Annotated in this window: 52 protein-coding genes, 2 tRNA genes and 1 pseudogene; 8 read left to right on the top strand and 47 right to left on the bottom strand. The window is 42.6% G+C overall.

Annotation, left to right across the window (positions count from 1 at the left end; genetic code table 11):
- Positions 1–117 precede the first annotated feature (117 nt).
- The 4 genes from RDW05_RS06875 to RDW05_RS06890 form a co-directional block, all read right to left on the bottom strand.
- Positions 118–747, bottom strand: a complete 630-nt coding sequence (locus RDW05_RS06875; RefSeq protein WP_307978357.1) for a hypothetical protein — start codon at positions 745–747, stop codon at positions 118–120.
- 230 nt (positions 748–977) lie between these two features.
- Positions 978–2411 carry an aspartate ammonia-lyase gene (locus RDW05_RS06880; RefSeq protein WP_307978358.1) on the bottom strand — a complete coding sequence of 478 codons (1434 nt, stop codon included), beginning with the start codon at positions 2409–2411 and terminating at the stop codon, positions 978–980.
- A gap of 184 nt (positions 2412–2595) precedes the next feature.
- The gene (locus tag RDW05_RS06885; protein WP_210684175.1) at positions 2596–3168 is read right to left on the bottom strand and encodes a carbonic anhydrase; all 573 of its coding nucleotides are present in this window, start codon (positions 3166–3168) and stop codon (positions 2596–2598) included.
- 36 nt (positions 3169–3204) lie between these two features.
- Positions 3205–4239 carry an alcohol dehydrogenase gene (locus tag RDW05_RS06890; RefSeq protein ID WP_374111021.1) on the bottom strand — a complete coding sequence of 345 codons (1035 nt, stop codon included), beginning with the start codon at positions 4237–4239 and terminating at the stop codon, positions 3205–3207.
- A 232-nt stretch (positions 4240–4471) separates the two neighbouring features.
- Between RDW05_RS06890 and lgt the strand changes: the two genes are divergently transcribed.
- From lgt to RDW05_RS06905, 3 genes are all read left to right on the top strand, one after another.
- On the top strand, positions 4472–5287 hold the full coding sequence (gene lgt / locus RDW05_RS06895) for a prolipoprotein diacylglyceryl transferase (protein WP_307978361.1): 816 nt from the start codon (positions 4472–4474) through the stop codon (positions 5285–5287).
- Positions 5288–5364: 77 nt separating this feature from the next.
- Positions 5365–5441: transfer RNA gene (locus tag RDW05_RS06900), tRNA-Arg, on the top strand.
- Positions 5442–5590: 149 nt separating this feature from the next.
- A complete protein-coding gene (locus RDW05_RS06905; protein WP_307978362.1) occupies positions 5591–6199 on the top strand; it encodes a nucleotidyltransferase family protein in 609 nt (202 codons plus the stop codon).
- Here the strand turns inward: RDW05_RS06905 and RDW05_RS06910 are convergent.
- The 16 genes and pseudogenes from RDW05_RS06910 to dnaG form a co-directional block, all read right to left on the bottom strand.
- On the bottom strand, positions 6165–7571 hold the full coding sequence (locus RDW05_RS06910) for a uracil-xanthine permease family protein (RefSeq protein ID WP_293694871.1): 1407 nt from the start codon (positions 7569–7571) through the stop codon (positions 6165–6167). The two genes, RDW05_RS06905 and RDW05_RS06910, sit on opposite strands and share 35 nt — an antisense overlap.
- Before the next feature lie 369 nt (positions 7572–7940).
- Positions 7941–8525: pseudogene (locus tag RDW05_RS11680) on the bottom strand (transposase).
- Complete coding sequence (locus tag RDW05_RS06915; protein ID WP_307978365.1) at positions 8522–9214, bottom strand: hypothetical protein; 693 nt, start codon at positions 9212–9214, stop codon at positions 8522–8524. Before RDW05_RS06915 ends, RDW05_RS11680 begins: the two are co-directional and overlap by 4 nt.
- 361 nt (positions 9215–9575) lie before the next feature.
- Entirely contained in the window at positions 9576–10532 is a 957-nt protein-coding gene (locus tag RDW05_RS06920) for an XdhC family protein (protein WP_307978367.1), read from the bottom strand.
- A complete protein-coding gene (yqeB, locus tag RDW05_RS06925; RefSeq protein WP_307978370.1) occupies positions 10529–11341 on the bottom strand; it encodes a selenium-dependent molybdenum cofactor biosynthesis protein YqeB in 813 nt (270 codons plus the stop codon). Before yqeB ends, RDW05_RS06920 begins: the two co-directional genes overlap by 4 nt.
- A 3-nt stretch (positions 11342–11344) precedes the next feature.
- On the bottom strand, positions 11345–12046 hold the full coding sequence (yqeC, locus tag RDW05_RS06930; protein WP_307978372.1) for a selenium cofactor biosynthesis protein YqeC: 702 nt from the start codon (positions 12044–12046) through the stop codon (positions 11345–11347).
- Between the two features lie 94 nt (positions 12047–12140).
- Positions 12141–12563 carry an OmpH family outer membrane protein gene (locus RDW05_RS06935; protein ID WP_307978374.1) on the bottom strand — a complete coding sequence of 141 codons (423 nt, stop codon included), beginning with the start codon at positions 12561–12563 and terminating at the stop codon, positions 12141–12143.
- A gap of 76 nt (positions 12564–12639) precedes the next feature.
- Entirely contained in the window at positions 12640–13371 is a 732-nt protein-coding gene (locus tag RDW05_RS06940) for an aspartate/glutamate racemase family protein (RefSeq protein ID WP_307978376.1), read from the bottom strand.
- 10 nt (positions 13372–13381) lie between these two features.
- Entirely contained in the window at positions 13382–14107 is a 726-nt protein-coding gene (locus tag RDW05_RS06945; protein ID WP_304240171.1) for an amino acid ABC transporter ATP-binding protein, read from the bottom strand.
- The gene (locus tag RDW05_RS06950) at positions 14100–14756 is read right to left on the bottom strand and encodes an amino acid ABC transporter permease (protein ID WP_249747942.1); all 657 of its coding nucleotides are present in this window, start codon (positions 14754–14756) and stop codon (positions 14100–14102) included. Before RDW05_RS06950 ends, RDW05_RS06945 begins: the two co-directional genes overlap by 8 nt.
- 15 nt (positions 14757–14771) lie before the next feature.
- On the bottom strand, positions 14772–15593 hold the full coding sequence (locus RDW05_RS06955; RefSeq protein ID WP_307978378.1) for an ABC transporter substrate-binding protein: 822 nt from the start codon (positions 15591–15593) through the stop codon (positions 14772–14774).
- A gap of 135 nt (positions 15594–15728) precedes the next feature.
- Positions 15729–16565, bottom strand: a complete 837-nt coding sequence (locus tag RDW05_RS06960; protein WP_307978380.1) for a polysaccharide deacetylase family protein — start codon at positions 16563–16565, stop codon at positions 15729–15731.
- Positions 16562–17419: a polysaccharide deacetylase gene (locus RDW05_RS06965; protein WP_307978381.1), complete on the bottom strand. Its 858-nt coding sequence runs from the start codon at positions 17417–17419 to the stop codon at positions 16562–16564. The genes RDW05_RS06960 and RDW05_RS06965 overlap by 4 nt, the downstream gene beginning before the upstream one ends.
- Positions 17420–17581: 162 nt before the next feature.
- Positions 17582–17656: transfer RNA gene (locus RDW05_RS06970), tRNA-Ile, on the bottom strand.
- 54 nt (positions 17657–17710) lie between these two features.
- Positions 17711–19321 carry an RNA polymerase sigma factor RpoD gene (rpoD, locus tag RDW05_RS06975; protein ID WP_307978382.1) on the bottom strand — a complete coding sequence of 537 codons (1611 nt, stop codon included), beginning with the start codon at positions 19319–19321 and terminating at the stop codon, positions 17711–17713.
- 25 nt (positions 19322–19346) lie between these two features.
- Positions 19347–21119, bottom strand: a complete 1773-nt coding sequence (gene dnaG / locus RDW05_RS06980; RefSeq protein WP_307978383.1) for a DNA primase — start codon at positions 21117–21119, stop codon at positions 19347–19349.
- A 179-nt stretch (positions 21120–21298) separates the two neighbouring features.
- On the opposite strand from dnaG, the gene RDW05_RS06985 reads away from it, so the two are divergent.
- Positions 21299–21778: an OstA-like protein gene (locus RDW05_RS06985; RefSeq protein WP_307978384.1), complete on the top strand. Its 480-nt coding sequence runs from the start codon at positions 21299–21301 to the stop codon at positions 21776–21778.
- Positions 21779–22028: 250 nt separating this feature from the next.
- On the opposite strand, the gene RDW05_RS06990 is transcribed toward RDW05_RS06985, so the two are convergent.
- The 3 genes from RDW05_RS06990 to RDW05_RS07000 are packed head-to-tail and all read right to left on the bottom strand — an operon-like array spanning position 22029 to position 25158.
- Positions 22029–22379, bottom strand: a complete 351-nt coding sequence (locus tag RDW05_RS06990) for a CGGC domain-containing protein (RefSeq protein ID WP_307978385.1) — start codon at positions 22377–22379, stop codon at positions 22029–22031.
- Positions 22380–22391: 12 nt separating this feature from the next.
- Positions 22392–24200 (bottom strand): TonB-dependent receptor domain-containing protein, encoded by a 1809-nt coding sequence (locus RDW05_RS06995; protein ID WP_307978387.1) that lies wholly within the window; start codon positions 24198–24200, stop codon positions 22392–22394.
- A gap of 13 nt (positions 24201–24213) precedes the next feature.
- The gene (locus RDW05_RS07000; protein ID WP_304259671.1) at positions 24214–25158 is read right to left on the bottom strand and encodes an ABC transporter substrate-binding protein; all 945 of its coding nucleotides are present in this window, start codon (positions 25156–25158) and stop codon (positions 24214–24216) included.
- 144 nt (positions 25159–25302) lie between these two features.
- Between RDW05_RS07000 and RDW05_RS07005 the strand changes: the two genes are divergently transcribed.
- Positions 25303–26184: a LysR family transcriptional regulator gene (locus RDW05_RS07005; RefSeq protein ID WP_307978389.1), complete on the top strand. Its 882-nt coding sequence runs from the start codon at positions 25303–25305 to the stop codon at positions 26182–26184.
- 154 nt (positions 26185–26338) lie between these two features.
- Here RDW05_RS07005 and eis read toward each other — a convergent pair whose 3' ends face one another.
- The 4 genes from eis to RDW05_RS07025 form a co-directional block, all read right to left on the bottom strand.
- Entirely contained in the window at positions 26339–27568 is a 1230-nt protein-coding gene (gene eis, locus RDW05_RS07010) for a GNAT family N-acetyltransferase (protein ID WP_307978391.1), read from the bottom strand.
- Positions 27569–27576: 8 nt separating this feature from the next.
- Complete coding sequence (locus tag RDW05_RS07015; protein WP_293847697.1) at positions 27577–28437, bottom strand: DUF2156 domain-containing protein; 861 nt, start codon at positions 28435–28437, stop codon at positions 27577–27579.
- Positions 28438–28771: 334 nt separating this feature from the next.
- Positions 28772–29278, bottom strand: coding sequence for a hypothetical protein (locus RDW05_RS07020; RefSeq protein ID WP_307978393.1), 507 nt, complete (start codon positions 29276–29278; stop codon positions 28772–28774).
- On the bottom strand, positions 29271–30155 hold the full coding sequence (locus RDW05_RS07025) for an aminotransferase class IV (protein ID WP_307978394.1): 885 nt from the start codon (positions 30153–30155) through the stop codon (positions 29271–29273). The genes RDW05_RS07020 and RDW05_RS07025 overlap by 8 nt, the downstream gene beginning before the upstream one ends.
- 207 nt (positions 30156–30362) lie before the next feature.
- Here RDW05_RS07025 and RDW05_RS07030 point away from each other — a divergent pair, with 207 nt between their 5' ends.
- Complete coding sequence (locus RDW05_RS07030) at positions 30363–32666, top strand: cation:proton antiporter (RefSeq protein ID WP_307978395.1); 2304 nt, start codon at positions 30363–30365, stop codon at positions 32664–32666.
- Between the two features lie 58 nt (positions 32667–32724).
- On the opposite strand, the gene RDW05_RS07035 is transcribed toward RDW05_RS07030, so the two are convergent.
- Both RDW05_RS07035 and RDW05_RS07040 read right to left on the bottom strand, forming a co-directional pair.
- A complete protein-coding gene (locus RDW05_RS07035) occupies positions 32725–33711 on the bottom strand; it encodes a PilT/PilU family type 4a pilus ATPase (protein ID WP_307978396.1) in 987 nt (328 codons plus the stop codon).
- On the bottom strand, positions 33704–34882 hold the full coding sequence (locus RDW05_RS07040) for a GspE/PulE family protein (protein ID WP_307978397.1): 1179 nt from the start codon (positions 34880–34882) through the stop codon (positions 33704–33706). Before RDW05_RS07040 ends, RDW05_RS07035 begins: the two co-directional genes overlap by 8 nt.
- 197 nt (positions 34883–35079) lie before the next feature.
- Between RDW05_RS07040 and RDW05_RS07045 the strand changes: the two genes are divergently transcribed.
- Positions 35080–36159, top strand: coding sequence for a secretin N-terminal domain-containing protein (locus RDW05_RS07045; protein ID WP_307978399.1), 1080 nt, complete (start codon positions 35080–35082; stop codon positions 36157–36159).
- Between the two features lie 80 nt (positions 36160–36239).
- A complete protein-coding gene (locus RDW05_RS07050; protein WP_307978400.1) occupies positions 36240–37070 on the top strand; it encodes a PD-(D/E)XK nuclease family transposase in 831 nt (276 codons plus the stop codon).
- Positions 37071–37513: 443 nt separating this feature from the next.
- On the opposite strand, the gene RDW05_RS07055 is transcribed toward RDW05_RS07050, so the two are convergent.
- From RDW05_RS07055 to RDW05_RS07140, 18 genes are all read right to left on the bottom strand, one after another.
- Positions 37514–38839: an RNA-binding domain-containing protein gene (locus RDW05_RS07055; RefSeq protein WP_307978401.1), complete on the bottom strand. Its 1326-nt coding sequence runs from the start codon at positions 38837–38839 to the stop codon at positions 37514–37516.
- A gap of 91 nt (positions 38840–38930) precedes the next feature.
- Complete coding sequence (locus RDW05_RS07060; RefSeq protein WP_307978402.1) at positions 38931–39536, bottom strand: hypothetical protein; 606 nt, start codon at positions 39534–39536, stop codon at positions 38931–38933.
- Positions 39526–40005, bottom strand: coding sequence for a hypothetical protein (locus RDW05_RS07065; protein WP_307978403.1), 480 nt, complete (start codon positions 40003–40005; stop codon positions 39526–39528). The genes RDW05_RS07060 and RDW05_RS07065 overlap by 11 nt, the downstream gene beginning before the upstream one ends.
- 108 nt (positions 40006–40113) lie before the next feature.
- Positions 40114–40428, bottom strand: coding sequence for a hypothetical protein (locus RDW05_RS07070; protein WP_307978405.1), 315 nt, complete (start codon positions 40426–40428; stop codon positions 40114–40116).
- A 6-nt stretch (positions 40429–40434) separates the two neighbouring features.
- Entirely contained in the window at positions 40435–40875 is a 441-nt protein-coding gene (locus RDW05_RS07075; protein ID WP_307978406.1) for a hypothetical protein, read from the bottom strand.
- Between the two features lie 46 nt (positions 40876–40921).
- On the bottom strand, positions 40922–41509 hold the full coding sequence (locus tag RDW05_RS07080; protein WP_307978408.1) for a hypothetical protein: 588 nt from the start codon (positions 41507–41509) through the stop codon (positions 40922–40924).
- Positions 41510–41595: 86 nt separating this feature from the next.
- Positions 41596–42399 carry a hypothetical protein gene (locus tag RDW05_RS07085; protein ID WP_307978409.1) on the bottom strand — a complete coding sequence of 268 codons (804 nt, stop codon included), beginning with the start codon at positions 42397–42399 and terminating at the stop codon, positions 41596–41598.
- A 16-nt stretch (positions 42400–42415) separates the two neighbouring features.
- Positions 42416–43357, bottom strand: coding sequence for an RICIN domain-containing protein (locus RDW05_RS07090; RefSeq protein ID WP_307978411.1), 942 nt, complete (start codon positions 43355–43357; stop codon positions 42416–42418).
- A gap of 52 nt (positions 43358–43409) precedes the next feature.
- Positions 43410–43865 (bottom strand): hypothetical protein, encoded by a 456-nt coding sequence (locus RDW05_RS07095; RefSeq protein WP_307978412.1) that lies wholly within the window; start codon positions 43863–43865, stop codon positions 43410–43412.
- A 22-nt stretch (positions 43866–43887) separates the two neighbouring features.
- The gene (locus tag RDW05_RS07100; protein WP_307978413.1) at positions 43888–44496 is read right to left on the bottom strand and encodes a L,D-transpeptidase; all 609 of its coding nucleotides are present in this window, start codon (positions 44494–44496) and stop codon (positions 43888–43890) included.
- Positions 44497–44510: 14 nt separating this feature from the next.
- The gene (locus RDW05_RS07105; RefSeq protein ID WP_307978414.1) at positions 44511–45227 is read right to left on the bottom strand and encodes a peptidoglycan recognition family protein; all 717 of its coding nucleotides are present in this window, start codon (positions 45225–45227) and stop codon (positions 44511–44513) included.
- A gap of 20 nt (positions 45228–45247) precedes the next feature.
- Positions 45248–46498 carry an SH3 domain-containing protein gene (locus RDW05_RS07110; RefSeq protein WP_307978416.1) on the bottom strand — a complete coding sequence of 417 codons (1251 nt, stop codon included), beginning with the start codon at positions 46496–46498 and terminating at the stop codon, positions 45248–45250.
- Positions 46499–46525: 27 nt separating this feature from the next.
- On the bottom strand, positions 46526–47245 hold the full coding sequence (locus RDW05_RS07115; RefSeq protein ID WP_307978418.1) for a lectin-like protein: 720 nt from the start codon (positions 47243–47245) through the stop codon (positions 46526–46528).
- 11 nt (positions 47246–47256) lie between these two features.
- Positions 47257–48954 carry a hypothetical protein gene (locus RDW05_RS07120; RefSeq protein ID WP_307978420.1) on the bottom strand — a complete coding sequence of 566 codons (1698 nt, stop codon included), beginning with the start codon at positions 48952–48954 and terminating at the stop codon, positions 47257–47259.
- A 19-nt stretch (positions 48955–48973) separates the two neighbouring features.
- Positions 48974–49600: a hypothetical protein gene (locus RDW05_RS07125; protein ID WP_307978421.1), complete on the bottom strand. Its 627-nt coding sequence runs from the start codon at positions 49598–49600 to the stop codon at positions 48974–48976.
- A gap of 21 nt (positions 49601–49621) precedes the next feature.
- On the bottom strand, positions 49622–50425 hold the full coding sequence (locus tag RDW05_RS07130) for a hypothetical protein (protein WP_307978423.1): 804 nt from the start codon (positions 50423–50425) through the stop codon (positions 49622–49624).
- A gap of 22 nt (positions 50426–50447) precedes the next feature.
- Positions 50448–51032, bottom strand: a complete 585-nt coding sequence (locus tag RDW05_RS07135) for a hypothetical protein (protein ID WP_307978424.1) — start codon at positions 51030–51032, stop codon at positions 50448–50450.
- A gap of 17 nt (positions 51033–51049) precedes the next feature.
- A partial coding sequence (locus RDW05_RS07140; RefSeq protein ID WP_307978426.1) for an SPFH domain-containing protein occupies positions 51050–52112 on the bottom strand: 1063 nt, incomplete at its 5' end.

Raw genomic sequence — 52112 nt, forward strand, 5'->3', positions numbered from 1 at the left:
AATTTATAAAATAAACTTGAAATTTGTAATATAAACAAGCTATATTTTTAGTTAGTTGTTTTACTGTTAACATAATATGCATTTTTGCAAGCAATGCCCATAATTTTACTGCGAACATTATAATTTGCGCATAACAAACCCTGGCGCAGCATCATCCCACAAAAGCTCCAGCTGCAAATCCGTGCAATATTTTCTCTGCATGCCGAAGGTGGCTTCCGGAGGCATATATTCATATTGGCTGAGCAGAATAAAACGTCCGCTGCCATCCGTATTAATCTTGGTCACAATTTGCCGCCATTGGTCAATGGCATAGCCGTTTTTAGCCAAATCCTCCAAGGTCACATATGTCACCCATTGTCCGTTTTCCTTACCGATAAGCCAATAACCGCAGTTCTGCGCATGAGCACCGATAGTGGCATTTATTTCAAAAAATATATTTTCGGGATTGGCGGTAAAAACATCCCGCACCCTATAGCCAACCATTCCATTCTCCGCAGGAACAAAGGTCTTATAAACATCTTTGGTATTTTTGTTCATCAGCTGCAGAGTGCCGTCATCGGCAAGGAAGAATTGCACGCCTTCTTCCTCATCACTGATTGCCAGCTCTCTGCTGTTCATATAAAGAAATATTCCGTCATCAGCAGTCAGGAATTCCACTGCCCGAACCTTGGGAGCATCCGCAAACAAGCACACGATGCAAAGTAAAAATAAGGCTAAGCAGGAAAATAATTTCTTATAAATGCGCATATTCATCAACCTCCTAAATTAGTTTCTGTCATTATAATTATAGCAATAAGAAGCTCTTTTTCCCCCACCCCAAAGCATGATTTCGGGTGGGACGGAAGAAATTTTCTTGTGCTAACAAGCAAATTTCCCAAAGCTCAAATAAAAAAGCTGCAGCCTGCTCCCGTACTCAGGAGCATAGCTGCAGCTTTTGCTTTTATTCTATTGTTATAACAGAACTGTTCTCTTGTGCTTTACACCAGCTCTTCTCTGGACTCATGAATCTTCTTCAAAAGTTCCTTACCGGCAATGCCCGGTCTGGTCATTTCCGCTGGTGCCAGGATAATATCCAGATCCTCTTTGCTCAGCACCTTGCGTTCAATGAGCAGGTCCTTAATGTTTCTGTTGGTTGCCAGCGCCTCCTTCGCCAAAACGGAGCAGGTTTCGTAACCGATATGCGGCAGCAGCGCCGTAACAATGCCCACGCTCTTATCCAGCCATTCCGCACATTGAGCACGGTTAGCCTTAATGCCGTCTACGCAGCGGGTGCGCAGAGTATTAACGGCATTGGTCAGGAAACGTAAGGAATTGAAAATATTGTAGGCCATAACGGGTTCCATAACATTGAGCTGGAACTGGCCGTTTTCTACGCCGAAGGCCACAGCCAAATCGTTGGCAATTACCTGATAGCAGGTCTGGTCTACTACTTCGGGGATAACGGGGTTAACCTTACCCGGCATGATAGAGGAACCGGGCTGGCGTGGCGGCAGCGTAATTTCGCAGAAGCCTGCTCTCGGACCGGAGGCCATCAGACGCAGGTCATTGGAAATTTTAATCAAGGAAAGTGCCGATGTTTTCAAACTGGAGGATAAATCGGTGAAGATATCCGTGTTACTGGTAGCATCAACAAGATTGTCCGCGGTAGTGAAGCTCTCGCCGGTAACAAGCGTAAGCTGCTCGCAAACCTCTTTGATATATTCAGGATCGGCATTCAGACCTGTGCCGACTGCTGTTGCGCCCATATTCATGGTGTGCAGCAGCTCACAGCTGCGGCGGATGCAGCTACTGCGTCTGCGCATGGAGGAAGCAAAGGCTTTGAACTCCAGGCCTAAGGTAATAGGCACCGCATCCTGCAGATGGGTACGACCGATTTTCAGCACATCCTTAAATTCCTCGCCTTTCTTATCGAAGGAATCTGCAAGCTGTTCCAATGCAAGGATAAGCTTTTCTGCACGCATCAGAGCGCAGACACGAATAGATGTAGGAATAACATCATTCGTGGACTGCGACATGTTGGCATGGTTGTTGGGGCTGATATAGTCGTAATCGCCGCGCGGACGACCGAGAATTTCCAAAGCACGGTTACAGATTACTTCGTTCGTATTCATATTGAAGGATGTTCCGGCACCGCCCTGAATCGGATCGGTCGGGAACTGGTCGTTCAGCTTGCCGCTGATGATATCATCGCAGGCCTGAACCATAGCATTGCCGATTTTTTCATCCAAAAGACCGATTTTCATATTGGCCAAGGCCGCAGCCTTTTTGACCATACCCAAGGCTTTGATAAAAAGCGGATCGGCAGTATAGCCTGTAATCTGGAAGTTTTCCATGGCACGCATGGTCTGTACACCATAATATGCATTATCAGGAATTTCTAATTCACCTAAAAAGTCGTGTTCTTTACGCATAATACATTTGCCTCCTTCTTCAAAAGCGTGTAAAAGCTGCTTTTAATCGAAATCTGTATTATGTATACATAATACATTCAAGCCACCATTCTGTCAAGCACATTATTGCGAATTTTGAGAAATTTACTTACAAAAAAGAACTGCCTTAAGACGCTAAGCTCAAGGCAGCTCAAAATAATCTGCTTTAGATAAAATCTACCACACCATTCTCCAGATGATACATGGCACCGACAACGCGCAAGCCCTCCTGATGCTCAACCTTTTGAATCTCCAGGCTTGCTTCGATTTCCGCTTCACAGCTTTTGACATTCAGGCAGGCAGCCTTATACGGATCGCACTCGTCGCCAATCGCTGCTTTGATTTTATCCGTAATAAATTTGATATAACCCTCCGGATCATGATTGATTGCAGCATGCACCGCACCGCAATGCGTATGCCCCATAACAACAATCAGCGGCGCCCCCAGATGACTGGCAGCGTATTCAATACTGCCCAGCTGATGCTCATCAATCACATTTCCAGCAATACGAATAACAAACAGCTCGCCGATACCTGTCATAAAAATATTCTCCGGAATCACGCGGGAATCAGAGCAGGTAATAATAATCGCATAAGGCTTCTGACCGTTAACCAAGGTATCTGTTCTCTTTGCCTGCGAAATGTCCTCGCTGTTGACCTTGGCATCAATATATCTGGCGTTGCCTGCTTTTAATTTTTCTAAGGCCTTTGCCGGTGTTGTTGTTATATGCTTAATCATAAAATCGCCCCTCTTAGAACATACTTTGCAAAAAAATCATTCGGTAATCGCTATCTTGATAACTCCGTCTAATCTGTTTTCGAAAATACGGTAAGCTTCCTCGATATCTGCCAGCTTGAAGCGATGCGTAATCAGCGGCGTGGTATCAATTTTGCCTTCTTCAATCAGGCGCAGAATCTCCGCACAGTCGCAGCCATCCACGCCACCAGTTTTGAAAATAAGATTCTTGCCGTACATATCGGGCAAAGGCAGGCTCTGCGCTTCATCGTAAAGCGCCACAACTGTCACAATAGCGTTCGGACGCGCGCATTTCCACGCCAGCTGGAAGGTATCGCGACCGCCGGCAACCTCCAGAACAACATCCGCACCGCCATGGTCGGAATGCTCCTTAACAAACGCTTCGCATTCCTCAGGCTCGCAAAGCAGTACATCGGGATAATGCTTGCTGACAAACTCCGCTCTGGCAGCATCCTTCTCGCAGATGATAATGCGCTTCGGCTGCTTCAGCATAACGCACATCAGGGTGCAGATACCCGTCGGACCTGCACCGATAATCAGCACGGTATCCTCCTCGGTGATTTCCGAAATGCGTGTTGCCCAAAAGCCGGTAGCAAGAATATCGCCTACAAAAAGCGCCTGTTCATCGGTAACGCTGTCGGGAATTTTGTTCAACCCCTGGTCAGCATAGGGCACGCGTACAAATTCCGCCTGTCCGCCGTCAATGCGGCAGCCAAGCGCCCAGCCTCCATGAGGATCGGTACAGTTGTTGACAAAGCCCTTCTTGCAGAAGAAGCATTCACCGCAGAACGTTTCTACGTTTACCGTCACGCGGTCACCGGGCTTCACGGTTTTTACGTCTGCGCCAACCGCTTCTACCACACCCACCATTTCATGGCCTACGGTAATTCCCGGCACGGCGCGCGGTACCGAACCATGTTTAATGTGCAAATCACTGGTGCAGATGCTTCCCAAGGTTACGCGCACGAGAGCATCACGCGCAGAAACAAGCTGCGGCTTGGCCTTTTCCTGCAGAGCAAACTCACCGTGTTCAATATAAGTCAATGCCTTCATCATTTACAGACCTTCTTTCTCTATTTTTGCTTCCATAAAGCTCATATCGCTTCCCTCATTATATCATAATATTGACGCTGTGGATAATGACCTAAGCAACATGTCACTCAATACTATATTTACCGTTAAAGACAATAAACACGGCGAATAAAGAAATCACAACTTTTTCGCTGATAAAAACACCAGAATGTGTTAAAATATTAGTTAGATTTTTTAGGAGGCCTTATTCATAATGCATCAATATCTCTTTTTTATCGGCGATTTTCCCATACGCATGTATGGTCTGATGCTCTGTACAGCAATTTTTCTGGCTACCGGCACTGCCTACTTTTTGGCTAAGCAAGACGGACGTTGGCACGAGCACATTTTAGACATCGGTATCTACGGCGGCTTTGCAGGCCTCATCGGCGGCAGGCTGTGGGACGTTTTCTTCTTCGACTGGGATTACTACAGCCATCATCTGCTGGAAATCCCCTTCGTCTGGCAGGGTGGCATGGCCGTGCAAGGCGGTATGCTGGCAGGCATTGCTGCCGGCATTGTTTACTGCAAGCTGCATGACATCGACTGGGTAGCTCTAGCGGATATCATTTCGCCTTCTCTGCTTATCGGTCAGTCTATCGGACGCATGGCCAACCTGCTCAACGGTGACGCCTTCGGCACACCTACCGGTGGCAGCTTCGGTATTCTGTACCCGGAAGGCACGCTGGCCTACAAAACCTACGGCCCTGTACCCCTGTGGCCAGCGGAGGTTTGGGAAGGTCAGCTGGACATCGTAATCTTTGCTCTGCTGCTTTTGTTCCGCACCACCAAGCATGCACGCGGTCAGGCTTTATGCATGTACGCCATGCTTTATTCCGTAGTCCGCTTCTTTTTGGAAATGCTACGCGGTGATTACGCCGAACCCTGGATGTTCGGACTGAAGTCCGCTCAGGCAACCAGCTTAGGCTTCTTCCTCATTGCCTTAGGCTTCTTCATTTACTGCGGTTGGCTGGAAAAACATCAGCCTGCTGCCAAAGAAAAAGCTGTCGAAAAAAAATCTAAAAAATAATTTTAAAAAAGTGTTGACAAAAAGCTCACTTTTCGCTATAATATCATTGTTGCTTGAAACAAAAGCAACGCTGATGTGACTCTGTAGCTCAGTTGGATAGAGCGTTTGACTACGAATCAAAAGGTCGCAGGTTCGAATCCTGCCAGGGCCACCACTTGAAACTAAACTCTGTAACTTCGGTTACAGAGTTTTTTGTTTTTGCGGATAAAATATATTCTTCCGCTAATCGGTACTCCCCCGCTTGTTAGCTCCACAATTCAGTCTTATAATAAAGATATATAATCAAAACCGTGAGGTAGACCTATGAACGTAAAATATTCTAACATAGCCTGCATCATCCTGGCGTCCGGCGTAGGCCGCCGCTTCGGTGCCAACAAGCTGCTGACAGCTATCGACGGAGCGCCCATGCTGCAGCACATTCTTGATATCAGCCAAGGACTTTTCGCCAAGCGTATCGTCGTTACACGCCACAAGGAGGTTGCGGAAATCTGCGCGCAGCAGCAAATCCCCTGCCTGCTCCATGACAAGCCCTATCTGAGCGACACCGTGCGCTTAGGCACTGCTTATATGCTACAGCACCTGCCTCAGGCCGCTGGCCTGCTCTTCGCCGTTGGCGACCAGCCGCTTTTACAGCAGACAACACTTATCCGCCTTGCTGAAAGCTTTTTATCACAGCCGCAAAAAATCCATCGCCTGTATTACAAAGAAACTCCCGGTAACCCCATCATCTTCCCTGCAAAATTTGCTGATGAACTGCAGCAGCTGCCGCAGGACAAGGGTGGTTCCGTACTGACAAAAAAATATCCTGAACTGGTAGTAAAAGTACCGGTTCAGGATATCAACGAGCTGCTGGATATAGATACACAGCAGGATAAACTTACGCTTGAGCGTCTTCGCCCCTATTCAGAATAACATTCAGCAAAATTGCTACAAAGGCTGCCGGAACGATGCCGGATTCACCGAACATCATGCGCATAGCCTCCGGGCAGTGTGCCAGAATGCCAGGTGTAGCGCCCATGCCGTAGCCAACGCCTAAAGCAACGGAAATAATTGTCAGGCTGCGCGGGTTGAGCTTCTCCTTGGTAACCAGCTGAATACCGCTGACAACAATAGAGGAGAACATCATTACAGCAGCGCCGCCCAGAACGGATTGCGGCATGATGGAAACCAAAGCTCCCAGCTTAGGAATCAGGCCGCAGAGAATCAAAAATACCGCACCGGTTGCCAAAGCAAAACGGTTAACAATCTTCGTCATAGCAACCAGACCAACATTCTGAGAGAACGAGGTGTTAGGCAGTACGCCGAAGACAGCAGCGATGGCAGAGCCAATGCCGTCACAAATAACGCCGCCGGACAATTCCTTATCCGTAGCTTCACGGTTCAGACCGCTTTCAACAACTGCGGAAATATCACCGACAGTTTCAACTGCAGTAACAACAAACATAATCAATACCGGCATAATAGCACGCATATCAAACACGATATCAACCGGCATAAGCTGAGGCACAGCGAACCAGGATGCGTTCGCCACCTTGTCCCAATGCAGTACCCATGATTTGGTGTATTCTACTCCGTCAGGCGTAACTGCGGTTGTAGGCAGTACAAAGCCCATGAAAATCGCAGCAATATAGCCGGCGATAATACCAAGCAGAATGGAAGAAGAGCTCAAAAAGCCCTTAGTGCCATGCTTAAAGAAAAGAATAACGCAAAGCACAAACAAACCAAGCAACAGGTTTTCTATAGAACCGAAGTCCTTCGTCTTGAAGCCGCCGCCAAAGGAATTGATACCTACGGAAATCAGCGACAGACCGATGGACAGTACAACAGTACCGCAGACAACAGGCGGGAAGAAGCGACGGATGCGCTTGAGCACAAGACCAAGCACTGCTTCAAAAACACCGCCGATAATCGAAGCACCCATAATAGCGCCATAGGCGACAACACCACTGCCCAAGGTTGCAACGATACCGGCAAACACGCCGATAAAGCCGGAGCTTGTACCCATGATAATAGGCACCTTGCCACCGCAGGGACCAACGGAATATAACTGCAGCAATGTTACCAGACCTGCAACAATCATAGCATTCTGAATCAAAACAACCTGCAGCTGTTCAAAACCGGCACCGCCGACAATACCGCAGGCACCGCCAATAATCAGAACCGGTGTAAGATTGCCGACAAACATAGCCAAAACATGCTGCAGACCTAAAGGAATAGCTGAGCTCAAAGACAGCTTGCCTTCAAACTTATAAGCTTCCTCAGACAGTTTAACAAACTTAGACATATAAGCACCCCTTCATTTTTTCATGCATCTATTTTATCGCATATCAGGCAATATTGTAAAGAAAATTACAGAGAAAATCCGTATAAATTTTATCAGATAGGCTTTTTTGTTCGCAATCCAAGCGAGAACTTTAAAAATGAGCACCGACTACGTACTTTCGCTACGTTGAGGTGCTCATTTTTAGGGTGTCCCCCAAAAGTTGTGGTATGCGCTCTAACGTTTGTGTGGTTATGCTTTAACAGATTTTGTGGTTTCGCTACGGCAAAAGTTGTGGTTAGGCTTTAACAGTTCTGTGGTTTTGCTCTAACGAATTTTGTGGTATATGGTAAAAATAAGAGACTTCTCATTTTTACCATATACTCTTTTTATTTATAATCTAAACGTATCATCTGGATTTAAACAATAGAGCATTCTGTTGCGTGTCCTTTCGAAGTTCTTAAAACCATTGGCATTAAAAATTAATCTGCTTAAGACACTGTTTTTCGATTCCATATAGCTGTTATTAATGTGTTTGCCATTAGTCAATGTGAATGAATTAATGATTTTCTCGTGCCAATTCGTTAGCATTTTGTAGAACTCTTCATATTCTGCCACATGACTCAAAATATTCTATTGCTTCATCTATAACTTTAGGTGCTTCTTCAAGCGTAGTTTCTGCATTAATTCTTTTAGCTCATATGCTGCCCTAAGCTCTTCAAAAGCGTTGAAAACAATATCACGAATATCTCTAAGATTTACATACCTGTTCAACCGTTTATTATATCTTGGTTCATTGTCGATGTTTTTGTTATGGTCGAATATACTACGGAATTTTACTAACAGATATTTTAATGTATGGTCTTCAGTATTGCGTGCCAATCGTAACCTTATTTTACGAAAATCGTCAGTAAGATGTTTTAGTACATGAAAGCTGTCTGCACAAACTTTAGCTTTAGAAAAGAAGATATTAGCTATATCTCTGTAAGATACATGTCAATTGAAATGTATTTAACATTATCAAGTTCAGATTTCAATGTTCGCATATCTAAGGTTTCATTTTTTATCGAAGAAAAATAATCTGTAAGACAATTTTTCTTCTGGTCATAAATAATATAAATCATTACGCCTGTTTGGAAATTCATGAAAAGGCAGCAGTACTTTGTTCCATAATAAGAGCTAAGAAAATAATGCTCGTCAATAGACAGAACCATAGGCAATGGTTTTCTTTTTATAGTAACGTGTTTATCGAAAATTCTAGTGACTTTTGTCGCAGATAGATTATACTTTTGCGCTATAGATGTATACGTATTTTCTGGTTGCTTCAAATCTTTTAGTACATTGATTTTAGTTTCATAAGTGACTCTTTCACTAGTATCAATAAACGGATTGCACTCACTGAAGGTAGAACCGCATTCAGAGCACTTGTACCTGCGCTGCTCGTATATAATAATACCTTGGCGATTAACGAGAGTTGTGTGAGTTAGTTTTCTTTGATAATATCCATGAGTTTTTCTAGGAATATTACAGATATGGCAATAACATTCCTTGGGTTTAAGTCGTACCTTAAGTATGATAGAGCCATCTTTTTTGGAGCTACTCATTACAGAAAGTAAATCAGATGGTTTAATATTGAGTAATTTTGTGATAAAATTTTCGTAAAACATATTGTCTTAGCCTCCTTTTTTAGAAGTTGATTTTGAGTACATTAACATTCTAAAGCAGGAGGCTTTATTTGTCATTTAAATATACAGATAATGGCAAGACCACAAAAAGCGTGGGATACTTTATTTTTATATAGACGAAGTATGTTGTACATTCCCTTTCAACAGAACGCGGAGAAAGTACCGGAGACGAAGAAGGAGGGCCGACGGCGTACTACTGCTACGTCGAGGCCTCCTGATGAAAGTATATGATGTCTTATACTTTATAATCAGCAGAACGCGGAGAAGGTATCAGAGACGAAGAGAGAAGGCCGACGGCGTACTATTGCTACGCCGAGGCCTTCTCGATGAAGTATATGATGCCTTATACGCGTTCTGCTCTAGTTTGGATTAACTGTGCTGCAATACTCACCGCAATCTCCGCCGGCGTCTCACTGCCTATGTCGATTCCGATGGGCGTTATAACACGCGCAAGCTGCTGCTCGCTATAGCCGTCCGCCAGCAAAGCTGCTCTGGCCATGGCAGCTTTATTTTTACTGCCCATGATGCCGATATAGCCAACCGGCGTAGTCAACAGATAGCGCTCCACATTAGCGTCATGCACATGGCCGCGCGTCATAACTACCGCATAATCCCTTGCCGTCAGGCTGCAAACCTCCTGCAGCTTAGTAAAATCAACCTGCTGTACGCGCTCCGCCTGCGGAAAGGCTGCCGCATCCGCAAACTCCGCTCTGTCATCCAGCACAATGCATTTAAACCCGAGATGACTCAAAAGCGGCACCAGCTCACGCGCAACATGACCTGCGCCAAAAACATAAACCGCACCGTCATAATCATACTGCTCCGCATAATAGGTGCAGCCGTCTATATCAACTACACCTCTGCGACCTGCAAGCTGCAGGTCTTTTTTTATTTGCGGCAGTGCGTTGCCTTCACCCAAAGGCAGCAGGAACCACCAGGGAAAATGCTGCTTCATTGCACTAAGAGCTTCCTCTGCCAAATCCCCCGTTTCTTCCCCCACAGGCAGGTAACAAAACTGCACCTGACAGCTGCCGCCGCAGGCCATGCCTGCTGCCGGAGAAAGGTCAAACGTTTTTACAAAGCTGCCGCCACCGCAGCGCAGACGCTGCTGTGCCAGCTGCTGCGCCGCATATTCCATACCGCCGCCGCCGATGGTTCCGTAAAGCAAACCCTTTACTCCGACCAACATATAGGCGCCGCTGGTGCGCGGAGTAGAGCCTTCACTCTCAATCAAAGCAACAAGATAGCAAGGCCGTGAGCTCAAAGACTGCGAGCGTATTCTTTTCATTAGATACTTCATTTTTCTTTCTCCTGTGCATAACGGCAGACTAATTCCAGGACGCTGCCGGCAATACAGCGCGCCTTATCCGAAATCGTAAAGCAGTTGGCCAGCTCCTCCTTGCGCGGGTCAATATCGGCAATTTTAAAGCCTTTAGTGACAGTAAAGCCATCGCGTATCATACCGCGAATAAGACCGGAAAGCGTTGCCGTTACCGCCACCTGATTACTGCCGTCAGTAATAGATGCAATAGTTTCGCCCTTTTCTACAATGCTGCCTATATCATGAACAACATTCAGAACGCCTGCGCAGGGTGCGTGCAGCACACGCTCCTTGCTGTAGCCTGCGATGTTACCGGGTACGCCGCTGTTAGGTGCAGCACTGCCGCTGCGTATAATGCGTCCCAGGTTATGACCGCGTTTCGTTTCTACAATCACGTCGGCATCTGCGCCCACGCCGAAGCCGGGGCCTAAGGCAATTACGAGTGGTGCCATTGCACTGTTTGTTCCTAAATTGCGCTTGGCGATAATCGCATCAATCACAATATCAGGTGCAAAAGCACGCACACTGTCTGCTGCTTCGTCAACCAGCACCGGCACTTCGCCACGCTCCCACACAGAATCTGCCTCAGGCAAAGTTTTTATCAGACATGCCGTCAGGCCTTCTACCTGAACGCTGCCCTGATACACCGCCTCGCACAGCGCTACCTGCCTACGAATCGCCGCAGGCTTGGCGCACTCCAGCACCAGCACCTTAAAGCCCGCACCCCACAAGCGATGAATAACGCCTGTTGCCAGGTCACCGCCACCGCGTACAATAATCTTCAGCATTTATTATTCTCCCCTTTCACGAAGCCATATTCTTCGCTCATCCATGCCTGCACTCACTAACAGCCAACGCATTTCCTCCTGCTGCGCTGCTTTTATCAGGTCGCATTTATTCAAGACAATATAATAAGCGCGTGCGCCGACATTTTTGCGTGCTCCCTGCTCAGACAGCAGCAAAGCAGCCAGCATTTGTTCATCAATGACAGAATCTAAGCTGCAGCCTAAAAGCTCTGCCGCCGGCTGTGGACGCTGGCAAGCCTGCGCCAGCGAATGGCCTAAAGCATCCATGGCGGCAACGGCAAGCACAATATCACTGTCCGGCAAAAGCACAGGCTCATGCGCCGCAGGCGCTTTGCACGGATGATGCTTGGAGCCGTCAGCCTCACACAAAATCACGTCTGCCTGCGGCTGCATCACTTCATATAAGAACTGCGGCGGCGCCGTCAGCTTACCTGTTAACAGTTCCGGTGTACCGATAACAGCATAGCGCCCCTGCTGCCACAAATCTTGCACCGCAGGCACATCGGCAGCAAAGCTGCCATCTGCAGGCTGCAGGATATGCGTACTCGTCAACACCAGCACCCTGCGTCCGCAAGCTGCCCATGCCGCTGCCAGCTCGTACATAACCGTCGTTTTACCGCCGCCGCCGATAAGGCAGATATTATGCTTTTTCCCGTCATTTACAAAATCAAAGGGACAGACCGGCATCTGCTTCACCTCGCAAAAAAATTACTTATATTATAACACACTCACTAAAAAAAGGCTGTCGCTTGCCTGCGACAGCCTTCAATAACATTAGTTTTTATTTGCCTTGAGCAACAGCAGCGATAACTTCTTCAGTCAGATCCTTGCCACCAAATACAACAGCACTGGCATCAACTACATTATTAATACCATGAGACTTTGCTACCTGGCCGATAGTTTTGCGGATTTTTTCGCGAATAGGATTCAGCAGGGAAGCTTCCTTCTTATCTACCTGAGCGGATAATTTTTCGCCCAGCTCGCGTCTGCCCTTGTCATCAAGGTTCGGAGCCTTTTGGTTGAATTCATTTTCAGCCTTTTGGCGCTCCAGATTGATAACGCTCATAGTAGTCTGAATATCAGGATAGCTGCGGAAAACACGTTCAACATTTACATATCCCAATTCTTCGGCAGCAAACGCGCTGGTTGTGCAAGCCAAAGCCATAATCATAGCCATAATCAAAGTCAATAAGCTCTTTTTCATTAAAACAGTAACCTCTCTTCTTAAGATTTTAATACTAATATTATCTTACACTATTTCCTATAGAAAAGCAAGCTGTTTATAATTGACCGCTCTGCCACGTCCGTTTGCGCAACGGCGGTGCAGGATAAGCCTTGCGGCTTGTTTTTAGTCCCTGCCGCACAAGGCATTCCGCAAGCGCCACAGGTGCCACCGCCGGGTCAACAACAGGAACGCCCAGACGCTCACTGAGCGGGTGCGCCAAACCTAAAAAGGATAAGCACCCCAAAAGCAGTACCTGTACTCTGCCTGCCGCCAGCAAATTTTTGCCGGCTTCCGTAAGCAGGTCCAGAACACGCTCACGCTCTGCCCACAAATCAACACCACGGGCCTCAATGCCGCCGATTGCAGCAATACGCGCAGGTTCAACACCGCATTGAGCAACAAAAAGCTGCTTTTCCGCATAACGCGCAGTATCTGCCAGCAAAAGCCCGGCCTGCCTGCCTACCAGCGGAGCCAGAAGACAGCTAGCCTGACCGCCGCCTACTACAGGTATGCTTACAATTTCACGGCAGGCATCCACCGCAGGATCACTGAAGCAGTACAGCACGACTGCATCATAGCCTTCACTTTCAGCACGCACAGCCATTTTGATAATCTCAGGTGCAGCAAGCGCAGCATCCAAAGCAGAATCAATTTCGATATGATTTTCAACAAGGCACTCCATATGCAGCTCCACATCAGGACCTACATGCGCACTGAGCAGATGACAGCGTGCTGCCATCTGCTCAGGAGTAACCCCAAAGTCAGGATTAATTATAAATATTTTCATTCGTATATCCTTATACCAAAACAGAAGCAAGGAACTTCTTCGCGCGTTCCGTTTTCGGATGGTTGAATACTTCATCCGGCGTACCGCTTTCAATCAGATAACCGCCGTCCATGAAATAAACTGTATCCGATACGTCCTTGGCAAAACCCATTTCGTGGGTAACAAGAACCATGGTAATACCGGTATTGGCAAGCTGCTTGATAACATCCAGTACCTCCTTGACCATTTCCGGGTCAAGTGCAGAGGTAGGCTCGTCCAAAAGCAGTACCTTCGGCTCCATCGCCAAAGCACGCGCAATCGCTACACGTTGCTTCTGACCGCCGCTCAGACGGCTGGGATATTCATTAGCTTTGTCGGAAAGATTAACCTTTGCCAACAGCTTCATAGCCTTTTCCTTGGCCTCCTGCTTGGACAGACCGTTGACTACGCGGGGAGCGTAGGTCATATTCTCCAGAACAGTCATATTGGCAAAAAGATTAAAATGCTGGAACACCATGCAGGCATTCTTGCGGATATCTTCAATTTTAATTTTGGAATTTACGATGTCCTTACCTTCGAATAAAATTGCTCCGCCAGTAGGCTGCTCCAGCAGATTGATACAACGCAGCAGCGTAGATTTTCCTGAACCGGAAGAACCGATAATGGTCACAACCTCACCTTTTTTTATTGTCAGGGAAACATCCTTAAGGACCTCTAAATCACCAAAGCTTTTAGACAGGTGTTGAATCTCAATCACTGACGCGCACCTTCTTTTCTAACAAACCGCCCAAAAAGTTCAGGGCCATAACCAAAACATAATAAACAGCAGCTGCTACGATAAAGGCTTCAAACGCACGGAAGGTTTTAGCCTGAATCAGATCCGCCCAGCGCAGCGTATCGGCAACACCGATAACGGAAACAAGGCTGGAATCCTTCAGCAGCATAATGCTTTCGTTTACCAGAGAAGGCAATGCATTCTTAATAGCCTGCGGCAGAATAATATCCAGCAGGAAGCGATGCTTAGGCACGCCCAAGGACATTGCTCCCTCCCACTGACCTTTGTCGACAGCAAGAATACCGCCGCGCAGTGCTTCGGAAATATATGCGGCACTGTTCAGGCCAAAGGAAAGCACGCCTGCCTCCAAAGCAGAAATAGTATAGCTCGTCAGCTGCGGTGTCGCAAAGTAAATCAGCATCAGCTGTACTAAAAGCGGTGTACCGCGGAAGACAGAGATATAAACCTTCGCCAGGAAGGAAAGTACTCTGTTCTTGGACAATGTTATCAGCGCCAGGATAAAGCCGCCGAAAAAGCCCATAATCGTAGAAAAGAAAGTGAATTTAAGCGTAATCCAGACAGCGGTTGCCAAAAGCGGTATATAAGGTTCCAGAACGGAAAAATCTAACATCTGCTAATTCACCTCTTACAGCTTAGCAATATCCAGGTTTGCAATTGCAGCTTCGTATTCTTTAGTGCCTTCTTCACCCAGATGAGCTACGAGAATTTTGTGCAGCTCACCATTGGTACGCATTTCCTTCAGGATTTCGTTGATTTTTTCAACATCCTTGGAATCCTTCGGCAGCGCAATAGCAAAGGTATCGTCTTTTACTACAGTTCCCTGCAGAACGTGCAGCTCCAGATCAGGATTTTGTTTTACGAAAACAGCAGCTTGGGAAGAATCAAACAGACCTGCAGCCAGACGACCGTTTTTAATATCCTGAACAACCAGCGGAGTAGTATCCATTTCAACAACTTCGATACCGCCGACAGCCTTCAGCTCTTTAGCATAGGTAGTACCCATAGAAGCACCGGCTTTTTTACCCTTCAGTTTATCCATATCGTCATAGCCTGCACCCTTTTTGCAGAGAATAGCCTTCATCGGGAAATAATACGGCTTGGAGAAGGATACAACCTTTTCACGCTCAGAAGTCGGAGAAATGGCTGAAATAATAACATCAGCACGACCGCTTTGCAGAGTAGGTACCAAAGAAGCGAATTTCATATCGGTGAATTCGATTTTCTTGTTCATCTTCTTGGCGATGTAGTGAGCGATATCAATATCAACACCCTGGTAATCCTTGGTGCCTTCCTTTACGGATTCAAACGGCGGGAAGGTGGAGTTGATAGCAACAACCCATTTGTCACCCTTGCCTGCATCAGCTGCAGCATCTTTTTTCTCGCCACCGCAGCCTACCAGCATCATAGCAAGCATTGCTGTTGCCAGGAAAGCAAAAATACTTTTCATTGTAAACTTTTTCATTAGAAAAACCCCTCTCATTTTTTAATATCTGTTTACTCCGTACATTTAATGAGTAAACTTGCTCATATAATGAATTATTATACCATAGAATCAGCGACACTGCCAACAGATTTTTTCCAATCAGTAACGAACCTCAATGTCATAACCCTTCTGCTTTAAAACATGTTTAGCACAGGCTTCGTCAGTAGTAATCCAGGCTCCATTTTCTTTTGCATAATGAATAAATGAACGCAATGCACGAACATATCCCGGACGTCCGACAAACTGCGGATGCATAACGAAATTAATGATGCGTCCTTCATCTGCCAACCCGTCAAACTCATCCTGCCAAATCTGCACCATTTCGCGTCCGCTGCGCAGGTAATAATGCTCCGGATGCTGCAGAGTATACATATCATAGGAGGTATCATCAACAATGCCGTCCTTCGGCAGCTCAACGATAGGTATTTCCTTGCCGTCTATTTGCAGCAGGAAAGGCCCGTCATTGTTACGCCAGTTGGAGGAATAGATGCAACCGCGGTCCAGCCAGAGCTGCTTATGAAAATCATGCACGATACCATCAGGCATACGCACACCTACGGGACGTTTGCCGGTAAGGCTGCGGAAGATAGCATCAACCTTATCCATCAGCGCATTTTCTTCTTCATAGGTATCCTTTACTTCATGCAGATAACCGTGATAGCCGATTTCATGTCCCTGTGCTGCAATGTATTGAATGATTTCCGGATGAATTTCCGCTGTATAAGCAGTAGTGAAAAAGGTTGCCTTAAGACCTTCCTCCTCCAGCATTTTCAGGATGCGCGGCAAGCCCTGCTTCGTTGCATAAAGACCGCGGGACATGTGCACCAGGTGACGTTCATTGATATCGTTGCGTGTAAGCCACAGCGTTTCCGCATCAATATCAAAGGAAAGCAGTAAAGCAATGCGTTTATTATCAGGCCAGTTCCAGTTCATCATGCTTCGCCTCCTTCCGCACGTTTAGCGTAAAACTCTTTTACGTAACGCGCTACCTCTTCGCAGCTTGCAAGCCATGCGCCGTTCGCCTTCATATAGGCAATAAAGCGTTCCAGCATGCGCACGCGGCTGCTGCGGCCGATAAGCTGCGGATGCAGCTTGAGCACAAAAATTTTGTCACCCTCATTGGCAAGCTCGTCAAAATTATCCTTCCAGATATCGTAAACGTAGTCCACCGGATAGCTACAGGTGATTGTAGCTTCATCAGCATAAGAAAAGTAGAACCAAGAGAAATCATCCAGCGTTGGCTCTGTAGGAAGCTCCACAAGCGGGTAGTCCTCATGCACATACGCCCAGTCGCAATCCTTAAGTGTAGAACCGTATAAATATCCACGTTCAGCCATCAGCTGCATAGCACAGTTAGGCAATAAATCCAGTGGACCGCGATAGCCGACAACCTTGTGACCGCTTATTTTTTCCAGCAGCGCCTCACTCTTAGCCATGTTCTCTCTTTCTTCGGTAGCAGGCATATCTACAGAGGCTTCGTGCAGATAGCCGTGATAGGCAAGCTCATGGCCTGCGTCCACTATTTGCTGCACCTTATCGGCATAAAGCTCCGCAATGCGGCCGGGAACAAAAAAGGTAGTTTTAAGCTGTTGCCGTTCAAGCATATCCAGACAACGCTTCAAGCCCTCATCAGGACCGTATTGACCTCTGCTTGTATCGGAAAAGCCGATTGTTCGCTTGCCGATTACAGATTTACGCAGCAGCTCCGCATCAAAATCAAAGGTAACCATCACGGCGATACGCTTGCCGTCAGGCCAAACCATACCGTCACCATTTTTTAAAGTAAACATTCTTACCTCCTTGGTAATTATTCAAACTTATTCAGTGAAATGAATCTGTATTCTTGATAACTATTTAATTATGTCACTATAAGCAGATAAATGTCAACTCATAGAAATTAAAAACGCAGGCCTTTCGACCTGCGTTCACTTCGTTTTGCTGATGTAAGGTATTGGTGGGCCCAGTAGGGTTCGAACCTACGACCAGCCGGTTATGAGCCGGCGGCTCTACCACTGAGCTATAGGCCCATGCAATCTACCAAACAGTATTATTTTATAATAGTTACAGTTGTTTGTCAACTATTATTCTAAGAAGTCCTTCAGCTTTTTGCTACGGCTGGGGTGACGCAGCTTGCGCAATGCCTTAGCTTCAATCTGACGGATACGCTCACGGGTTACTCCAAAGTGCTGGCCAACCTCTTCCAGAGTACGGCTGCGGCCATCCTCCAGGCCAAAGCGCAGCTCCAGCACACGCTTTTCACGAACGGTAAGCGTTTCAAGTACTTCACCTAATTGCTCACGCAGCAGAGTAAAGGAAGCAGCATCAGCAGGTGCCGGTGCATCATGATCCTCAATGAAGTCGCCAAGATGCGAATCCTCTTCTTCGCCGATAGGAGTTTCCAGAGAAACAGGCTCCTGCGCAATTTTCATAATCTCGCGTACTCTGTCTACGGAAGTATCCATCTCCTTGGCAATTTCTTCCGGCAACGGCTCACGACCGAGCTCCTGCAGCAGTTGGCGGGAAACGCGGATAAGCTTGTTAATGGTTTCCACCATATGTACAGGAATACGGATTGTACGTGCCTGATCGGCAATCGCACGGGTGATAGCCTGACGAATCCACCATGTAGCGTAGGTACTGAACTTAAAGCCCTTGTTGTAGTCAAATTTATCTACAGCCTTGATCAGGCCCAGGTTGCCCTCCTGAATCAAATCCAGGAACAGCATGCCACGACCAACATAACGCTTAGCAATGCTTACTACCAGACGCAGGTTAGCTTCGGACAGACACTTTTTAGCATCATTGCCCTGGGTTTCAACTGCCTTCAAAAGCTTTTCAAAATCTTCATCTATGTTGCAGTAGGCTTCAACAACCTTGGTATCCTTTTCTCTGCCATCACTCAGGCGTTCCTTGATTTCTTCAAGAATTGCCTTAATATGGTAAAGCTTATGGTCATCCTTATCGCTTGTCTCACGTGCAACAACAAACTGCTCGCAATCAGGAATCATCGTTTTCTGTTCTGCCATCAGACGCTGCAGATGCAGGCGTTCGTCCTTAGTGAATTCAAAAATCAGATTCTCATAATCAGCAATAGTATAAGGATTACCTGCTTTATGACGCTCCTTAATCATTTGAGCTACGCGGAAAACAGAACGCATTCTGGTAATCTGCCATTCCTCTTTCATATATTCACGCAGCTTTTCAATCAAGGTGCTGCCGCTGTCCTCAGCAGTAAACGCAGGCTCCTCCAGCTCAATCATCTTGCCGCGCTGAATACGCTCTGCCTGACGGCCCTTATCCATGCGCTTAGCCAGCTTAACCTCGTCCTCGCCTACAAGCAGAGGCACTCTGCCGATTTCCTTCAGATACATACGTACAGGATCATCAATGCTGATGCCTTCCGGCACAGACAGATTAGCCAGCTCAGATTCGCTGACCTCCTGATCATCATCATCTGCGTCATTGTCAACCAGCGGCAATATATCTTCATCAGACGAATTGTCATCTTCAACCAGCTCCAAGCCCTTGAGTGTAATAACCTCATATATATGCTCGACATCCGCAGTAGTGATATCTTCCATAGTATTAGTGAGCTTCATTACATCGCTATAGGTGAGAACACCCTTATTAGCCTTTCCCTTGCGGATAAGCTCATCAATTTGTTCCTGAGTTATTTTGCTTGTTGTAGCCATGGTGTCCCCTCCTTCCATATTTTTTTTAGTTTCCATAGAGTTTTTTGATTTCATTCTTTATCCTTTGACTTTCCATTAATTCCCCAAGAAAACGCTCATCTGCCGACCTTTCATATTCATCTGCCAACAGACGATGTTTTTCATATTCCTTTTCCAAACGCAGCCGTCGCATCTGTCTGAGGCAGTCCTGCAAAAGCTTATCCGTATCGCCTTCCGGCAGCCGATGTGCCAGAATGCGTGCCAATGCTGTCTGCGCTGCATCATCCAGAATATTATTCAGCTTATCCGTCGTATACCCAATGCCAAGCTCGCACAACCGCTCAAAAAGCTGTGCCAGCACAGCATTCTCAAAGCCGATTTCCTGCACATCCATGCTGCATTCATCACACAGCTGCGGCTGCTCCAAAAGCAGCCTTAGGAGCAGCTCCTCGGCCTGCTGGCCAACGCCGGCGCTTTTTTCTTCGGGCATAACCTGCAACTGTCCAGCCTGCTGTCTGCCACCCTTGCGTGCTGCCTTGCGGTATTCCTCCGCTATCAGGCCTTCATCGATAGTCAGCCGCTGCGCCAATCTTCGGATATGCTCCGACGCTTCAATTTCATTTTTACATTCTAGTAGGAATGGTAGTATATTCGACACAGCTTCAACTTTTCCTGCTAAATTTGCTACATTATTTTGCAGGATTGTTTCATCTATTTGAAAATCTATACCATTCTGCGCTGCCGCCAGCACCTTCTCAAAAGCATCCTTACCATGCTGGCGAACATATTCATCAGGATCCTTACCATCAGGCACACCGGCAATGCGCACCTTCAGCCCCGCTTCCCGAGCAATGCTCACTGCTCGCACCGAGGCCTTACGTCCGGCACTATCGCTGTCATAGCAGAAGATAACCTCCTCCGCCAGACGCTGCAGCAGCTTAGCCTGCTCCTGCGAAAAGGCCGTACCCATAGACGCTACCACATTATCAAAGCCGGCAGCATGCAGGCTGATGGCGTCCATGTAGCCTTCAACAACTACAGCCTTACCGCTTTTGCGGATAGCCTTCAGCGCAATATCCAAACCGAACAGCAGGCGCCGCTTATTGAACCACTGCGTTTCCGCTGTATTCAGATACTTAGGCGTACTATTGTCCAGCACGCGCCCGCCAAAGCCAACTATACGGCCACGGGCATCACGGATTGGAATAATCACCCTGTTGCGAAACTTATCATAATAGCCGCCGCGTCCTTGTGCTGCCAAGCCGGCAGCCTCCAAAACCTGCGGCTGGCAGCCACGCTTGCCCAGCGAGGTGACAAGTGCTGTAAAGTTATTCAGCGCATAGCCTATGCCAAAGCTGGCAATAATCTCTCTGCTGATGCCACGTCCGGCAAGATATGCCAGTGCCGGTTCACCATGAGCAGTTTTTGTCAGACAGGCCTGAAAGAATTTTGACGCCAGCTCGTTAGCACTGTAAATGCTGTCTCTTTGTTTCTCGCGTGCAATTTCTGCGGCCGTTTTCTGCTTTTCCGGTATCGGGATACCGTATCTGGCAGCCAACAGCTTTAATGCTTCCATAAAGCTACAGTTTTCGATTTTCATAATAAATTTAAAAATGTCGCCGCCCTCATGGCAGCCAAAGCAATAAAACATGCTCTTGCCAGGGTTCACCGAAAAGGACGGTGTTTTCTCTCCGTGAAACGGGCAGCAGCCCCAATAGTTCTGGCCTTTCCTTTTCAACGGCACGTAACCGGAGATTATTTCTACCATATCGGCTGTGCTGCGCACCTGCTCTTTAAAGTTTTCAAAATCTCCGTTCATTACCCTCTCCGCCTCCAACTATATTTCACACATAATCTATATTCAATGTATAAAGGGAAAATCCTCTTTTTTTCTAAAAAAATCTTTTTTTACGCTTGCACCGACTCTCTAAAAATACTATAATAAAAAGTACACTAAAAATTTCTCCTGTTTTTCATGCTTCAAGAGGTGACTTATTCATGAAGAAATTTCTTTTAATATTAACTATGCTTGTTATGATGCTGCCTTCTATGTGCTTTGCCGATCCGGTAATCACCAGCGACAGCCGCACATTCAATCCGCTCACTGGCGTATATGACCTGCAGGGACACGTCTTTGTACAGTTTCCGGCACATGACACAACCTTAACCATTACCGGCGATGCCACTAAGGTATATCTTTATGCTATGGAGGTTCACGGACAGGGTAACATTCATCTGAGCTTCGGCGATATGAGCTTCGCCTGCGATAAGGTAGATGTATATCATTCCGACAGAACTGCTTATGTAGATGGCAATCTGGTTTTCAATGATAACACCAACAAAATCACTGCAGACAGCGGCAGCTACTGCTGGAAGACGAAAATCGCAGCCTTCCATGGCAATGTTAAAATCAATGGTCAACCGCATGACGGTGATATCGCTTATAACGTTATGGAAAAGAGAATAACAGCACAATAAATTCTGTACAGACAAAAATCAGCCCATGCTTTACGTTAAGTAAGGCATGGGTTTTTCTGTTGAAAAACAGGTTTTTTCCGCTACAACACCAGGTACTCCTAACAATTTATATAGATAAAACTTCTATATGTAGACAGCATTTGCGGATACATCAAGAAAAAGAAGAGCTGTCACCTTTTTGATATGTACCCTCAATACTGGACAACCGGTATTGGGGGTACATATCATTTCAGCAACAACTCTTCTTTTATTAGAATCCCTTCTCTACTCTTACACCAATTTTTTCCAATTCGGAAACAATAGCTCTAACTTGGGGGCATACTTCCTCTGAACCGTCCGTGTTCTTCTTAAAAACACAATGAGACAAATGAACTACATCAACTGAAGAACGCTCCATAGACGCTATTTTCCGTCTGAGGCCTTCTTCGTCACCCAACGATATATCGTCACACCCATTACAGGTCCAAAATGCTGCAAGCTGTATGTCTTCTTCCTTATATTTAGAATATACCTTATCTTTATTAAATAAGATTTTCAGACAACCGGCACCACTACAGCGAGAAGAACTTTTTAAACAACGTAAAACTGCTATTCTTTTCATATCACTATAGTATTAAAAATCTAAATAATAGGTCAGGCTGACAGCTCGCTTCGGTAATTGACTTCCGCATGATTCAAATGACTTATCACTATCTGCAATATTCTTAACTCTGAAAATTACAGAAGAGTTTTTATCAAATTTATAGCCCATATTAAAGTTGAAATTAACTGCATCCTTATCCTTGCTTGAAGGAGTTTGCAAGCCATAATACTGAACGTTCAAAGACGCATTATATTTGTCGAGCTGATAATGAATTCCTGCAGTACCCATAAATTTATAGTCAGCTTGAGTCCATCCTTTAGCAGCTGATTTTTCTTTAGGATTAGAATAAGTCATACCTACATTATATTTCCATTTACTGTCAATATTTTGCTCGTACAATGCTTCAACGCCAGTATTTTTAAACTTATCGTTATTCACAAAAGTTTTGGTAGCGTCTTTAGAAATTCTGTTTTTAATATCCATATTGAAAACGGCAATCTTTACAGATTTATCATCAAACTGCTTTTTCCAGCCAATTTCACTTAACCAGCCTTCTTCAGGTCTCAAAGCAAGATTACCCGTATATCCATGGCCTGCATTACCAAACAGTTCCTCTGCCAAAGGAGTTCTGAATGCCTTATTCACATTCAGGAACAGGCTGCTGTTTTCATCAAGTTTATGCAAAACATTGAATTGTGGGCAGAATTTATTGCCCAGATCACTGATATACACATGACGACCGCCAACACTTACAGAAGTTTTTTCACTTACCGGAGCATCTAACAGCATATATATTGCAGTGGTATCTTGTGTTCTACGATATGTGCCTTTAGTCTGTGCCATACGTTCGCTATCAAAGTTACCGCCAACAATAATGGAAGCCTTCCTGATATCAAACTTATTATTTATATCAATACCGTAAACCTTGCTCCAGTTATCTGTAGTAAGGCCAGTTTTATCATTTACAATAGATAATTCATAATCCTTCCAATAAGTAGACACATTCAGATTCTTGTTTTTATATTTTACATTTAATAATCTGGATTCGGCATCAGGATCATTATAGCCACTAGGACCACGGTAGAAATAATCATTTGAATAATCGCGCTGCATATATACTACATCTAAATGTTCATCTGGAACAAGATGCGCAAAATAGTTGCTACTATCATATTTACCACCATACCTAACTTTAGTAGGTACGTTACTGTTTCCTAAAATGCCATCATGACCTCTTTCGCTGATTTTTCTGCCATCGTACGCAAGAGATAATTTATCAGCCTGAATAGCAATACCCCCTTCACGATAGCCATGCGTACCAAAGCCGCCATAAAGCCTGTTTTTAACAGTATCCTTAAGAATAATATTAACCATACCATCTAATGCGTCGGTACCGTAAAGTACAGAGCCGCCACCATTGAGTACTTCGATTCTTTTGATAGCAGTTACAGGAATTGCTGAAATATCCGCTCTACCCTGAATATTAATAGGTATGCCATTAAGCATAATTAAAGCTGAAGTTCTCATTCTCGAAGAAGAACCTGTGCCTCTAAAATGTACACCATTTTTTGCAGGTGCCGTTGTATCCAAGACCTCCGCACCCAAAACATTATACATAAAATCCATTACATTGGTTGCGCCGGTTCTTTCGATATCTTTTTCGTTATATACCTGAGTCATCGCGGGTACATCAATATCTTTTTTCTCGATACGCGATGCCGTAACGACCATCTCATCCAGCTTAAATTCTCCTTGAATATCGCCAGCAGCAGCGTAACAGTTGCCGGCAACTAACATAGAGAAAAGAATACCTGTTGACAAAATTAATTTTTTCTTCACTCAACTCATCTCCTTATTTTTTATAAACAATGTTTGTCAAATCTTCCATAGATTCGCAAACATAGTGAGTAAAACAAACCGTTAGCTTCATCGGTATAAGTATAACATCATTGTTTTTTACAGCTTTTACATCTTTCAGTGATTCATCACTCATATAATCTTTATATACTTGAGATTCTCCTCTGTTAATCTTTTCGATGTTCCAATCTATTAAAAGGAAAACATCAGGATTCGCTTTAATGATTTCCTCTTTATTTATATTCAAATTAGCATCATTAGGTAAATCAGTATCATCCACAGCATTTTTCAGTTGGCTCTTATGGATAATATCATCTACAATTGTACCTTTAAAGCTTCTTGCACCTAAGGAACTTGCTATTATCACACTCTTCTTGTCTGCTTCCCTAATATGCAGATTATTAATTTTCGCTAATCTACTTTTAAAAGTTTTGATAAGCTCTTCGCCTTTTTCTTCTTCACCTACAGCCTTGGCAACCTGCATAATATAGTCAGGTATATCATCAACCCTTTTAGGATTTTTGATTACAACCGTTTTAATATCAGAGCTTTCTAAGGCGTCAATAAAATCCTTTTTAAAGTTTTCCCTTATGATTACAAGATCAGGCTTATTTGCCAGCATAAATTCCATATTTTCTTCTGTTGTCTTGTTGACCGCCTTAGCTTTGTCTACAACATGTGATAATGCTCTTTCTCTACCACCTTTGCTAACAGATAAAATTCTTTCGGAATCAACCATATCCAAAAGAATTTCATCAGTGGATACATGCAAGCTGATAATTCTTTCCGGTTTTTTATAAAAACTAATCCTCTTACCTCGAGAATCTACAATACTATATGCCGTCTTCAGATTACTTTTACTGTTATCGGCAGCATTACCGCCACAACCTGCTAAAGCAAGAATTACTACCAGAAGTATCAGCGTAATAACTTTACTCACACCGCATCTCCTCCTAATATAAGGCTATTTCTTATTGAATCCCTCTGCTACTTGTGGTATGATTATATCAGATAATTACATTTTTTAAAAGAAACATCTTTTTATAGCGGTATAACTTCTTTTTATGCAAGGATTTGAGATTCAATGGATTTTAAGCAATTAGAGTATTTTTTAGAAACAGCCAACTCCAAATGTATAAGTAAAGCAGCAAAAAAACTATTTGTAACACAGCCTGCTATTAGTCAGAGTATTAAAAGCTTAGAAAGAGAGCTTGATACCAAGCTATTTAACAGAGAAGGTACAAATATTGTTTTAACAAGCTCCGGAGAAATTTTTTATAAATATGCTTGTGACTGCATCCTATGTATCGATACTGCTGTTTCAAAAATAAAAGACCTGCAAGCAGGCAAATCCGGTATTATTTCTATAGGCTCCTGGAACTCAATCGGTCTAGAGTATTTACCAAAACTTATGAAAGGATTCCATAAAGATTATCCGAATATCAGGCTAGATATAATTCAGGACGAAAAGCAAGCTCTTTTCTCCCGACTTAACTTGGGTACAATAGACCTGTGTTTTGCCAGAAAGCTTCCGGAAAACAGCAAATTTACGAAGCTTTCGCTCCCTAATGATTATCTGGTAATCATCGGAAAGAAAGATTTTTTTACAGATTCTAATGACTGCATCAATATCGCTTCTCTTAAAAACACACCTTTTATTATCAAAAAGAATCTTATAAATTCACTTACTGCTTTATGCGAAAAAAACTCTTTTCAACCATTTATATATTGCTTTTGTGATGATTTAAATACGTCTGTTATGTTGGCCAAAGCAGGCTTAGGTATCACTATTATTCCTAAATCTTACCTTAGTGAATATTCCACAGATTGTCTCACTGTAAAGAGAATTGCCGAACTCAACAAAATCAAAGAATGTTCGATACTCTACAACAAAAGTAATATTTCTTCGTCTGCTAAATTGTTTATAAATTATTTGAGACATATACAGCAAAATCATTCTCTATAATTAAAGCAGATTTAAATTTATCATCCGTAAAATCAAAAAGTTGTTGATAATCACTGCCCCCAATACTAATCAAAAAGTATTGGGGGCATTCTCATAATTTACAGCTATAGACAAAAAACAGGCTGTCGTTTTCTTCCGACAGCCTGCATAAGCTTTAAAAATATTCGTTATTATAGGTGCGGCATTTAGGAAAGAGCTCGTCGAGCAGCTGCAGCTTCCGCACATCGCTGCATTTGATGCGCCCTGCTTCCCACAGCTCCGTAGCGCTGAACGCACCGAAGTAAAGCTGGGTAAAGGTGCCCATGTCCATGGTAACCTCCTCCTGCTCCAGCGTGCTGACTGCCTCCAGCTTGCCCGGTGACGTACGCAGCTGCAGCAGATGATTATTACGCTCAAGCATCTTATCTGTCAATAGCAGTACCACACTGCCGCTGCTCATATCTTCTGCTACCGGCAGCTTGGCGAGCGCCACGCGCGCATCGAGGCAGCGCGCCATCATAAACGGCTGCAGCCTGCCTGTAAGCGCCTGGTCCGCAAAGCTAAGATATGTTTTATCCCACGGCTCCGCCAGCCAGCAAAGCTCCTGCGCTTCACTCCTGTGTCCTGCGGCATATTGCAGCAGACGGTTCTTCGCCGCAGCATCCTGCGTAAGCAGCTCCTGCACGTTGAACTTGCCGTCAGTCAGCGAGTAAAGCATATAGCCAACAGCTCCCCCCGCACGATAGACAACAGCGCACAAAACATTTTCCTGCGTAATTACAGACAACAGCTTGCGCCATTGGAAAGCAGTGCGCTGCGGTACGCCGTTCCATGCCGCAGTAACGCTTGCGTAAACGTCGGCCAAAGGATTGCAAGACTGCATTTCTGCATCTTCCTCCTTTAAAGATTGCAGCAAGGAAACTAAGTCCAGACGTTCTACCGACAGGTCATCACCTATTGCAGGAAGCTGCAGCTGTGTCAGCGGCATCTTATACTCGTGACGATAATAGCAATAAGCAAATTCATATGGCAGATAAATTCCGGCGTTAATTGGCATCAGCGTCACAAAGGGAAAGCCCTGTGAGCGCAGCACCTCAAAGGCAGTTTCCAGAAGCGGACGCAAAAGATGCTGTCCACGTGCTTCCGGAGCGGTGGCAATTCCTACAAGATACGGCACCAGCATATCCTGCCCGCACAAGCGCAGCATATAGGGATTGATATGCAGCATTGTGCGCAGCTTTTCGTCCTCGCCAGCCTTGTCAAAGCCACCGATAACCATATTATCCTTGCCGCAGTACTGCTCAAAATAGTACTGAAAGAAAGGCTCCGTCTTTTTTTCAAAGCAGTAATCCCAAAGCTCTTCTGCCTGATACATGCGCTCCTTGCTCAAGACACGGTAAATCATAAGCTACCTCACCCAATAATTACATTATATTTTTTCACCATAAATTCCGGATGCAGCGCCATTTTTGCCTCACGCAGACCGGGATGTCCCATATCCTCCTCGCGATTCAGATATTTTACATCTGTCCAGGCATGAGCGGCAAACTCTTTGGTAATAGCAGTATACAGGCCGCGCACATCATGCCGCGCCTTTTCTACATGCAGCACCGCTGTATCGTCGTTAATCTTCTTGCCAAAGCTGAAGGCCTGAATTTTACCGTCGAAACGGATTGCACCGCCACGCAGCTCCAGCTGTTCAAAGCTCAGGAAGGCCTCCTGGATCGCATATTTTTCGCACAGCAGCGAAGGATCCTCCGCCATATGCTCATCGCACCAGCGCTCGCCGAAGTTCAGGCATTCCATCATATTATCCATAGTAATCGGCTCATAAACGAAATCCGGATGCGCCTTGACGAAGGCATTGTAGTGATTCTTCTGTCCGTGCAGCTTGCGGCCGGAAAGCGTTGCCAGCTTTTCCTGCAGATATACATAATCCCAGTTGTCGCGGTCTTCTTCATAGGTCAGACCCGGCATCACGCGCTCAAAGCGCTCCTTGGTAAAATCATAGATACCATGCATTTCAAACGGTTTGCCCTGATGCTCCTCCTTCAGCTCCTGCATCAGACGCGGCAAATCCTCATCGCGTCCGCCAAAAGGCTGAATGTAAAAATCAACGTTGTTGCGTTTAACCTTCAGCAAAAGGAAATCGTGCGCTACGCACCAATAAATATGATAGCAGTCACGCCAGACAAAAAGATTGGAAAAGGCACATTCGCTGCCATTTTGATGTGATTTTGATATATAGCTTTCAAACAAAGGCTTTTGTGCCAATGTTACAGGTTTAAATTCTAAAATACTGATAACCCCCTAAAAAACTCATTACTGCTTGTATATTATAGCATATGAAATATAGCTTGCGTCATTGTAATTGCATTTTTAACATTAACTTCACAAAATAGATAACTACTATCCATTACCTATATTATAATATGCTGTTTCAGCTTTTCTGTAAAGTATGCACAAAAAAGTGCTTCAGTTACCAAAAGGTTACTGAGCTGTCTTAAGCATAAGCAGAAAATAACCGCACAGCTTTTACACTGGCGGTTATCTTAGCTATCGAACAATTCGACACGCATAAACTCGTTATATTATTCCAAAGTCCTGCTTAATTAAACTGACACAGGCGCTTTTTGACCTGCTCTGCCAGCAAAATACCGGCAACAGCCGTCAGCAGCTGCGGTACGCTCATCGCAAACATAATCGTCTTACGCAGCGCAGGATTCGGCAGCGCCAAACAGCTCAGCGCAGCCCAGGCTGCCAGCAGCATAACACAGGCCTTCGCCAACGGCGGTACACATAAAAACAGCTTGCGACTGCCCTTAAACTGACGCACAAGCAACACAAAGATAAAATTGCCCAGCCAGATTACAGGAATCAGAAACGGCAGCAGCACCTGCCCCTGCACGTAGGCCGTCAGCGGCAGCAAAAACGCCAGCAGCAACGCTGTCTTCAGTCCGCTCAGCTGCAGCGTGAGCACCAGCATCATATGCACCAAAGTACCGATGATAAACGTAGAAAGCAACTGCGGCATCGGCAGCACCAAACGCAGTGACTGCAGCGCCAGCGCCAGAGCCACCAGCAGTGCGCCCCGCACCAGCCTGCTGTTATTCATGCTTAACAGGGCATTCCTTAGCTACAAATGCCATATATGCATCCTGCAACTTTTGTGTCAGCTCGCCAACCTTACCGTCAGCAACGAAGCTGCGGTCGATTTTGGTAACAGGCATAAATTCGCAACGCGGTCCGCAGAGGAAGGCTTCGTCTGCTTTGAGTGCGAAATCCTTATCAAAAGCTCTTTCGATAATCTGCAGGTCCAGGTCTTTGGACAGGCGTTCCATCAGCAGACGGCGGGTAATGTTTTTATGAATAAAGTTGTTTTCGGGATGAGTCCACAGAATACCGTCTTTATAAATGAAGAAGCTGGCTTCCGTGCTTTCGGTAATTTTACCGTCGCGAACAAACAGAGAATCAAAAGCATTGCCGATAACAGCCTTCTGTTTAGCCATTACCTCCGGCAGACGGTTCAGAGTATTGATATCGCAGCGCGCCCAACGTACGTCCTCAACAGTAATAACATTTACACCCTTAGCACGCTTTTCAGCCAGTGCCTCGCGGTCAACCGGTACAGCATACATAGTCAGATGCGGAATGCTCTGCTCCGGATAGGACAGGGCATAAGCACCGCTGCCACGGGTTACCTGAGTATAGATTTCGCAGTCCTTCAGACCGGTTGCGGCCAGCAGGCTTTCATGGAACTCTACCAGCTCTTCAATCATATAAACGCCGGGGATTTTTACGGCGATTACGGAATCGAATAAATTGTTCATATGCGGCAGCAAAGCAAAGCAACGGCCGTTATAAACCGGTACAATTTCAAAAACGCCATCGCCAAAGTTATGACCGCGGTCGTTAACGTCAATAAATGCTTCAGCTTCCGGCATAATCTCGCCATCTACCAAAACTAATTTTTCTTGTTGATTTTCGTTCATCTTTATTCCTCCAATTGCGCAAGTCACAATAAATTAACAAAATAAAGCATTATTTATGCAATAAATTCAGTCAAAAATATTGTATAATATATATTGAGATTATTTGTTTTGCAGTCTGCAGAGCTCGTAAAAAGCTTATGACTACATTTTAATTATTATACACCATTTAAAGCCACTTTGGCAAAAAATATCGCAAAGGAGATTCCCATGACTCATCTGCCTACTATTATTAATGATTTAGCAATGATTTTGCTTGTAGCCGGCGTCACGACTATTCTTTTCAAGAAAATTAATCAGCCGTTGGTGCTTGGTTACATTGTTGCCGGCTTCATCACCGGTCCGCACTTCAACTTCTTCCCGACGATTACCGACAAAGCCAATGTCCACGCCTGGTCCGAAATTGGCGTTATCTTCCTGCTGTTCGCGCTGGGACTGGAGTTCAGCTTTTACAAGCTGAAAAGCGTAGGCAGTACAGCCTTTATCGCCACTGCGGTAGAAATCGGCGGCATGCTGGCCGTTGGCTACTTCGCCGGTACGCTGCTGGACTGGAATCATATGGACAGCCTTTTCCTGGGCGGTATGCTTTCTATGTCCTCCACTACAATTATCATCAAGGCCTTTGATGACTTAAAGCTCAGGGCGCAGCGCTTTACGGAAATCGTTTTCGGCGTGCTGATTATTGAAGATATCGCCGGCATCGTGATGATGGTGCTGCTGGCAACTATGGCTGTAGCCAGCGCCGATGTTTCCACGATGGAGCTGCTCCTCAGCATCGGACGCTTAATTTTCTTCCTCGTTTTATGGTTTGTTCTTGGTATGTACCTTGTTCCCAGCTTCTTTAAATGGGCCAAGCAGCTGATGAACGAAGAAACTCTGGTAGTTGTTTCCATCGGCCTGTGCCTTGGTATGGTAGTGCTGGCAACTCAGCTCGGCTTCTCCTCCGCTTTGGGTGCCTTCATCATGGGCTCCTTGATTGCCGAAGCACCTAACGCCGAAAAAATCGAGCACCTCGTTGCTCCTATCAAGGATTTGTTCGGCGCTGTCTTTTTCGTATCCGTCGGCATGATGGTAGATCCCGCTATCCTGCTGGAGCAGGCACTGCCTATTTTCGTGCTGGTAGTAGCAACAATTATCGGCAAGCTGATTTTCTCCACCGGCGGCGTGCTGGCCTCCGGTCAAAGTCTCAACACCTCTGTACACTGCGGCTTCAGCCTGGCACAGATCGGTGAATTCTCCTTTATTATCGCTTCCCTCGGCATGAGCCTCGGCGTAATCAGCAGCTTTTTATATCCGATTATCGTAGCGGTATCCGTAATTACCACCTTTACTACACCCTTCTGCATCATGGCAGCCGAGCCTTTCTACCAGCTGGTGCTGAAGCTGCTGCCACCGCAGGCAAAAAGCTGGCTTGACCGTTACACCGGCACCAATACCGATGATGACAAGGATCAGGACTGGAAAAACCTGCTTACCGGCTACACTATGCGTATGCTGATTTTCATTACGCTTTTGGCAGCCATCGCCCTGGGTGCGGAATATTACCTGCTGCCTTATCTGGGCAACACCTTGAAGCTGCCGTACAGCAGACTGCTGACCGCAGCAGCCACCTTTATCATCATGTCGCCGATTCTGCGCGCTGTACTTGTCAACCGCGCCGGCAACGGTGATTTATTCTCCAAGCTTTGGTTTAAGAAGCGTGCTAACCATCTGCCGTTAATGTTCCTGTTATTCGGCAAGCTGCTTGTAGCATCTGCTTCGCTGTACTTCATCTTCCACACACTGCTGAAGCTGCATGGCTTTCTGGCCTGCGTTTCTATATTGCTGGCAGCCTACTTCATCTCCTCCTCCGACTGGCTGATGAGCGAATATCTGCGCATCGAATCACGCTTTTTGGTAAACCTTAACGAAAAGCACATGCGCAAGCATCGTGAAAGTGCTCCCGATGACAGCCGTACCTGGTTCGACGAGGATTTGCAGCTAGTTTATTACGATTTGCAAAACGACTCCTCTATAATCGGCAAAACTCTGCGCAGTCTTGGTTTCCGTGAAAGCTATGGCTGCAACGTTCTGCAGCTTTTGGGCAGTAATCGCACTGTTGATATGCCCGGCGGCGAGCAGATAGTAGAAAAGGGCGACAAGCTGCTGCTCATCGGCACCGCCAGCCAGCTGCAGGTTTTTGATGCTGCTGTAAGGCAGCGTAGCTTAGGCCTGGAGCGCTGTGACCTGCCGCAAAGCCTGCGTGAATTCATGCTAGATAACCACCAAAATAAACCGGAGCAGCAATTCCTTTCCCTGGCAATTACGATTGATAAGCATTCTCCTATTTTGGGAACCTCGCTGAAGGCTGCCGATTTGCGCAATAAGTGGAGCTGCCTCGTTGTCGGTCTGGAGCGTGGCGCCTTTACCATTACCAACCCCCACGTTTCTCTCGTTTTCGAAGAAAACGACCTGCTCTGGGTATTGGGCAAGCAAAAGATGATGAACACGTTAATCAGAGAAGAAATTTTGTAATATCGTTTCACAGTTTATCTGTATATATTAAGCCGCTGTTTTTCGCAGCGGCTTTTTTTCATGCGATTATTCCTCGCAGCTGCAAGGCCTTTACCGCATCCTCCATCGTCTGCATGCCGTAGCGTGCACCGGTCTGCAGATAAGACTGCAGCTGGTGCGTACGCCCCTCGCGAATCAAATTACGCATAGCAGGCGTCGCGACGAGCACCTCAAAGACTGCTGCTCTGCCTGCTCTGTCGCAGCGCGGCAGCAGCCTTTGGCAGCAAATCCCCAGCAGGCAGTCAGCCAGCTGCGTACACACATGCTGTCTGTCCGGCAGCACGTCAAGAATGCGATTCACTGTGCCTGCAGCGTCCTGCGTGTGCAGCGTTGCTAAAACAAGATGGCCTGTTTCCGCCGCCGTCAGTGCTATACCTATTGTTTCCGCATCTCTGAGCTCGCCCACCATGATCACATCCGGGTCCTGCCTGAGCGCACTGCGCAGGCCGCTGGCAAAGCTCCTTGTATCACGCCCCACCTCCCGCTGGTTAATCAGCGCCAGGCCAGGAGGATAAACGTACTCTATCGGGTCCTCCAGCGTCAGGATGTGCACAGCACGCGTTTGATTTATCTGCTGCACCAGAGAAGCAAGCGTTGTGCTTTTGCCGCTTCCTGTGGCACCGGTGACAAGCAGCAGACCGCTGCTGCTGCCCGCAAGCTGGCTGACAATTTGCGGCAGCCCCAGGCTGCGGCAGTCAGGAATTTCGTGCGGCAGCAGGCGAATCGCCGCCGCATAGCCATTACCGAGACGATATACATTAAGGCGGCAGCGCTTCTGCGTACTGTCGCTAAACGCTGTATCCACCTCGCCATTTTGCAATAGCTGTCGCTTTTCCTGCTCCGGCAACAGGGCAAGCAATGCTGCCTCCAGCTTTTCCCGGGAAATCACTGTGTTTGCTAAAGGCTGCAGACTTCCATCCAAGCGCACCATCGGCACACTCGCAGGCGTAAGATGTAAGTCACTGGCTCCCATTCTGCGTGCTAAAAGCAGCAGCTTATCAAGCATAATCAGCCTCCCCGGTGATACCGACGCGCCACAATTCTTCAACCGTTGTTGTACCCTGCAGCACCTTCGCCACTGCGTCGGCGTACAGGCTGCGCCAGCCCTGCCTACGTGCCTCCTGCAAGAGCTCTGCTTCATCAGCACCGTTCAGCAAAAGCTGCTGCATGCGTTTATCCACCGTAACCAGCTCATGCAAGGCCAAGCGACCTCTGTAGCCTGTGCCATGACAATGCTCGCAACCATGGGCCTGCACCAGCTCCAGCCTTTCATCCGCACTGCGCCCCAGGTACTGCAGCTCCGCTGCAGTTGCGAAGCGCCGCTCGCCGCAATAGCGGCAAGGGCGGCGCAGCAAACGCTGTGCCAGCACACCACGTAGTGCAGCCGCCAGCAGATAATCGGCAATCCCCATGTCCAGCAGACGATAAACCGCCCCTATAGCATCATTCGTATGCAGCGTACTCAGTACTAAATGTCCAGTCAGCGCCGCATGTACCGCCATCGCCGCTGTTTCCTCATCCCTGATCTCTCCAAGCATAATCACGTCCGGGTCCTGACGCACAACCGAGCGCAAGCCTGCGGCAAAGGTCAGTCCGCTTCTGCGATTTACGGCCACCTGATTAATCCCCGCCAGCTTATATTCCACCGGGTCCTCCAAGGTGATAATATTATTGGCCGCCGCATCAAGCTCCTGCAGCGTCGCATAAAGCGTTGTCGTTTTGCCGCTGCCCGTAGGCCCGGTCAAAAGCACCAAGCCGTTCGGCTGATGAAAAAGCTGGCGGTAGCGTTGTAAATTGCTCTCGCTGAACTGCAGCTGTTCCAGCGATAGCAGATTATCCTGTCGCTGCAAAAAGCGAATTGCCAGCTTTTCGCCATTGACGGTCGGCAGGCTGGACAAACGCAAATCAACCTCAGTACCGACATATTTAAGCAGCATGCGCCCGTCCTGCGGCACTCTTTTTTCAGCAATATCCATGCCGCTCCACACCTTCATCTGTGTCAGTAGCGTGCTTTGCTGGGCGCGCGGCAGCACGCAAAGCTCCTGCAGCAGGCCATCTACACGAATGCGCACGCGCACTCCCTGTTCATCAGGCTCGATATGCATATCACTCGCCCCCTGCGCAAATGCCAGATGCAGTAAATCCTCTGCCAGTTTATTATTACGTAAGCCTTCCATTGCATCACCTCATTTTTCTTATGTTGAATTTTATTGTAGCACAAAAAAAGCGAAATGCAATACGATAATTTTAAATTTTCTCTATTTTCACAATTTTCTCTTGAAATTATTTCCTGCCTGCGTTACAATGAAACATGAATTTTGCTAAACGCAATCGTTATCTTTTTCTTAACAGCTAACACCGAAAGGAGCTCATTATGCTAAAACGCTTTTTCCCGTTAATACTCAGCAGTCTGCTGCTCACTTTAACTATTCCCTGCAACGCCCAAAGCACTCTCATCAATCCCTTTGTGCCATCTCCCGCCGCCACAATAAGCAAAACACCTGCAGCAAACATTCCCGCAGCACCACCGCCAGTCTGCGAACGACTGGCCTGCTATCCCCTGAGCTATGCCAGAGCCAAGGACGTGCAGGAAGCGTTGACGCCACACTTCGGCACCAAGCTAGGGCTGGATACTATCACCAACAGCCTCATCCTTTTGGGAGATGAGCAAAGCCACGCACGCTTAAGGCAGCTGCTGCCCAAGCTGGATATAGCAACAAGACAGGTAACGCTGGAAGCTAAAATCATTGCCGTCAGCCGCGAGGACAGTAAAAACCTGGGCGTGCGCTGGGACTGGGATACTATTCCCCAGCGCGCGCAGGAAACGAACAATGGTGACAGTGACAACAACAATTATGACGGCAGCTTCAAATTTTGGCGTGGCTTTGCCTTCCGCTTCAACGCTACGCTCAATGCCCTCATCAGCAATGGTAAGGCACGCATTTTGGCAACGCCGCGCATCATCACCATCCCCGGCAGAGAGGCCAGCATTTTTATCGGTGACCACATCCCTGTGCAAACAGAAAAGCACGACAGCAGCGGCAGCTATACAGCAACAGAATATCTGGACGCCGGCATCAAGCTGCAATATGCGCCTATCATCAGCGAAGACGGCAAGATGGTTACTGCCAGCGTCCACACTGAGGTGAGCACGCCGGTGCTTATCAGCGAGCTGAAAAATTACCGCATCACCAGCCGTACCGCCGACACCAACGTGCGCATGTACAGCGGCGAAACGTTGGTGATTGGCGGCCTGATAAGCGAGGAACAGCAGCGCACTATGCAGAAGGTGCCTTTTTTGAGCAAGATTCCCCTGTTAGGCGAGCTGTTTAAAAACCGTTCGCGCTCACACAACAAGACAGAGGTTTTGCTGCTTTTAACGCCGCACATTACGGAAGCAGGCGCTTCGCCGGCGATTTATAATGAGGAATCGGGGAATGAGAAAGGGAAGTAGCAGACAGACTAATACAGTTAATTTTTGCTGCTATATATTTTTAAAGGTGATTATGATAAAATGAAAGGGGAATATGTATAATGACAAAGTCACCAACAGGCAGTTTGCTTCTCACATTAGAAGAATTGCAAATGCAAACATTTAAAATGAATCTCTTTCAAGATTTATTTGCTAAAGCCGTCTTTTTAGATAAATCTTCTTGTGAACATGTTCTGCGCATCCTTACAGGAAATAAGTCTCTTGTTGTTAAAGAAAATTTCACTCAACATTTAATCAGCAAGCTAACTGCTCACGATATCATTATGGATGTACTTGTAGAGGATTCTAATCATAAGCTTTATGAAATAGAAATTCAGAAAGCAAAAGGAAATATTGCCCATGAAAAACGTATGCTTTACTATGCATCTTCTATTATCAGTGACTACTTTTTTAAGGGTGACCAGACTTATGCATCTGTACCGGAATTACATATCTTCTATATCAGTCAAACAGATATCTGGAATATGGGAAAAACCTGTTATCCTGTACTAAAGCACTTAGGCGATTTAAAAACGCCTTATAACGATGGCCTGCACATGTGCTACATTAATGCTGAAATTAATGATAACAGCGAAATAGCTAGATTAATGCAGTTCTTCAAAACAGCAAATGCTCATGACGGAAGTCAAGGAGCTTTATCCAAACGTATCAATACTATAAAGACAACAGAGGAGGGTATTGCAATTATGGATGATTTCAGCAAAAAATTATATGATGCCGGCATGAATGATGGTCGTGCTGAAGGCGAAACTTCTGAAAAATATGCTACCGCAAGACGTATGCTTGCAAAAGGCACATATTCTCTGCAGGATATTGCAGAGCTTACGAATTTGACTATCGCTGCAATAGAAAAGCTGCAAGCCGAAGGCTAATATTTATAATTCAAGAATATGATAAAATAATCTGCTGTTTAGCTTGCAGCCTAATACTTTTGTCTTAAAACACTTAAACACAACTTCAAACTTCTTTATAGCTAAAAAAAAGGCTGGGACAAAACCCAGCATAAAAAAGAAAACCAGTGGAAGTTTACCGTCAGATAAATATCCGCTGGTTTTTTAGTACAAAAAATTTAAAAAACTCAAACTCTAACGATTCTTTAATTTATCGAAGTTGGTTTTGTCCCAGCCTCTTTTTTCATACATGGTTGATTTGACGCTTACAGACGTTCAAGCGAGCGTCTGCCTTTTTTACATATTACGATATACGCCAAAGATGAGCAATGCAGCAGTAAAATGAAATCTACATGAAGCATAGGCAGTAAAATGAAATCTACATGAAGCATAGGTTAATGGGAAGTAAAAAATTATTGTCTCTCTCAGCAAGCTAACGAATAGCTTACATTCCTGCCTTCGCCATATTTTTTTAACAGCCCCAGCTGCAGCATCTTTTTGAGCACAAGAACTGCTGTGGATGTCGATACATGCAAAGCCTTCTCTATCATACTCCGCGTAACCAGAGAATTTTGGCGCGCTAATTCAAGTACAATTTGATAACGCTCTTCTTTCTTGGACGCAGTCTTACTTTCATCTGCCAAAGAATAATTCTTCATCCGTTTAGCAGCAAAATTAATATTAGGAAGTACAAGCTTAAAGGCATTATCTGTTGCCAAAAGCTGTGGCTTCACTGCACAATCCGCATAGCACTCATCAATCTTTAAAAGCCCCGTTCCATAGGCTTCAATTAAATGCAAACGATAAAAAACATTCGCCAGATTTTTATTTCTCAGCATAGATACACCAAGCTTAATATCTGCCAAAGACAAGCCCTTGACCAACCCGCCTATCGTCACAAATTCTATCCTGTCATCAAAAATACTAATCAGCGTCGGTCCACCAATGCCATATTCCCGATGGATTACAGCATTCAATAAAGCCTCACGCACAGCCTCAGGTGGATAGTCCCGTGTGTCTACTCGTTCCAAGCCAGGAAATTCTGAACGTGTATAATTAAATTGATTAATATAAGCATAAGCATCTTCAAGCTGCTTGAACAACGAACCACTCAATTCTTTACGGTCGTGAAAAACAGTCTTTTTGCTACCCTCAAAAACTGCCAGCTTAATAATAGAAATGCATTGGTCAGAAAGCAGCATGCCAAGATTGGAATAGGTTCCATCGGCACTAATTAGCTGCAAGGTGCGCTTCTGCGCATCACCAAACTGCAAGCGTTTTTTAGCAAAGTATGCCTCTGCTTCTTTAAACGTCAGATTTTGGTTTAAAGAACGTGCTTCTTCATAAACGTCGCCACTCGATTCCTTAATCATTTGAAGAATGGCAGTCTCTGATGCAGGAACAGATGATGCCCCTTGTCTTACATACACTCCCGCTGGCCTAATTCCCTTATTAGCTAAATAATATGGTCTGGCAACTCCTCGCTGAATTATAAGCACAACAACATGCTTATTCTCCATAAGCTCAGTACTGCAATCAACTGCTACTGTAATATCAGGTCGAATAGTATCACGAATCATGTTCATTACCTGCAGCATCACAGCATCCGGATTTTCTACTCCTTCCACGCTGCCATCATCATTAATCCCAATATATAATGTTCCTCCCTCAGTATTAGCAAACGCCAACACTGCGTATTTAATATCATCAGTATATTGACGCTTGAATTCTCTATTCTTACCCTCTAACATAAGCTACCTCCTTGCTAATTACTTTTCTAATTATAATTATAAGAAGTTGTTAGATAAATAGCAAGAAAAATCGCTATGCCTACTAATTCCCTTAATTTGGAGAATCAACATGTAAAACTTCATTACGTATCATCACTTCAAAAAAATATATTAGGCCAGCGCTACAAGGTACATACATACCAATCACAAAATCTTTGACATAATTAAAATCAAATATTTGTAGCCAATACGCAATGAGACCAACATCATTGATGCAGCTCAAAAACACCGTGCATGCAGCAAGAAGCAGATAATCAAGAAGTCTTGTCTCGCCGCCACGATATCTATAACGTAAATATCCTAACACAAGCATAACGAACACAAAAATAGCAGTTATACGTACAGCGAATCCCTCCATAATAAATACATCTTCTCCTAATAGTCTTCCAAAATAACCACTAGTAAAAAGAATTAAAGATGTTGCAAAAGCCAGACCTTTTTCTTTTATTGTTAGCCAAACGACTAATCCAGCAATCCACAACAAATATATATTCATAAAGTTATACTTAACTGCTAGCAACAAAGGAAATCCTTCTATAGCATATGAATATACTACTTTTAAAAAATAGCTAAAACTACAGCATAAAGCCATAACACTTATCATAAATTTAAATATATCAAAAAATAGCTTTTTTATTGTTATATTATCATTCATCACTTGTATCCCCTTCCATGTTAATTTCTAAATCCCCTAAAACAGCAATAGGATCGTCATCCTCCTCTTCTTGGCCACTATCATAGTCTTCGCTGATTCGATCAAACATTTCGTCTAACCGATCATACATCCTGATTCGTTCTTCCTTCTTGTCTTTTTTACGTTTGACAACAACATCATTATTTTTTAATATAATCTTTATCGTTTCATAACAAGGGGACCCACTATAAGTATAGCCTTGTTTGAAAATAAGCTTTTTACCTTTTTTCTTGAGCAGAAGGTAATCAGCAGTTGTACTCAGCATAGCTAAGCACTTCTTACCTGGTAATACAGAAACAGCTATTTCATCCTTAGTATGCTGGTAATAGATATCCACGCTATCCTTATAAACTAATACCACTGCCTCCACAATCTCATCAAATTCTAGTTCACAATTACAATGACTGTTAAGCTTTAATAATTCATGCTCCAAAGCAAAGCGCCTCCCTACTTCTTGTCAATTATTAAATTGTAAAACGAGTATACTGCTATAGATATTATAACAGTATACTCGTAATTTAACTATATACTGTCAACCTCATTAAAACAATGATGGCAATGTATTTAACCCTAAAATATGTAATATAATCATTATCCCTATGCAGATATACGCCATCTTTTTGTACTTATTTTGCATCAGCTGAAACTGATCACAAACTTCATCTAAATGTCCATTAGTAGCAAAACCAGGAATACCATCCGTAAATTTTAAAAAGCTGTCGAATGTACCTTCTTTAAATTTGGGGTTAAAGTCCGTCGGAACATTTTCACTAATATCATCCAGCACTTTTATTAGTAATAATGCTTCACCAGTCTTTAAATGCCCTTTGCTTTCTTTCAATACACGATTAGCCAACGATACCTAAGCAACCCCTGATACAACTCTACTAGTAAACCAAGCAACAAGCGATATACCTATTGTAATCCAGAATACAGGCGCAGCTAAAAAAGTCATTCCTAACATCATCTGCGCACCTATATTTTTGCCAACAAAATAAATATAGCCTAAATTGATTCCTTGTAAAATCAGTAAGTATATAGCAGCATAGGCAACAGCCTGCCAATAGATATAAGTAACATTGATTATACGCATATCAAGATTCACTTCAAATTCCAAGTTATTCTCAGCTACTGTATTCATAAAGCTTACTACAAACAGTGTAATTATGAAACCAAATATTCCACTAATAGGAGACTCCCAAAATTTTCCAGTAAAAAGCTGAGTAAAATTGCAAATAAGAAAATGAATAGCAAAACTCTCTAAGAGAATATATTTCCATAGACGTTTGATATTATGTAACATAAACATCACTTCTCCTATCTATGATAATTCTATTTATATTGTTACGCTAGTTAAATATATACATTCTTTTATATGCACCAAGATCAGGTTGATATAGCCATATAGAAAAGTAATTATTTCCAGTAGCCAGTGACATTATTATCATAAATATAATCGTAAGTATAATAGGTAGATAAATGAGAGTGACTCTATTGAATTTCTTATTCGCAACTACTGAAATAATAGTTGCTATAATATAGCTAATTGACCAACTCCCTAATGGCCAAAAAAAAGTATGGTTTATCTGTTTTTCCGCTATTGTAATTAATGCCCCCACTACAATTAACGAAGATAATATAAACCATCCGCCACTAGAATCACTTCTTTCATCATGAGCATCTCCTTCATGAGCTTGGCTTTCTGCAACGCCATTGGCTAAAATAATTCCTTTTAAAGCATTTTCTTGTCGTTCTTTTTTTTCCTCAGCAGCTTTAACTTCAGCTAAGTCGTGGAAACAATGGCATTGTTCGCCATACTGATCATCAAAATATTCACCTGAGTAATCGCACTTATATCCATCTTGATAGATTGAGCGATGAAAATTATCACGGTAGTAAGCACAATCACGACAATCACCGTTATAGCCTCTTCCCATATTATACACAACCTTTCAGTACTTACTTAGTGTTTGCAATTCACTATTGTTTTTTTGTTTTGAAGTGTTAACAATAATATATTGCCTTATTTCTTTTTAGCTTCATAATAAGCCAAAGCACTAAAAAACGCTGCCATTCCAGCATTATCAGCCGCCCGCTCTGCTTCTTCCGCAGCTATAGCAGAATTTTCCGCAGTTATTCTAGCATACTCTTTCGTTTCCCTAGCATGTTGCTCAGTCTGCTCAATTAAACGAGTATTATATTCTTGCCGTTTTTCAAACTCAAGCAAATTAATAGCTTCTGTTAGTGTAATAGCTCTCTTATCATGAATGTAACTACAAATAATATCTGCATATCTCCAATATTTTCGCGGAATTATACATAAATGTCCAGTAGTCATATTATACTCTAAGCCTTGAGTAACTTTCTTTTCCGTATCTCTTAATTGATATAGCTTAGGCAATATTTCATCTTCTGCTTGCTTCTTAAAAGCTTTCAAATTAGTAAAATCATTCTCATATTCCTTATCATCATTTATTGCTATCAATAAATTAACTAAGGTAGAAACAATAATAATGACACAAACAACCAAAGAAAAATCCAATTGTCTATTAAAAGTATATTCAAAATGTAAAGGTAAAGATGTATTTATTAAAGCAGTAATTATTATTCCAAATAGGATAAATGCGCAGATAGCTGTTCTCTTTATCATAGTCAACCAACCCATCGGTCCTCTTAAACCATTGTGCCACTGAAATTCATACTCATCATCAAACTGATAAATCACACTATCTATCTCATTTATTTTGTCTTGGTATTTCTTTATTTTTTCTTGAGATACAACCCAATTATTACAATAATACAAAGAAAGTTCCAACTGTTGATTCATAGTTCAAGCATCTCCTTTATATTTTTACTAACTTCCACTTTTGCACATTTGAAGCAGGATTTAATTGGTAAATATTTACTTTTTTGTCACCAGAAGCTATTTCATCACTGATGTTAAGCACATACCTACCACCTATGTTACCTTGAATAAAACAATAACCCTCTCCTGCATCTATGAACTTATATTGATGCATGGTACCACCATATGGCCATACAGTAACCTTATTACCATTTTCTGGCACACCATTATGAATATTCAATGCAAGTCCAGAGTTATTGGCAATAACCTTATAATATCCATTTTCTAATTTAGAAATATACCACTGCTGAATATACGAATTAGTTACAACAATAAACTTATCTCTAATAGTAGCAGCCCCTTCAACAGCTAAACACTTATCTAAAGCACAAGCAGGATGAATCGTATATAAACCATTGGAAATCGCTAATGTTGAAAGCGAAGCTTTATTAGAATTATCCTGTTGTTTTGTATTAACATATTTTTGTGCTATAGTAACTTCATTATTCGATTTGCCGTTTTCAGAAGCAATAGCTTTACCATTTTTTAAATTAAACTTTTTCAACGCTTTTTCAAATAACGTTTTTTGTACAGTACCATCTAATTTACTTTCTATATTTGTATCTTCTATTTTTATTTCTCTACCATCTTTAGTATAATTTTCTATTCTAGTTAATTTCAAATTATTAGTATCCGGATTTATTGAAAATATCAATTTACCATTATTAAGATTTTTTGTTAAAAATTTCAATTCCATTTGATATGTATGATTAGAAGTTAATTGTAAATCTGTTACTTTAAAATATGTATCCTCATCTTTCACATCGTAATACGGAGCAGACTCATGTTTTCCATTAGAACTATAAACAACAACTGATAATAATATACCAAGAAAAATCATTATAAACGCTTTTTTCTTTGAAGAACTACATAATTTCATTTTCAAACCTCTCCTTTCTGATCTTATTATATAAAACACTAAATATAGTATTTTACCAACAAGACTTTACCTTATGCGTTGCACTAACATACCAATAAGGATTACCTTCCATTCTAGCATTTCTTAGCCTAGCATATTTTAGCCAGGTTCCATTTCCATCATATGAAACTTCGATATAATAACGCTTATCAGGCTTTAAATTAATTTTAACTGTTTTACTGCTCATGATACGAGAAAATCTCTGCTTGCCATCTGCACTTTTAATCTTAATATTAAACTTTGGATAAATAGTTTTACTTTTTTCTTTTCCAAAAAGATTTAAATACTTTATTGTAACAGCATTATTTACTAAAGTAATAAATTCTGCGCCAGTTCGTTTCCAATCTGCTTGCGTCTGCACATTAATAGTAGCTGTATTCTTTCCACCGCTTGTAGCAGCTTCTGCAAATCCATTAATCCCTATTGCAAGAATTGTTGCTACCATAATTGACATTAATTTTCTCATCACAGTTTTTCATCTCCTTGATTGTCTACTCTTCAATAACCACTTTCATACCAACTTTAGCAAAAGCTTTAAGCTTCTGAACATCATCATTCTTTAATCTTATACAACCTTCAGAAACTTTTTTACCAATCGAATCAGGATCATGAGTTCCATGGATGCCTATACCTCCCCACTTACCTTTACTCAGCTCATTAGTATCTAAACTAATAAACCAAGGTCCATAGGCTCCTGTAATTTCTCCTTTACCGTCCTTAAAATCATGAGTCCAACTAGAGGCATCAATGATTTCATCAATAGGAAAAATGCCTGACGGAGTCTTCATATCTCCTTCTTTTTCCTTTTGTCCACTATTTTTTCCTAAAGCACACGGATAAACTGCTACTACCTTTCCCATATCATCAATAGCATAAACCTCAAATTTGCTTTTAACGATTAAAATGAAACTATTATCCATTTTATACTTCTTTAATAAATTTTCATTAGTTTCATTTTTATCTTTCACTATCTCTGCCTTATTATCAATATTGCCTCGTTGCGTATCAGCATCTCGCCCATCCCCATGATCAGCTGAACACCCGCCAATAAAAATAATTGAAAACACCAGTATCAATATATAAAGGACATACTTTTTCACGATCAACACTACTCCTAGTAAAATTTCAAATTCAAATCACTCAATCCTTGTTTTAATTTACCCATAAAAGCAGAACCAGGATCAATTTTTTCCGCATAATAATCTGGTACCTTCTCTATAAACAATCCGCTACTTTCTGCTTCATGTTGTTGATAATGTCCCCACACATACTTAATCGTAGAATACTTTGCCTGTAAATAGCGGATAATAGCAATGTTAGCCTTTACCTGTGCCTCTGTCAAATCTTCTTTTCCATCAACGCCGCCAACATTTTCAATACCAATTGCACACCAATTATAACCTATTGCATGCCTATTTAACGCTGTCTCCGGCGTCAACTGATAAATAGTGCCATCTCTATCAACCAAATAATGCGACGCAACATTTAAACGTCCACCGCCATCATCGGGCATTGTCTCACTATAAAAATACTGATAAACAGATTCAGCATCATTAGATACAGTCCAGTGAGTAATTACAACTTGCGGAACAATACTAGTTATATCCTTTCCGTAATGCAGTTGCGCATATTCTTTTATAAGCTTTTCTCTTTGATCTGTCCATTTTATTGGTTTATGCACAACTTTCAACTTAGGTAATTCCTGCATTACTTGCTCTTGACCAGCAGTCTTTGAAGTACCTTCTTTTTCAGTATTTTCTTCTGCTCCCAAACAACCTAAACTAGTCCAGCAAAGCAAAAGTAACAAAAATAATGTTAAATATTTACCCATCTACTAAGCCTCCAGCAATATTACATATCTCTTTTCAGTTGAATAAAATCCTTATACACCCAACCTTCCGTACCACCTGACAAACGTACCTTATACCAAGTTTCGCCATAAAGCTTTTTTACATTAACTTTATCAACATATATTGTTCCGCTGCCATTTTCTAAATTCAGCTGACACTGATAAGTACCACCACTTTCACCCGTTATGGTCACAGGCTGCCCCTTCGATAGTATTATATTCTGACCATTAAAGCCCACAACCACATTATCAGTATTAATCATACCAGCTCGCTCATCATCGCATGTCTGTACAGCAATAGCATCTAGTCCGCTATTACGCTTCAATGTTTTTATCACAGAACTACTGGTAGACGGCGCACTTCTCAAAAAAACATCATCGCCCTTAACATAGGCCATTTGAGGTTTAAAATCACCTGTTTCAAAGTGCATATACTCGCTGTTTAATCTGTCATATTCATAATAACCTTCTCTACCAATTTTAAATCCGGCTTGATAATCCAATCCATTAACACCTGCTCTAAGACCATCTACCAAACCGTTTATTCTTTTTTGTTCTGCTTGAAGAATTCTGATAAGCATTCTTCCCTTACGCGTATTTGCTTCACTGCTATTACGCAGCTCTGTTAAAGTATCTAATACTTCTTGCTCAACACGCATTGCCCTGTTAAGAAGTTCTGTTTCACCTTTTAAATTACCTTTTTTGTTTATAGTATCATTAATCAATTTAGCTATGCTAGCTATGTTGCCATTATGTCTTTCTTTAGCATCTTCCATTTTAGGTATAATTGAAGCAGATGTACCAATCGTCGGCGGTATTGGAATATTTTTAGTTTTATTTGGTTGTATAAACACAAAATATACAGCAATTCCTAATACTAAAATACCTAAAATCATGCCAAAAATTATCATCATATTTTTGTTTATCGCAGTCCCACTAGGATTAACTTTAATAGGTGTTACAGGCTTAGGTGGTACAGGCTTAGGTGGTGGCTGTATAGGACCAGAAATTATAATACCACCACTCTCAGTTTTTACAGAATTACTCGTTTTATTAGCATAAGTAATGTTCTCAACAATAGCTTTATAAGCACTTGTCAATTCTCCCAGTTCTTTTACAGCTGCAGCTCGTTCTTCAGAATCCCGAGACAGCATTTTTCCCTGCACTTCTTTTTTCTTGGACATAAAGGCATTTTTGGCTTCATCTTTTGTACAGTTTTCATTTAATCCAAGCAAATCATAATAATCTTGCATGTACAATCCACTCCTCTACCTATCAAATTAACCAGAAATCTCTTCCTCATAATCCGGTTCTTCATACGAGCTATTGCCCCACGATGGTTCATAATATCCGCCATCTGCCGGTGCTTCTTTTCTTACAACTTTTTCCTTATATTCTTGTGGTTTCACTTCTTTATCCCATTCAATTATAAATGCCGTAGTATTACTATTTTCTAACAAAGGCGAAAACGAACCAGCTTTCCAAGTAGCATTTTTATATTTGCGATATAACATCGCATACCTTTCATTACTTTCTTCCTTTGTCGGTTGCCCAGAATGCCAATTGGTAAATTTAGGCTTCTGCCCATTAGGCAATACCCAATTGCCATTAAGATCTTCATCAGTCAAACCAAAATACGCACTGTCGTATCCTTGTGAAACCATGAAATCATACAACATTCTGCTCTTTTCTTTAGAATCAATTATTGCCAAATGACCACCTACACGATCTGCATATAATTCAGCTTTTTTATACCCAGAACGCAAATCAACAATTTGGTACATGCGATTATTTGCCAATATCGTCGGTTTAGATTCGCTAGGCTTAGTTTTATCTTTCTTTGCTATTTTGGGTTTAGATGAATGACCTCCATTAGAAATGCCAACAGACCTTAATATTTTATTACCAAAATTTCCCCAATCAAATGCGTCAGCAGGCGTTGCACACAAACTGCTAGTTGTTAATGTCAAAACTAATAAAATACCACATATCTTTTTCATAATTAGCTCCTTCAATGCGTTCTTAATCTGAAAGTATCTATAGCAACAGGTACCACTTTATCATTTTTTAATTTGAAAACTACACCAAGCTCACCCTCACCATTGCCAACTCTACTCTCTTGAATACCATTTCTATTCTTTCTTGTATAATTAAATTTAAAATTGATTTTATAAATTCTATCTTTGAACGGATTATATAATCTATTATTATACTGTTCATTGCTTGTAACTTCAGTAATATCCATAGAATATATACCGCTTCCATCAGCTCTGTTGAAGAAACGCTTATATTGATCATACATACTGCTCAGTTTTGACTCAGAAAAACCTAATTGCAGATTCTCAAGGCTATCATTTTTGAGTGCCCCTTCTACAATTTTTCGCTGAATATCTTCAGATTGCTTCTCCATGTCCTGCAAAACATCTTTTTTCAAATGCGATTTCCAATAATATAAAACTGTGGATTTCGTATTGGGCGTTAAAATCAGCTTTGTTTCATAAGGATCGCAAAATGGTACTTCTACCTTAATATTATGCTCGCCATAAAAAAGACTTACGTTATAATTATGGGTTCCGCGCTCAGTAGCAGTCGGATTTTTCATCAAAACTCCATCAATATAAAATTTCGCATTAGTTTCAACTTCAATATCTTGCACACTGACTAAATCATTATTGAGGATTTTATATTTATTGAGAATTTTATCCCATGAGCTAATAGGCTCAACTACTTCCAGTTTACCTTTAATTTCACTATTATCTCTTAGCCTTAAGGTATACTGATATGCAGTCAATCCCTCAATTTTCGATTGGTCTACCATGGGTACAACATTTATATCAATTACTCCTTTAGAAAGTCGTACAACTAGCTTATCCTTGTAGGCACTAGGATTTTTCTTCACAAATTCAGCACTTTTTATGTAATTGTCTTTATTTACAAAATCATCCTCAGTTACAAACAAATATCCATAAGCTGCAGCATAATCCTGTTTGCTGAGAGCAGTCAAATACTTCTCTACTGCTTTTTCCGGCGTATTAACATAATTTTTAAAAACACCAATGCCACACACTAGAATAAGCAATATCGCCAAAACGCTGAAAATATAGTTTTTATATTTGACAATTGCTGTCACTACGCCATTGTCACCACTATTGCCACCACCATATTCAGCATTGTTTCTTAAAGGTTGTCCACAGTTTCCACAAAATTTCAAAGTAGCGTTATTGGCAAACTGACACTTCGTACAAATTAAAACATTATCAGCGATACGAGTTACATCATCTGGCTTAGGCGAAACGATAACTGTTCCACTATTACTATTCGTACCAATATTACCATCTTTATTTTTTTGCCCAACTTTTTCATCCACAGAAGCAACTACCCCTTTATTACCATGCGTTATCTTGCTTGTATCTTCTATATCCTGCTTATCTTGCTTTGTATTATTGGTATTATCTTTGACCTGTATATCATGCGTTGCGCTACCGCTTTCCTGCTCTCTAACTTCCTCTTTTTTATTGTTGAGAGAAGTTATAATTTCTTTGTAAGCTTGCGTTAATTCCTGCAATTTGCGCATAGCATCCTGACGCTCGTAGGAATCCTTAGACAATAAATTACTTTGTAAAGAAGCTTTCTTGCTTAAAAATGCTTTTTTCACTTCATCTTTACTGTGACTCTCATCTATTTCTAATAAATCATAATACTGTTTCATGCTCATCACCATTCCTTGCTTAATAATGTTTTAACATGGCTTCTCGTTCTTCTAACAAGTTGTGTATCCTAATATATTTATCATTAACTTCTGCATAATCATAGTTTTCATCAGACAACAATTTTTCTAATGAAAGCAATTCATTACAGATGAGATTTTCTAATTCTGTAATATTATCACTACCATACCCAAACTCTCCACATGCTAAAAAACGCGATTCTAAAATCACCGCTTTTTTATAAATCAACTTGCTATCATCATTACTCTTATTCAATCTATAATACTTTTCTGCTTGATTAACTATTCTAACCAACATTGCTTTTTTTCCATCTTCGCCAATAAGCAAATTACCGCTTTTCTCTTTAGAATTTTGAACAGTATATCCACACCAAAACAAAGAAAATAGAAAACCTATCGTCCATACCCATACTAAGATTTTAGTAAATAAAATCCTATAGAATTGTCCTAATACAATGTCAGCAGAGCGTAAGGTTGCAATTATATTATCTGTCCCACTAAAAAGCCAATCCATCAAAGATATAACCTTATTGTAGCGAGCAGGTAATATAAGACTGTATAAGAATATACCTATTATAATCATTATTACAGGAGCAAAATATGCCAAATACTTATTTTTGCTTTGCAACTTTATCACCCTTCCTGATTGTTATGCTAACTCTTCTTTTTTACTACGAATTAAAGCCTGAACTGCCGGAACCTGATTACTCAAAACTTCACTATTCCCGGAAATCGAAGCTGCTATACGATTATTAGAAGCAACATTTAAACTTAGCCAGCTAATTTTAACTCTAGACCAATTTTGTTTATTCAAACTCCATACATGAAGCAACTCATCACCATATTTAACAGCATCAATGTCTCTGTATGCCACTTCAACTGTATACTCTTCCAATATTTTTCCATAAGCAATGTCATAATAACACTTATAAGCTACAGCCTGTTGCTCCGTAAAAACTATATAGGTAAATGTTACTAAAGAACAAATAACTTTGCCATCTCCGCAATCAAGAAAGACATGCTCGGAAATTCTTTCCGGTTTACGCCAAAAACAAACTTTATTGACCAGCCAAAGCCATATCACTCTGATAGGCGATACTTTTTCTATCTTTTCACCTACGTGAATACAACTGGAATCACTTGCATAACCACTAGCAATAATTGGATCAATCAAGCTAAATTCTTCTTCTATAAGTCCCATTACGTTAATAGCTCTATCTTTTAAAAATTCAGCATCCTTTTGTACACAAGCATTGTATTGATCATAAACTCCATATGTACCACTAAACATATACACTAATTTTACAATTCCCCATATTAACAATAAAACAAAACCAATCATAAGGAATGTTGTAAAACAACCTATAATAAAAAGCCAAACCAACCACTTAGGATCTTCACGATAAAATGCTCGTGCCAAAAAATCTCTTACACTATCTTGTCTCATTTCCAAGATTACGTCACTCCTTGCTTTTTTACTTAATAGCTAAATTTTCTTCCAGTTCTAGGATTTCTTCATCAGTAACAGCATTCTCCATAGATAATTTTTGTAATTCTAACGCTTTATATTTTGTACGGAGATGTTTTTTATCAAAAAAATCCTTTTGAATTAAATACAAAAAGTAATATAGCCTCCCTTCATCTTGTATACTAATAGCAGCTTCAAGCATCGCAACCGCTTTTTTTATTTTTGGCAACGTCTGAAGATATGGTCGCTTGCCATTCATCAAGCTTAACGCTGCATAATAATAGGCATTCACGTTTTCCGGATCAACCTTAATAACTTTTTCAAATGATTTTAGCGATAAATCGTACATGCTGTTTTTATAATGGCATATCCCTAAAGAAATCAATGTATCGCTGTCATCAACAAGACCATTGGCTACATTTTTCTTATACACAGCTATATGCTTAGCTATACCACCTTTCGACAAATTATCGCTATCTTTTATTCTTTGTAAATACACTGCCGAAAAGCAATGACCACAAACCTTATCAGCAATCTTAATTGGTGCTCCGCAATTAGGACATTCATAGGTACAAACCTTTACATCACTCATAATAGAATTAACCTCTGCTATTTATTTACTTTACAACCACATTTAGAGCAAAATTGCGCATTGGGAACTAATTCATTGCCACAATTCATGCAATACATTTTTTCTTGAGTATTTTGTTTTGTTCCACAATATGAACAAAACAATGCATCAATAGGTAACTCTCTACCACAATGTATACAATGTTTATTATTGCCTGTATCATTTGCTTTTATACGTATATTAGAGGCTATTTGTTCCATAGCTTGATTAGTAACAGAGCCGACCATCATTCCGGCCCCTAATCCCATGCCAATTCCTGCGTAATCACCAATTTGTGAATCAGCCATTTTCTCTAATACATCAAATGACCTGCGTTTAGTATAAAAAGCATCTCCTAAAGCTAGTTCTTCTTTGTATTTTTGTAATTTAGAAATTTCTTCTTTTAAAGGAGATATTGATTCTATATAAAAATCTAATAACCTAATCCCATAGTCAGAAAAATCTTCTTCTATGATTTGGAATAACTCATTTGCTATTTCAGTATAATATCCTGTAATATCAAGGAAAGAGATTTTCTTTTGGTTTACAAACCTAGCTACAATCTCTTTAATGTGCATATTTACAATTCCAGAAAAACATTTATTTACGGTGATATGATTAAACCCTGAATCCAAATTAAGACTACCAATCAATTTATTTAAGAAGACTCTACTGTCATTTATACTTATTACATACGATCCAAAGGCTCGTAGCGACAAAAAAATGTTGTACTTAGGATCTTCAATGATGAAAGGCGTACTAGTTCCCCAAGTCATATTTCTGTTTTCAGTCTTATTAATAAAATAAACCTCCGCGGCAAATGGTGTTTGTGAACCGAACGGAAACTTTATCAATTTACCTAAAAACGGTAAGTTTCCACTGCTAAGCGTATAAGTACCTGGAAGAAAAACGTCTTGCGCCTGACCATTTTTTACAAATATAGCTTCTTGTCCAGGGCCAACTATTAACTGAGAGCCTAATATAATATCTTCCTTTTCCCATTTATAAATTAACCACGGCTCGTTGTTATGAGTACCGTCAAATTTTATTCTATTCAATATT

Origin of the sequence: uncultured Phascolarctobacterium sp., from assembly GCF_902463975.1 — a bacterium.
Classification (GTDB): domain Bacteria; phylum Bacillota; class Negativicutes; order Acidaminococcales; family Acidaminococcaceae; genus Phascolarctobacterium_A.

Coding starts and splice junctions, on each gene's coding strand:
- RDW05_RS06875 (WP_307978357.1), bottom strand. CDS start 747: ATGCGCATTTATAAGAAATTATTTTCCTGCTTAGCCTTATTTTTACTT.
- RDW05_RS06880 (WP_307978358.1), bottom strand. CDS start 2,411: ATGCGTAAAGAACACGACTTTTTAGGTGAATTAGAAATTCCTGATAAT.
- RDW05_RS06885 (WP_210684175.1), bottom strand. CDS start 3,168: ATGATTAAGCATATAACAACAACACCGGCAAAGGCCTTAGAAAAATTA.
- RDW05_RS06890 (WP_374111021.1), bottom strand. CDS start 4,239: ATGAAGGCATTGACTTATATTGAACACGGTGAGTTTGCTCTGCAGGAA.
- lgt (WP_307978361.1), top strand. CDS start 4,472: ATGCATCAATATCTCTTTTTTATCGGCGATTTTCCCATACGCATGTAT.
- RDW05_RS06905 (WP_307978362.1), top strand. CDS start 5,591: ATGAACGTAAAATATTCTAACATAGCCTGCATCATCCTGGCGTCCGGC.
- RDW05_RS06910 (WP_293694871.1), bottom strand. CDS start 7,571: ATGTCTAAGTTTGTTAAACTGTCTGAGGAAGCTTATAAGTTTGAAGGC.
- RDW05_RS06915 (WP_307978365.1), bottom strand. CDS start 9,214: ATGTTTTACGAAAATTTTATCACAAAATTACTCAATATTAAACCATCT.
- RDW05_RS06920 (WP_307978367.1), bottom strand. CDS start 10,532: ATGAAGTATCTAATGAAAAGAATACGCTCGCAGTCTTTGAGCTCACGG.
- yqeB (WP_307978370.1), bottom strand. CDS start 11,341: ATGCTGAAGATTATTGTACGCGGTGGCGGTGACCTGGCAACAGGCGTT.
- yqeC (WP_307978372.1), bottom strand. CDS start 12,046: ATGCCGGTCTGTCCCTTTGATTTTGTAAATGACGGGAAAAAGCATAAT.
- RDW05_RS06935 (WP_307978374.1), bottom strand. CDS start 12,563: ATGAAAAAGAGCTTATTGACTTTGATTATGGCTATGATTATGGCTTTG.
- RDW05_RS06940 (WP_307978376.1), bottom strand. CDS start 13,371: ATGAAAATATTTATAATTAATCCTGACTTTGGGGTTACTCCTGAGCAG.
- RDW05_RS06950 (WP_249747942.1), bottom strand. CDS start 14,756: ATGTTAGATTTTTCCGTTCTGGAACCTTATATACCGCTTTTGGCAACC.
- RDW05_RS06955 (WP_307978378.1), bottom strand. CDS start 15,593: ATGAAAAGTATTTTTGCTTTCCTGGCAACAGCAATGCTTGCTATGATG.
- RDW05_RS06960 (WP_307978380.1), bottom strand. CDS start 16,565: ATGATGAACTGGAACTGGCCTGATAATAAACGCATTGCTTTACTGCTT.
- RDW05_RS06965 (WP_307978381.1), bottom strand. CDS start 17,419: ATGTTTACTTTAAAAAATGGTGACGGTATGGTTTGGCCTGACGGCAAG.
- rpoD (WP_307978382.1), bottom strand. CDS start 19,321: ATGGCTACAACAAGCAAAATAACTCAGGAACAAATTGATGAGCTTATC.
- dnaG (WP_307978383.1), bottom strand. CDS start 21,119: ATGAACGGAGATTTTGAAAACTTTAAAGAGCAGGTGCGCAGCACAGCC.
- RDW05_RS06985 (WP_307978384.1), top strand. CDS start 21,299: ATGAAGAAATTTCTTTTAATATTAACTATGCTTGTTATGATGCTGCCT.
- RDW05_RS06990 (WP_307978385.1), bottom strand. CDS start 22,379: ATGAAAAGAATAGCAGTTTTACGTTGTTTAAAAAGTTCTTCTCGCTGT.
- RDW05_RS07005 (WP_307978389.1), top strand. CDS start 25,303: ATGGATTTTAAGCAATTAGAGTATTTTTTAGAAACAGCCAACTCCAAA.
- eis (WP_307978391.1), bottom strand. CDS start 27,568: ATGATTTACCGTGTCTTGAGCAAGGAGCGCATGTATCAGGCAGAAGAG.
- RDW05_RS07020 (WP_307978393.1), bottom strand. CDS start 29,278: ATGAATAACAGCAGGCTGGTGCGGGGCGCACTGCTGGTGGCTCTGGCG.
- RDW05_RS07025 (WP_307978394.1), bottom strand. CDS start 30,155: ATGAACGAAAATCAACAAGAAAAATTAGTTTTGGTAGATGGCGAGATT.
- RDW05_RS07030 (WP_307978395.1), top strand. CDS start 30,363: ATGACTCATCTGCCTACTATTATTAATGATTTAGCAATGATTTTGCTT.
- RDW05_RS07035 (WP_307978396.1), bottom strand. CDS start 33,711: ATGCTTGATAAGCTGCTGCTTTTAGCACGCAGAATGGGAGCCAGTGAC.
- RDW05_RS07040 (WP_307978397.1), bottom strand. CDS start 34,882: ATGGAAGGCTTACGTAATAATAAACTGGCAGAGGATTTACTGCATCTG.
- RDW05_RS07045 (WP_307978399.1), top strand. CDS start 35,080: ATGCTAAAACGCTTTTTCCCGTTAATACTCAGCAGTCTGCTGCTCACT.
- RDW05_RS07050 (WP_307978400.1), top strand. CDS start 36,240: ATGACAAAGTCACCAACAGGCAGTTTGCTTCTCACATTAGAAGAATTG.
- RDW05_RS07055 (WP_307978401.1), bottom strand. CDS start 38,839: ATGTTAGAGGGTAAGAATAGAGAATTCAAGCGTCAATATACTGATGAT.
- RDW05_RS07075 (WP_307978406.1), bottom strand. CDS start 40,875: ATGTTACATAATATCAAACGTCTATGGAAATATATTCTCTTAGAGAGT.
- RDW05_RS07080 (WP_307978408.1), bottom strand. CDS start 41,509: ATGGGAAGAGGCTATAACGGTGATTGTCGTGATTGTGCTTACTACCGT.
- RDW05_RS07085 (WP_307978409.1), bottom strand. CDS start 42,399: ATGAATCAACAGTTGGAACTTTCTTTGTATTATTGTAATAATTGGGTT.
- RDW05_RS07090 (WP_307978411.1), bottom strand. CDS start 43,357: ATGAAATTATGTAGTTCTTCAAAGAAAAAAGCGTTTATAATGATTTTT.
- RDW05_RS07105 (WP_307978414.1), bottom strand. CDS start 45,227: ATGGGTAAATATTTAACATTATTTTTGTTACTTTTGCTTTGCTGGACT.
- RDW05_RS07110 (WP_307978416.1), bottom strand. CDS start 46,498: ATGCAAGATTATTATGATTTGCTTGGATTAAATGAAAACTGTACAAAA.
- RDW05_RS07115 (WP_307978418.1), bottom strand. CDS start 47,245: ATGAAAAAGATATGTGGTATTTTATTAGTTTTGACATTAACAACTAGC.
- RDW05_RS07120 (WP_307978420.1), bottom strand. CDS start 48,954: ATGAAACAGTATTATGATTTATTAGAAATAGATGAGAGTCACAGTAAA.
- RDW05_RS07135 (WP_307978424.1), bottom strand. CDS start 51,032: ATGAGTGATGTAAAGGTTTGTACCTATGAATGTCCTAATTGCGGAGCA.